Origin of the sequence: Bradyrhizobium huanghuaihaiense (assembly GCF_007830635.1) — a bacterium.
GTDB classification, from domain to species: Bacteria; Pseudomonadota; Alphaproteobacteria; order Rhizobiales; family Xanthobacteraceae; genus Bradyrhizobium; species Bradyrhizobium huanghuaihaiense.
Map to the genome: position 1 here is coordinate 1 of NZ_VLLA01000022.1, position 52,899 is coordinate 52,899.

The 52,899-nt window shown below is 64.1% G+C and carries 66 protein-coding genes, 2 tRNA genes and 1 pseudogene; 33 read left to right on the top strand and 36 right to left on the bottom strand.

Going from position 1 to position 52,899, the window contains the following annotated elements; translation table 11 throughout:
* Positions 1-137, bottom strand: a pseudogene (locus IQ16_RS33130) (IS5/IS1182 family transposase); the annotation flags it as partial.
* Between the two features lie 260 nt (positions 138-397).
* Positions 398-1,075, bottom strand: coding sequence for a GntR family transcriptional regulator (locus tag IQ16_RS33135; RefSeq protein WP_145831981.1), 678 nt, complete (start codon positions 1,073-1,075; stop codon positions 398-400).
* A 198-nt stretch (positions 1,076-1,273) separates the two neighbouring features.
* On the opposite strand from IQ16_RS33135, the gene IQ16_RS33140 reads away from it, so the two are divergent.
* From IQ16_RS33140 to IQ16_RS33155, 4 genes are all read left to right on the top strand, one after another.
* Positions 1,274-1,897 carry a TRAP transporter small permease gene (locus IQ16_RS33140; protein ID WP_018641826.1) on the top strand — a complete coding sequence of 208 codons (624 nt, stop codon included), beginning with the start codon at positions 1,274-1,276 and terminating at the stop codon, positions 1,895-1,897.
* Entirely contained in the window at positions 1,897-3,162 is a 1,266-nt protein-coding gene (locus tag IQ16_RS33145; RefSeq protein ID WP_018641825.1) for a TRAP transporter large permease, read from the top strand. The genes IQ16_RS33140 and IQ16_RS33145 overlap by 1 nt, the downstream gene beginning before the upstream one ends.
* A gap of 24 nt (positions 3,163-3,186) precedes the next feature.
* Positions 3,187-4,170, top strand: a complete 984-nt coding sequence (locus tag IQ16_RS33150; RefSeq protein ID WP_018641824.1) for a TRAP transporter substrate-binding protein — start codon at positions 3,187-3,189, stop codon at positions 4,168-4,170.
* Between the two features lie 72 nt (positions 4,171-4,242).
* Positions 4,243-5,169, top strand: a complete 927-nt coding sequence (locus IQ16_RS33155; protein ID WP_018641823.1) for a dihydrodipicolinate synthase family protein — start codon at positions 4,243-4,245, stop codon at positions 5,167-5,169.
* A 207-nt stretch (positions 5,170-5,376) separates the two neighbouring features.
* Here the strand turns inward: IQ16_RS33155 and IQ16_RS33160 are convergent, their stop codons facing one another.
* The 4 genes from IQ16_RS33160 to IQ16_RS33175 form a co-directional block, all read right to left on the bottom strand.
* Positions 5,377-6,288, bottom strand: coding sequence for a hydroxymethylglutaryl-CoA lyase (locus IQ16_RS33160; RefSeq protein ID WP_018641822.1), 912 nt, complete (start codon positions 6,286-6,288; stop codon positions 5,377-5,379).
* A gap of 1 nt (position 6,289) precedes the next feature.
* On the bottom strand, positions 6,290-8,293 hold the full coding sequence (locus IQ16_RS33165) for an acetyl/propionyl/methylcrotonyl-CoA carboxylase subunit alpha (protein WP_026311816.1): 2,004 nt from the start codon (positions 8,291-8,293) through the stop codon (positions 6,290-6,292).
* Between the two features lie 4 nt (positions 8,294-8,297).
* Complete coding sequence (locus IQ16_RS33170; protein ID WP_018641820.1) at positions 8,298-9,902, bottom strand: carboxyl transferase domain-containing protein; 1,605 nt, start codon at positions 9,900-9,902, stop codon at positions 8,298-8,300.
* An 82-nt stretch (positions 9,903-9,984) separates the two neighbouring features.
* Complete coding sequence (locus IQ16_RS33175; protein WP_145832000.1) at positions 9,985-11,112, bottom strand: isovaleryl-CoA dehydrogenase; 1,128 nt, start codon at positions 11,110-11,112, stop codon at positions 9,985-9,987.
* 154 nt (positions 11,113-11,266) lie between these two features.
* Between IQ16_RS33175 and IQ16_RS33180 the strand changes: the two genes are divergently transcribed.
* Entirely contained in the window at positions 11,267-12,295 is a 1,029-nt protein-coding gene (locus IQ16_RS33180) for an AraC family transcriptional regulator (RefSeq protein WP_018641818.1), read from the top strand.
* A 91-nt stretch (positions 12,296-12,386) separates the two neighbouring features.
* Here the strand turns inward: IQ16_RS33180 and IQ16_RS33185 are convergent, their stop codons facing one another.
* The 3 genes from IQ16_RS33185 to IQ16_RS33195 form a co-directional block, all read right to left on the bottom strand.
* Positions 12,387-12,674, bottom strand: coding sequence for a DUF3551 domain-containing protein (locus tag IQ16_RS33185; protein WP_026311815.1), 288 nt, complete (start codon positions 12,672-12,674; stop codon positions 12,387-12,389).
* 217 nt (positions 12,675-12,891) lie between these two features.
* Entirely contained in the window at positions 12,892-13,380 is a 489-nt protein-coding gene (locus IQ16_RS33190; RefSeq protein WP_018641817.1) for an Lrp/AsnC family transcriptional regulator, read from the bottom strand.
* A gap of 350 nt (positions 13,381-13,730) precedes the next feature.
* Entirely contained in the window at positions 13,731-14,036 is a 306-nt protein-coding gene (locus IQ16_RS33195) for an ETC complex I subunit (protein WP_018641816.1), read from the bottom strand.
* 252 nt (positions 14,037-14,288) lie between these two features.
* On the opposite strand from IQ16_RS33195, the gene IQ16_RS33200 reads away from it, so the two are divergent.
* Positions 14,289-15,461 carry an OpgC domain-containing protein gene (locus IQ16_RS33200; protein ID WP_018641815.1) on the top strand — a complete coding sequence of 391 codons (1,173 nt, stop codon included), beginning with the start codon at positions 14,289-14,291 and terminating at the stop codon, positions 15,459-15,461.
* A 26-nt stretch (positions 15,462-15,487) separates the two neighbouring features.
* Here IQ16_RS33200 and IQ16_RS33205 read toward each other — a convergent pair whose 3' ends face one another.
* On the bottom strand, positions 15,488-15,682 hold the full coding sequence (locus IQ16_RS33205; protein WP_018641814.1) for a hypothetical protein: 195 nt from the start codon (positions 15,680-15,682) through the stop codon (positions 15,488-15,490).
* 932 nt (positions 15,683-16,614) lie between these two features.
* On the opposite strand from IQ16_RS33205, the gene IQ16_RS45290 reads away from it, so the two are divergent.
* Both IQ16_RS45290 and IQ16_RS33215 read left to right on the top strand, forming a co-directional pair.
* A complete protein-coding gene (locus IQ16_RS45290; RefSeq protein WP_158646956.1) occupies positions 16,615-16,872 on the top strand; it encodes a hypothetical protein in 258 nt (85 codons plus the stop codon).
* Positions 16,873-17,127: 255 nt separating this feature from the next.
* The gene (locus tag IQ16_RS33215; protein WP_018641812.1) at positions 17,128-17,349 is read left to right on the top strand and encodes a hypothetical protein; all 222 of its coding nucleotides are present in this window, start codon (positions 17,128-17,130) and stop codon (positions 17,347-17,349) included.
* Between the two features lie 52 nt (positions 17,350-17,401).
* Here IQ16_RS33215 and IQ16_RS33220 read toward each other — a convergent pair.
* From IQ16_RS33220 to IQ16_RS33235, 4 genes are all read right to left on the bottom strand, one after another.
* Positions 17,402-17,478, bottom strand: a tRNA-Pro gene (locus IQ16_RS33220).
* A 96-nt stretch (positions 17,479-17,574) separates the two neighbouring features.
* Positions 17,575-18,057 carry a DUF192 domain-containing protein gene (locus IQ16_RS33225; RefSeq protein WP_018641811.1) on the bottom strand — a complete coding sequence of 161 codons (483 nt, stop codon included), beginning with the start codon at positions 18,055-18,057 and terminating at the stop codon, positions 17,575-17,577.
* Between the two features lie 118 nt (positions 18,058-18,175).
* The gene (locus IQ16_RS33230) at positions 18,176-18,838 is read right to left on the bottom strand and encodes a cold-shock protein (RefSeq protein WP_026311814.1); all 663 of its coding nucleotides are present in this window, start codon (positions 18,836-18,838) and stop codon (positions 18,176-18,178) included.
* Positions 18,839-19,036: 198 nt separating this feature from the next.
* The gene (locus tag IQ16_RS33235; RefSeq protein WP_026311813.1) at positions 19,037-19,798 is read right to left on the bottom strand and encodes an SIR2 family NAD-dependent protein deacylase; all 762 of its coding nucleotides are present in this window, start codon (positions 19,796-19,798) and stop codon (positions 19,037-19,039) included.
* A gap of 377 nt (positions 19,799-20,175) precedes the next feature.
* On the opposite strand from IQ16_RS33235, the gene IQ16_RS45945 reads away from it, so the two are divergent.
* Positions 20,176-20,346, top strand: coding sequence for a hypothetical protein (locus IQ16_RS45945; protein WP_018641808.1), 171 nt, complete (start codon positions 20,176-20,178; stop codon positions 20,344-20,346).
* A gap of 68 nt (positions 20,347-20,414) precedes the next feature.
* Here the strand turns inward: IQ16_RS45945 and IQ16_RS33240 are convergent, their stop codons facing one another.
* On the bottom strand, positions 20,415-20,699 hold the full coding sequence (locus tag IQ16_RS33240) for a hypothetical protein (RefSeq protein ID WP_026311812.1): 285 nt from the start codon (positions 20,697-20,699) through the stop codon (positions 20,415-20,417).
* Between the two features lie 294 nt (positions 20,700-20,993).
* Here IQ16_RS33240 and IQ16_RS33245 point away from each other — a divergent pair, with 294 nt between their 5' ends.
* Positions 20,994-21,209, top strand: coding sequence for a hypothetical protein (locus IQ16_RS33245; RefSeq protein ID WP_244635974.1), 216 nt, complete (start codon positions 20,994-20,996; stop codon positions 21,207-21,209).
* A gap of 78 nt (positions 21,210-21,287) precedes the next feature.
* On the top strand, positions 21,288-21,413 hold the full coding sequence (locus IQ16_RS47365; RefSeq protein ID WP_018641805.1) for a hypothetical protein: 126 nt from the start codon (positions 21,288-21,290) through the stop codon (positions 21,411-21,413).
* Here IQ16_RS47365 and IQ16_RS33250 read toward each other — a convergent pair.
* From IQ16_RS33250 to IQ16_RS33265, 4 genes are all read right to left on the bottom strand, one after another.
* Positions 21,410-21,607: a hypothetical protein gene (locus tag IQ16_RS33250; RefSeq protein WP_018641804.1), complete on the bottom strand. Its 198-nt coding sequence runs from the start codon at positions 21,605-21,607 to the stop codon at positions 21,410-21,412. The genes IQ16_RS47365 and IQ16_RS33250 overlap by 4 nt on opposite strands.
* Positions 21,608-22,308: 701 nt before the next feature.
* Positions 22,309-22,446, bottom strand: coding sequence for a hypothetical protein (locus IQ16_RS45950; RefSeq protein WP_018641802.1), 138 nt, complete (start codon positions 22,444-22,446; stop codon positions 22,309-22,311).
* Between the two features lie 536 nt (positions 22,447-22,982).
* Positions 22,983-23,279 (bottom strand): HU family DNA-binding protein, encoded by a 297-nt coding sequence (locus tag IQ16_RS33260; protein ID WP_018323108.1) that lies wholly within the window; start codon positions 23,277-23,279, stop codon positions 22,983-22,985.
* 152 nt (positions 23,280-23,431) lie between these two features.
* Positions 23,432-24,241: an AraC family transcriptional regulator gene (locus tag IQ16_RS33265; RefSeq protein WP_018641800.1), complete on the bottom strand. Its 810-nt coding sequence runs from the start codon at positions 24,239-24,241 to the stop codon at positions 23,432-23,434.
* 96 nt (positions 24,242-24,337) lie between these two features.
* On the opposite strand from IQ16_RS33265, the gene IQ16_RS33270 reads away from it, so the two are divergent.
* Positions 24,338-25,888, top strand: a complete 1,551-nt coding sequence (locus IQ16_RS33270; RefSeq protein WP_018641799.1) for a carboxylesterase/lipase family protein — start codon at positions 24,338-24,340, stop codon at positions 25,886-25,888.
* A 7-nt stretch (positions 25,889-25,895) separates the two neighbouring features.
* On the opposite strand, the gene IQ16_RS33275 is transcribed toward IQ16_RS33270, so the two are convergent.
* Positions 25,896-26,087, bottom strand: a complete 192-nt coding sequence (locus IQ16_RS33275; RefSeq protein ID WP_018641798.1) for a hypothetical protein — start codon at positions 26,085-26,087, stop codon at positions 25,896-25,898.
* A gap of 190 nt (positions 26,088-26,277) precedes the next feature.
* On the opposite strand from IQ16_RS33275, the gene IQ16_RS33280 reads away from it, so the two are divergent.
* Complete coding sequence (locus IQ16_RS33280) at positions 26,278-26,580, top strand: hypothetical protein (RefSeq protein WP_018641797.1); 303 nt, start codon at positions 26,278-26,280, stop codon at positions 26,578-26,580.
* Between the two features lie 77 nt (positions 26,581-26,657).
* On the opposite strand, the gene IQ16_RS33285 is transcribed toward IQ16_RS33280, so the two are convergent.
* The gene (locus tag IQ16_RS33285; RefSeq protein WP_018641796.1) at positions 26,658-26,993 is read right to left on the bottom strand and encodes a GYD domain-containing protein; all 336 of its coding nucleotides are present in this window, start codon (positions 26,991-26,993) and stop codon (positions 26,658-26,660) included.
* 313 nt (positions 26,994-27,306) lie between these two features.
* Between IQ16_RS33285 and IQ16_RS33290 the strand changes: the two genes are divergently transcribed.
* Together IQ16_RS33290 and IQ16_RS33295 are read left to right on the top strand one after the other, a co-directional pair.
* On the top strand, positions 27,307-27,579 hold the full coding sequence (locus IQ16_RS33290; protein WP_026311810.1) for a hypothetical protein: 273 nt from the start codon (positions 27,307-27,309) through the stop codon (positions 27,577-27,579).
* Between the two features lie 169 nt (positions 27,580-27,748).
* Positions 27,749-28,243 carry a hypothetical protein gene (locus IQ16_RS33295; protein ID WP_018641794.1) on the top strand — a complete coding sequence of 165 codons (495 nt, stop codon included), beginning with the start codon at positions 27,749-27,751 and terminating at the stop codon, positions 28,241-28,243.
* Positions 28,244-28,525: 282 nt separating this feature from the next.
* Here IQ16_RS33295 and IQ16_RS33305 read toward each other — a convergent pair whose 3' ends face one another.
* The 3 genes from IQ16_RS33305 to IQ16_RS33315 are packed head-to-tail and all read right to left on the bottom strand — an operon-like array spanning position 28,526 to position 29,553.
* Positions 28,526-28,789: a hypothetical protein gene (locus IQ16_RS33305; RefSeq protein ID WP_018641792.1), complete on the bottom strand. Its 264-nt coding sequence runs from the start codon at positions 28,787-28,789 to the stop codon at positions 28,526-28,528.
* Positions 28,789-28,989 carry a hypothetical protein gene (locus IQ16_RS33310; protein WP_018641791.1) on the bottom strand — a complete coding sequence of 67 codons (201 nt, stop codon included), beginning with the start codon at positions 28,987-28,989 and terminating at the stop codon, positions 28,789-28,791. The genes IQ16_RS33305 and IQ16_RS33310 overlap by 1 nt, the downstream gene beginning before the upstream one ends.
* Before the next feature lie 54 nt (positions 28,990-29,043).
* Positions 29,044-29,553: a site-2 protease family protein gene (locus tag IQ16_RS33315; protein WP_018641790.1), complete on the bottom strand. Its 510-nt coding sequence runs from the start codon at positions 29,551-29,553 to the stop codon at positions 29,044-29,046.
* A 253-nt stretch (positions 29,554-29,806) separates the two neighbouring features.
* Here IQ16_RS33315 and IQ16_RS33320 point away from each other — a divergent pair, with 253 nt between their 5' ends.
* Entirely contained in the window at positions 29,807-30,361 is a 555-nt protein-coding gene (locus tag IQ16_RS33320; RefSeq protein WP_026311809.1) for a hypothetical protein, read from the top strand.
* 484 nt (positions 30,362-30,845) lie between these two features.
* On the opposite strand, the gene IQ16_RS33325 is transcribed toward IQ16_RS33320, so the two are convergent.
* Entirely contained in the window at positions 30,846-31,460 is a 615-nt protein-coding gene (locus IQ16_RS33325) for a hypothetical protein (RefSeq protein ID WP_018641787.1), read from the bottom strand.
* A gap of 220 nt (positions 31,461-31,680) precedes the next feature.
* Between IQ16_RS33325 and IQ16_RS33330 the strand changes: the two genes are divergently transcribed.
* The 3 genes from IQ16_RS33330 (at position 31,681) to IQ16_RS33340 (ending at position 33,972) form a co-directional block, all read left to right on the top strand.
* The gene (locus IQ16_RS33330) at positions 31,681-32,340 is read left to right on the top strand and encodes an NAD-dependent epimerase/dehydratase family protein (protein WP_018641786.1); all 660 of its coding nucleotides are present in this window, start codon (positions 31,681-31,683) and stop codon (positions 32,338-32,340) included.
* 137 nt (positions 32,341-32,477) lie between these two features.
* Entirely contained in the window at positions 32,478-32,930 is a 453-nt protein-coding gene (locus IQ16_RS33335; RefSeq protein ID WP_018641785.1) for a VOC family protein, read from the top strand.
* Positions 32,931-33,333: 403 nt separating this feature from the next.
* Positions 33,334-33,972: a glutathione S-transferase family protein gene (locus IQ16_RS33340; RefSeq protein ID WP_018641783.1), complete on the top strand. Its 639-nt coding sequence runs from the start codon at positions 33,334-33,336 to the stop codon at positions 33,970-33,972.
* 135 nt (positions 33,973-34,107) lie between these two features.
* Here IQ16_RS33340 and IQ16_RS33345 read toward each other — a convergent pair whose 3' ends face one another.
* From IQ16_RS33345 to IQ16_RS33355, 3 genes are read right to left on the bottom strand one after another with little or no spacing between them, the layout of a single operon-like run.
* Entirely contained in the window at positions 34,108-34,269 is a 162-nt protein-coding gene (locus IQ16_RS33345; RefSeq protein WP_018641782.1) for a hypothetical protein, read from the bottom strand.
* Between the two features lie 5 nt (positions 34,270-34,274).
* Entirely contained in the window at positions 34,275-34,520 is a 246-nt protein-coding gene (locus IQ16_RS33350) for a hypothetical protein (protein ID WP_018641781.1), read from the bottom strand.
* A 55-nt stretch (positions 34,521-34,575) separates the two neighbouring features.
* Positions 34,576-34,830 carry a PilZ domain-containing protein gene (locus tag IQ16_RS33355; protein WP_018641780.1) on the bottom strand — a complete coding sequence of 85 codons (255 nt, stop codon included), beginning with the start codon at positions 34,828-34,830 and terminating at the stop codon, positions 34,576-34,578.
* A gap of 226 nt (positions 34,831-35,056) precedes the next feature.
* Between IQ16_RS33355 and IQ16_RS33360 the strand changes: the two genes are divergently transcribed.
* A tRNA-Glu gene (locus tag IQ16_RS33360) sits at positions 35,057-35,131 on the top strand.
* 539 nt (positions 35,132-35,670) lie between these two features.
* Here IQ16_RS33360 and IQ16_RS46750 read toward each other — a convergent pair.
* A complete protein-coding gene (locus IQ16_RS46750) occupies positions 35,671-35,970 on the bottom strand; it encodes a hypothetical protein (RefSeq protein ID WP_018641779.1) in 300 nt (99 codons plus the stop codon).
* A 939-nt stretch (positions 35,971-36,909) separates the two neighbouring features.
* Here IQ16_RS46750 and IQ16_RS33370 point away from each other — a divergent pair.
* From IQ16_RS33370 to IQ16_RS33400, 8 genes are all read left to right on the top strand, one after another.
* Complete coding sequence (locus IQ16_RS33370) at positions 36,910-37,554, top strand: hypothetical protein (RefSeq protein WP_026311807.1); 645 nt, start codon at positions 36,910-36,912, stop codon at positions 37,552-37,554.
* 180 nt (positions 37,555-37,734) lie between these two features.
* A complete protein-coding gene (locus tag IQ16_RS33375) occupies positions 37,735-38,364 on the top strand; it encodes a PilZ domain-containing protein (protein WP_026311806.1) in 630 nt (209 codons plus the stop codon).
* 122 nt (positions 38,365-38,486) lie between these two features.
* Entirely contained in the window at positions 38,487-39,485 is a 999-nt protein-coding gene (locus tag IQ16_RS33380; protein ID WP_018641775.1) for an acyl-CoA desaturase, read from the top strand.
* Between the two features lie 135 nt (positions 39,486-39,620).
* Complete coding sequence (locus IQ16_RS33385) at positions 39,621-39,863, top strand: hypothetical protein (RefSeq protein WP_026311805.1); 243 nt, start codon at positions 39,621-39,623, stop codon at positions 39,861-39,863.
* Positions 39,864-39,963: 100 nt separating this feature from the next.
* Positions 39,964-40,119, top strand: coding sequence for a hypothetical protein (locus tag IQ16_RS45955; RefSeq protein WP_018641773.1), 156 nt, complete (start codon positions 39,964-39,966; stop codon positions 40,117-40,119).
* A 313-nt stretch (positions 40,120-40,432) separates the two neighbouring features.
* On the top strand, positions 40,433-41,473 hold the full coding sequence (locus IQ16_RS33390) for a PrsW family glutamic-type intramembrane protease (protein WP_018641772.1): 1,041 nt from the start codon (positions 40,433-40,435) through the stop codon (positions 41,471-41,473).
* Between the two features lie 70 nt (positions 41,474-41,543).
* Positions 41,544-42,122 carry an HdeD family acid-resistance protein gene (locus tag IQ16_RS33395; protein WP_018641771.1) on the top strand — a complete coding sequence of 193 codons (579 nt, stop codon included), beginning with the start codon at positions 41,544-41,546 and terminating at the stop codon, positions 42,120-42,122.
* Positions 42,123-42,354: 232 nt separating this feature from the next.
* Positions 42,355-43,422 carry a 3-deoxy-7-phosphoheptulonate synthase gene (locus IQ16_RS33400; protein ID WP_018641770.1) on the top strand — a complete coding sequence of 356 codons (1,068 nt, stop codon included), beginning with the start codon at positions 42,355-42,357 and terminating at the stop codon, positions 43,420-43,422.
* Between the two features lie 54 nt (positions 43,423-43,476).
* Here the strand turns inward: IQ16_RS33400 and IQ16_RS33405 are convergent, their stop codons facing one another.
* Genes IQ16_RS33405 through epmA form a run of 3 tightly spaced genes read right to left on the bottom strand, consistent with a single transcriptional unit; the run spans position 43,477 to position 45,930 of the window.
* Positions 43,477-43,731, bottom strand: a complete 255-nt coding sequence (locus IQ16_RS33405; RefSeq protein WP_018641769.1) for a hypothetical protein — start codon at positions 43,729-43,731, stop codon at positions 43,477-43,479.
* A gap of 43 nt (positions 43,732-43,774) precedes the next feature.
* Positions 43,775-44,869 carry a lysine-2,3-aminomutase-like protein gene (locus IQ16_RS33410; protein WP_018641768.1) on the bottom strand — a complete coding sequence of 365 codons (1,095 nt, stop codon included), beginning with the start codon at positions 44,867-44,869 and terminating at the stop codon, positions 43,775-43,777.
* Positions 44,866-45,930 (bottom strand): EF-P lysine aminoacylase EpmA, encoded by a 1,065-nt coding sequence (epmA, locus tag IQ16_RS33415; protein WP_018641767.1) that lies wholly within the window; start codon positions 45,928-45,930, stop codon positions 44,866-44,868. The genes IQ16_RS33410 and epmA overlap by 4 nt, the downstream gene beginning before the upstream one ends.
* A 162-nt stretch (positions 45,931-46,092) precedes the next feature.
* Here epmA and efp point away from each other — a divergent pair, with 162 nt between their 5' ends.
* The 3 genes from efp to IQ16_RS33430 all read left to right on the top strand — a co-directional run bounded on the left by efp (position 46,093) and on the right by IQ16_RS33430 (position 49,371).
* Positions 46,093-46,659, top strand: coding sequence for an elongation factor P (gene efp / locus IQ16_RS33420; protein WP_018641766.1), 567 nt, complete (start codon positions 46,093-46,095; stop codon positions 46,657-46,659).
* Positions 46,660-46,683: 24 nt separating this feature from the next.
* On the top strand, positions 46,684-48,306 hold the full coding sequence (locus IQ16_RS33425) for a peptidoglycan DD-metalloendopeptidase family protein (protein ID WP_018641765.1): 1,623 nt from the start codon (positions 46,684-46,686) through the stop codon (positions 48,304-48,306).
* A 78-nt stretch (positions 48,307-48,384) separates the two neighbouring features.
* The gene (locus IQ16_RS33430) at positions 48,385-49,371 is read left to right on the top strand and encodes a DUF808 domain-containing protein (RefSeq protein ID WP_018641764.1); all 987 of its coding nucleotides are present in this window, start codon (positions 48,385-48,387) and stop codon (positions 49,369-49,371) included.
* 42 nt (positions 49,372-49,413) lie between these two features.
* Here the strand turns inward: IQ16_RS33430 and IQ16_RS33435 are convergent, their stop codons facing one another.
* Entirely contained in the window at positions 49,414-49,917 is a 504-nt protein-coding gene (locus IQ16_RS33435; protein ID WP_018641763.1) for a cupin domain-containing protein, read from the bottom strand.
* Between the two features lie 21 nt (positions 49,918-49,938).
* Positions 49,939-50,406 (bottom strand): carboxymuconolactone decarboxylase family protein, encoded by a 468-nt coding sequence (locus tag IQ16_RS33440; RefSeq protein WP_018641762.1) that lies wholly within the window; start codon positions 50,404-50,406, stop codon positions 49,939-49,941.
* A 54-nt stretch (positions 50,407-50,460) separates the two neighbouring features.
* Here IQ16_RS33440 and IQ16_RS33445 point away from each other — a divergent pair, with 54 nt between their 5' ends.
* Positions 50,461-50,991, top strand: a complete 531-nt coding sequence (locus IQ16_RS33445; protein ID WP_018641761.1) for a MarR family winged helix-turn-helix transcriptional regulator — start codon at positions 50,461-50,463, stop codon at positions 50,989-50,991.
* A 6-nt stretch (positions 50,992-50,997) separates the two neighbouring features.
* On the opposite strand, the gene IQ16_RS33450 is transcribed toward IQ16_RS33445, so the two are convergent.
* Both IQ16_RS33450 and IQ16_RS33455 read right to left on the bottom strand, forming a co-directional pair.
* Positions 50,998-51,180 carry a hypothetical protein gene (locus tag IQ16_RS33450; protein ID WP_026311804.1) on the bottom strand — a complete coding sequence of 61 codons (183 nt, stop codon included), beginning with the start codon at positions 51,178-51,180 and terminating at the stop codon, positions 50,998-51,000.
* 84 nt (positions 51,181-51,264) lie between these two features.
* Positions 51,265-51,516: a hypothetical protein gene (locus tag IQ16_RS33455; RefSeq protein WP_018641759.1), complete on the bottom strand. Its 252-nt coding sequence runs from the start codon at positions 51,514-51,516 to the stop codon at positions 51,265-51,267.
* 141 nt (positions 51,517-51,657) lie between these two features.
* On the opposite strand from IQ16_RS33455, the gene IQ16_RS33460 reads away from it, so the two are divergent.
* A complete protein-coding gene (locus tag IQ16_RS33460; RefSeq protein ID WP_018641758.1) occupies positions 51,658-52,887 on the top strand; it encodes a lytic murein transglycosylase in 1,230 nt (409 codons plus the stop codon).
* The last annotated feature ends 12 nt before the right edge of the window (positions 52,888-52,899 follow it).

Sequence of the window (52,899 nt, forward strand, 5' to 3'; positions counted from 1 at the left end):
GCGATCTCGCCGTCGATCCAGTCCCAATCGACCTTGCCGGCGAGCAGAACCAGCTCGTGCTTCATATTGATGATCTGGTCGAGCCGAGCCCGGAACAGATCGTTCGATCCCGTCGTCTTGTGCTTCTTCGGCCGCATCGTTCCCTCCGATGCAGACAAGGAATCATGCTTCCCGCTTCGAGGGAATCCACGAAAACCAAATCGCAAGGTTCTGACGCCCAAAGCATCAAAACCTTGCAATCTGGAAATGCCCCTTAGCCCAAATCGAGATTCCCGATCAGTGGCTTAGTCCTTCTTCACGGACGACTAACCCACCTCTTCTGCTTCCGCAGTGACGAACAGTGGTGGGTTACGCCCTGCAGATCCGCTTCGCGCATCTGCAGGGCTAACCACCCTACTCACTCTTTCCGCCGCGCCTTCGGCGCGTTCGCCACCACCTGCAGCAGATCCTTGCGCACGGCCTCGATGTGCCGCTCCAGGAACCGGCAGGCCTCCTCGACCTTTTCTGCACGGCAGAGCGCGATCAGCTGGGCGTGCTCCTTCTCGGCAGTGCCCATCGCTTTCGTATTGGAGAGCTGCAGGCGCGTGTAGCGGTCGCTGGTCTGTAGCAGCGACAGCACGATCGCGCGGGTGCGCGGCTGCGGCGCGTGGACGTAGAGCGCCATGTGGAAATCGGCGTTGAGCTGGCCCCATTCGCTGACATTGCGCGCCTTGATCGCCTTCTCGAAACTCTTGTGGATGTCGTCGAGCCCGTCGAAATCCTCCCCGGTGAAGCGCGGCGCCGACTGCGCCAGCAATCGCGGCTCCAGGATGCGGCGCAGGTCGAAGACGTCGTTGATCTCATCCAGTGACAGCTCCGAGACGATGGCGCCCTTCTGCGGCACGATCCGCACCAGCCCTTCAGCCTCGAGCTGGAACAGCGCCTCGCGCACCGGGATGCGGCTGACGCCATAGGCATCCCCAAGCGCGTCCTGGCGCAGTTGCGATCCCGCCGGATAGGTGCCGTCGAGGATCGCCTGCCTGAGCTGATCGACGATCGCAGCCGACAGGGTGCGATGCTTCAGAGGCTGTTTCATCTGACGTTCCGTCCCTGCTTCCGACTCGTCCGTCCCAGGCGGTCCCTGTCTTGCATGTTGAGCTGCCCGGCAAAAGCCGGTGCCCAGCAAAAGCGCGTCCTGCCGCCGAAATGACCGCAATTCCCGTTTGACACCCCAAATGTATAAATTATACATTTAGCAATCGCACGACAAATCTTCGGGGGTTGGGGCCTCTTCATGATCGAGCAGACCATGCCGGCCACGCGCGCGCTCAGCCTCCGACGTACGATCGTCCGGATGTCGAACGCCCTGCTCGCCTTCGAGCGTCTGGCGCTGATGGGCCTGATGTATCTGCTCACCGGATTGATCCTGGTGAACGTCGTCACCCGCTACGCGCGTTTCCCGATCTACTGGATCGATGAATCCGCGGTCTATTGCGTGGTTTGGCTGACCTTCGTCGGTGCCTCCGCGATGACGCGGCTGCGGCTCGACTTCGCAGTGACGATGCTGACGGAGCGGCTTTCGCCGCAGCACCAGAAGGTTGCTAAGGTGATCTCGACCAGTCTGGTCGTCGTGTTCGGCGTCGCCCTGACCATCACCTGCGTGCTCTGGATGGACCCGGTCGGGCTCGCGCGCGCCGGGTTCGACGGGCGCAAGCTCGCGGCCGAAACCTTCAACTTCCTCTACACCGAGCACACCCAGACGCTGAACTGGCCGACCTGGGTGCTTTATCTGACGCTGCCGATCTTCGCGGTGTCGATGACCGTGCACGGCCTCGCCAATCTCCTCGAAGATCTCCAGCTGGTCCCGCGCACGCCGCCGAAGGGTTTTCAGCTCTCCGAGCTCGACGGGGTCAACTGATGGTCACGTCCGCCGCCTTCGTCGCGATCATGCTGGTCGGCGTGCCGATCGGGCTCTGCCTGTGCCTCGCCGGCCTCGTCTACATCGCCGCCTCGGGCAATCCCGTGCTGTTCCAGTCCTATCCGCTCCAGTTGTTCGGCGGTGTCGACAGCTATGGTCTGATCGCGATTCCGCTGTTCATCCTGATCGGCGAGATCATGAACGGCGGCGGCATCACGCGGCGCATCGTCGACATGGCGATGGCCTTCGTCGGCTCGCTCAAGGGCGGGCTCGCCTACGTCAACATCCTCGCCAACATGTTCATCTCCTCCATCCTGGGGTCGGCGACCGCACAGGTCGCGATCATGGCCCAGATCATGGTGCCGGAGATGGAGAAGAAGGGCTACGACAAGACCTTTGCGGCTGGCCTCACCGCCTATGGCGGCATGCTCGGCCCGATCATCCCGCCCTCGGTGATGTTCGTGGTCTACAGCGTGCTGGCGCAGGTCTCGGTCAGCGACATGCTGATCGCCGGCATCGTGCCGGGCGTCATCCTCACCGTGATGTTCTGCCTCGTCATCGCGCTGATGGGATACATGTACAACTATCCTCGCGCCGACTATCAGACGCCGCGCCAGCGCCTGATGACGATCCTGCGGACCTCGCCGACGCTGCTGATCCCGATCGTCATCGTCGGCACGATTCTGAGCGGTCTCGCCAATGCGACGGAATCAGCGGCCGTCGGCGCCGTCGCCGCCGCCCTCGTCGGCAAGTACTGGACAAAGGAATTCGAGTTCTCGCAGCTGCCGCAGATGATGCTGCGCAGCGGCATCTATTCGGCGATCGTGCTGTTCCTGGTCGCAGCCGCCGCCGTGTTCTCCTGGGTTCTGATCTTCGGCAAGGTGCCGCAGGAAACCGCCGGCTGGATCCAGTCGGCCGCCAAGGACCCGGTCAGCTTCATGCTGATCTGCAACGTCATCCTGCTGATCATCGGCACGGTCATCGACGGCATTCCCGGCCTGATCATGACGGTGCCGATCCTGCTGCCGGTCGCAACCGACGTCTATCACATCGACCCCCGGCATTTTGGCGTCGTTGTGGTGATCAACCTCGTGCTCGGCCTTTTGTCGCCGCCGGTCGGGCTCTGCTTCTTCGTCGCGGCCGCCGTCACCGGCGCCAAGCCCGGCAAGATGTTCATGGTGACGCTGCCGTTCTTCGTCATCTCCTGCGTCCTCCTGGTGCTGCTCTCGCTCTACCCCTCGCTCTCGCTGATCCTCATCAAATAGGCCCATCCAAAAGGAAGCCCGACCATGCCGCTTTCACGCCGCCGCTTTCTCGCCGCCAGTGCCGCCGCATCGGTGTTCGCGCCGTCCCTGGCGCTTGCCCAGGCCAAGGAATTTCGCCTCGGACTGATCACGCCCAACGGCCATTCCTGGAACAAGGCCGCGCTCAAATTCGGCGATGAGCTCAAGGCCGCCACCAACGGCCGCCTGACCCTGACCGTGTTCCACTCCGGCCAGCTCGGCAACGAGCCCGCCATGATGCAGCAATTGCAGTCCGGTGCGCTCGACATGGGCTTCATCCAGGCCGCCGAGCTCGGCTCGCGCGTGCCGCACATCGCCGCGATCAACGCGCCCTACATCGTTCGCTCGACGCCGGCGGTGGCAAAATTCGTCCGGCATCCGGCGGCCGTCAAACTGTTCGAGGTGCTGCCGCAGGAGACCGGCACGATCGGCCTCGGCTGGGGCATCACCGGCATGCGCGCGGTGTTCTCATCCAAGGACCTGAACACGCTCGCCGACATCAAGGGCATGAAGCTGCGCATCAACCCGACGCCCGTCTATCGCGATTTCTATTCCTCGCTCGGGGCTGCGCCGACGCCGATCCCGACGCCGCAGGTGTTCGACGCCATGGCCAACGGCCAGGTCGACGGCCTCGAGGCCGATCTCGAATTCTCCTGGAACCAGCGCTTCGACAAGGTCTCGAAAGTGATCCTGCAGATGAACGCCGTCTTCATGCCGATGGCCGCGGTCGTCTCCGGCCGGGTCTGGCAGTCGTTGCCTGCAGCCGACCGCGAGCTGATCACCAAGACGATCAAGACGACGCTGGATGCCCAGATCGACGAACTCGCCGGCAACGAGCCGGCGCTGATCGAGAACTTCAAGAACGCGCCGATCCCGATCCGCCAGGTCCCCGCCGGCGACACCGAAGCCGTCATCGCGGAGTTCGACAGGATCTGGCTGCCCAAGGCACCCGTCCTCGCCGAGCTGCGCAAGGTCGGCTCGACGCTCTGATCCCAACCGCCACCCTTTTCGCCACAACCGGCGGCCCCAGCCCCCCGCCGGCAATACACTTGGAGTGAACTCATGAGCCGCCGCGTTTCCTGGGAAGGCGTCTTCCCGGCCGTCACCACGCAATTCCACGACGACCTCTCGCTCGACATCAATGCCACCGCCAAGGTGATGGACGGATTGATCCGCGACGGCGTCTCCGGTCTCATCGTCTGCGGCTCGGTCGGCGAGAACACCTCGCTGGAGCGCAAGGAGAAGGTCGCGATCATGGAGACGGCGAAGTCGGTCGCGGCCGGCCGCGTGCCCGTGCTGTGCGGCATCGCCGAGTTCACCACGGCGTTTGCGGTCGAGACGGCGAAGGAAGCCGCACGCGTCGGCATCGACGGCGTGATGGTGATGCCGGCCCTGGTCTACTCGTCCAAGCCGCACGAGACCGCCGCGCATTTCCGAGCCGTCGCCAGTGCGACCGACCTTCCGGTGATGCTCTACAACAATCCGCCGATCTACAAGAACGACGTCACCCCCGACATCCTGGCCTCGCTCGCCGATGTCGAGACCGTGGTGTGCTTCAAGGATTCCTCCGGCGACACGCGGCGCTTCATCGACACCAGGAACATGGTCGGCGACCGCTTCGTGCTGTTCGCAGGCCTCGACGACGTCATCGTCGAGAGCGTCGCCATGGGCGCCGTGGGCTGGGTCTCAGGCATGTCGAACGCCTTCCCGCGCGAGGGCGAGACGCTGTTCCGCCTGGCCAAGGCCGGCCGCCTGGCCGAGGCGATGCCGCTCTACGAATGGTTCATGCCGCTCTTGCATCTCGATGCCCGCCCGGACCTCGTCCAGTGCATCAAGCTGTGCGAGCACATCATGGGCCGCGGCACCGCGCTGACCCGCCCGCCGCGCCTGGCCCTGCTGCCGCAGGAGAAGGCCGAGGTCGAGGCCATGATGGTCAAGGCGCTGAAGAACCGGCCGCAGCTGCCCGATGTCGGGCTGAAGGCAGCTTAGGCCGAGGTTTCGTAGGGTGAGCAAAGCGTAGCGTGCCCACCACCTGCCGATGATTGCGAAAGATCGTGGGCACGGCGCTTCGCGCCTTTGCCCACCCTACGGCAGCTCTCTCAGTCGTCATTGCGAGGAGCTCTTGCGACGAAGCAATCCAGACTGCCTCGATGGAAAGACTCTGGATTGCTTCGCTGCGCTCGCAATGACGGAGAATTACGTCGCAGCCCGCTTCTTCTTCGCATTCAGCGCAGACGCCACGCGGCTCACCGGCGGCTTGCCCAGCACGCCGCTCATCTCGTTCGTCGCCGCCAGCAGCTTCTCCATATCCACGCCGGTCCTGACGCCCATGCCTTCGAGCATGTAGACGACATCCTCGGTCGCGACATTGCCGGTCGCGCCCGGCGCGTAGGGACAGCCGCCGAGCCCGCCGGCGGCGGAGTCGATGACGCGGACGCCCTCCTCCATCCCCGCGTACAGGTTGGCGAGCGCCTGGCCGTAGGTGTCGTGAAAATGCATCGCGAGTTTTGCGGGCGGGACGTTGGCGCTGACTGCGCGCAACATGTCTTTCGCCTTGCTTGGCGTGCCGACGCCGATGGTATCGCCGAGCGAGATCTCGTAGCAGCCGAGATCCCACAGCGTGCTCGCGAGATCGGCGACGGCCTTCGGCTTGATCTCACCGTCGAACGGGCAGCCGAGCACGCAGGAGATATAGCCGCGCACGGGTACGCCATCTGCCTTGGCGCGCGCCAGCACCGGCTTGAACCGCTCGATGGACTCCGCGACCGTGCAGTTGATGTTGGCACGCGAAAACCCTTCGGAGGCTGCCGCGAACACCGAGACCACCTTAGCGCCGGCGGCGCGCGCGGCGTCATAGCCCTTCTCGTTCGGCACCAGCACGTGGAATTCGGCGCCCTTGATGTGGCTGACGCCCCGCAGCACGGCATCGGAGCTTGCCATCTGCGGGATCGCCTTGGGCGAGACGAAGGCGCCGACCTCGACCGTATCGAGGCCGGCCCCGACCAGCGCCTCGACGAAGGCGATGCGGGCCTCGACGCTGACGGGCGTCTTCTCGTTCTGGAGGCCGTCGCGCGGCCCCATCTCGATGATGCGGACCTGGTCGCTCATGTCAGTCTCCCGAAGGCTCGACCACGGCGAGCTCGACGCCCTCCTGCACGATATCGCCGACCTTGCACTTGATGGATTTGAGCACGCCGGCATAGGGCGCGCGTAGCGTCTGCTCCATCTTCATCACTTCGAGCGTCAGGATCGGCGCGCCCTTGTCGAGCTTGGCGCCCTCCTCGGCCAGCACGGCGACGACTGTGCCCGGCAAGGGTGCCGCGATCTTGTCCTCGCCGACATGCTCCTCGCTCTCGCCGCCGAACGGATCGACCCAGTGCAGGTCGAAGCGGCCGTTGCGCGTACGCAGGTAGAGCTCATGGCCGTCGATCACGGCCGCGACGGACGATTTCACGCCGTCGAGCGTGAGATCGAAGCCGCCGTCCTTCGCCGCGATCGTAAAGGCCAGCTCGCGCTCGCCGATCATCAGGGTGGACGGCCCGCTGCCGTAGTTCAGCGTAATCTTTTGCTCCGGACCATGTCCGACGCGGAAGGCAAAGCTGCGCTGGCGGCGGCCGACCGGCTGCCAGCCAAAGGTCTGCCACGGAGAGCTCGCCTGCGCACGGGCGGCCTGCTGCTCCTCGTTGACGATTGCGGCCACGGCCGCGCAGAGCTCGAGCTCGCCGGGCGCAGGTGCCGCGGACGTCAGCACCGCCAGCTCGCGCTCGATGAAGCCGGTGTCGATCGCATTGGTCCGCACCTTCGGGTGCGTGATCAGCGCCGACAGGAACGGAATGTTGGTGATAATGCCGCGGACATCGGACTCTTCCAGGCCGCGGTTGAGCCGATCGATCGCCACATCCCGTGTCGGCGCCCACGCAATCGTCTTCGCCAGCATCGCATCGTAGTAAGGCGAGACTGTATCGCCCTCGCGATAGCCGGCATCGATGCGCAAGCCCCCGGTTTCCGCCGGCAGGCGCCAGGTCGAGATCCTGCCGACCGAGGGCATGAAGTTCTTGGTCGGGTTCTCCGCGTAGACGCGCGCTTCGATCGCGTGGCCGTTGAGCTTGATCTCGTCCTGCCTCAAGGGCAGCGCCTCCCCGAAGGCGACGCGCAATTGCCATTCGACGAGATCAATCCCGGTGATCAGCTCGGTCACGGGATGCTCGACCTGGAGGCGCGTGTTCATCTCGATGAAGAACACGTCCTTGCCGTCGGAGACGAACTCGATGGTGCCGGCGCCGACATAGCTCACCGCACCCGCGGCCTTCCGCGCCGCGGCGCAGACCGTCTCGCGCTGCGCAGCGTTCAGCGTCGGCGACGGCGCCTCCTCGATCACCTTCTGATGCCGGCGTTGCAACGTGCATTCGCGCTCGAACAGCGAGAGCAGATTGCCGTGGCTGTCGCCGATGATCTGCACTTCGATGTGGCGGGGATTGTCGACGTACTTTTCGATCAGCATGCGATCGTCGCCGAACGCGGCCAGGGCCTCGCGCTTGGCGCTGACGATCGCGGGCCCGAGCTCGGCCGCCGAGCGAACGATCCGCATGCCGCGTCCGCCGCCGCCGGCGGACGCCTTGACCAGCACGGGGAAACCAACCTTCTCGGCCGCCTTTGCCAGCGTCGCATCATCCTGGGCATCGCCGTGATAGCCGGGCACCAGCGGCACCCCGGCTTTCTCCATCAGCTCCTTTGAGCCGGATTTCGAGCCCATGGCCGTCATCATCCCGGCGGTCGGGCCGACGAACACCAGCCCGGCGTCCAGGCAGGCCCGCGCGAACTCCGCATTCTCCGACAGGAAGCCGTAGCCGGGATGCACGGCCTCGGCGCCGGTCTTTTTCGCGGCCTCGATCAGCCGCTCGACATTGAGATAGCTGTCGCGGGCGCGTGCGGGCCCGAGCAGCACAGCTTCATCGGCGAGCGCGACATGCATGGCGTCGCGGTCGGCCTCGGAATAGACCGCGACCGTGCGCAGGCCCATGGCACGCGCGGTGCGGATGACGCGGCAGGCGATCTCGCCGCGGTTGGCGATCAGGAGGGTGCGAAAACGCCGGTAAAGCATTGAGCGGTCCATCGCATCACATCCTGAACAGGCCGAATTTCGTCGGCTCGATCGGCGCATTCGATGCCGCCGAGAGGCCAAGACCGAGCACGAGGCGCGTGTCGGCGGGATCGATCACGCCGTCGTCCCAGAGCCGCGCGGTCGCGTAATACGGGTGCCCCTGGCTCTCATATTGCGCGCGAATGGGCTCGCGGAATTTATCTTCCTCTTCTTTCGACCAGCTATCGCCCTTGGCCTCGATATTGTCGCGGCGGACCTGGCTCAGCACCATCGAGGCCTGCTCGCCGCCCATCACCGAGATGCGCGCATTCGGCCACATCCAGAGGAAGCGCGGCGAATAGGCGCGCCCGCACATGCCGTAATTGCCGGCGCCGTAGGAGCCGCCGATCACGACGGTGAACTTCGGCACCGAGGCGGTCGCGACCGCCGTCACCAGCTTGGCGCCGTCGCGCGCGATGCCGCCGGCCTCGTATTTCTTGCCGACCATGAAGCCGGTGATGTTCTGCAGGAACACCAGGGGAATGCCACGCTGGCAGCACAGCTCGATGAAATGGGCGCCCTTCAGCGAGCTCTCGCTGAACAGGATGCCGTTGTTGGCGATGATGCCGACCGGATGGCCCCAGATATGGGCGAAGCCGCACACCAGCGTCGTGCCGTAAAGCTTCTTGAACTCGTCGAACTCGGAGCCGTCGACGACGCGGGCGATGATGTCGCGGACGTCGAAGGGCTTGCGACCATCCACCGGCACCACGCCGTAGATCTCCTCTGCCGCAAACAGAGGATCGCGCGGGGGATGCATGTTGAGGTTCGGCCGCGCCGATGGCTTCAGCGTGCCGACGATGCGCCGGGCGATGCCGATCGCATGGGCATCGTTCTGGGCGTAGTGGTCGGTCACGCCCGACTGGCGCGAATGCACATCGGCGCCACCGAGCTCCTCGGCGCTCACGACCTCGCCGGTCGCGGCCTTCACCAGCGGCGGGCCGCCGAGGAAGATGGTGCCCTGGTTGCGCACGATGATGCTCTCGTCCGACATCGCCGGCACATAGGCGCCGCCCGCGGTGCAGGAGCCCATCACGATGGCGATCTGCGGAATGCCCTGTGAGGACATCTGCGCCTGGTTGTAGAAGATGCGACCGAAATGCCGCTCGTCGGGAAAGATCTCGTCCTGCAGCGGCAGGAAGGCGCCGCCGGAATCGACCATGTAGACGCAGGGCAGATTGTTCTGCCGCGCGATGTCCTGCGCGCGCAGATGCTTCTTCACGGTCATCGGATAATAGGTGCCGCCCTTGATGGTGGCGTCATTGGCGACGATCACGCATTCGCGGCCCGCGATGCGGCCGACGCCGGTGACGACGCTCGCCGAATGCACGTCGCCGCCATAGAGGCCGTAGGCCGCGAGCGGCGACAGCTCCAGGAACGAGGTGCCGGGATCGACCAGGAGGTCGACGCGCTCGCGTGCCAGCATCTTGCCGCGCGCGGTGTGGCGGTTGCGCGAGGCCTCGCCGCCGCCGCCGGCGACCTGGCTGAGCTTTTCGCGCAAGTCAGCGACGAGGCCGCGCATGGCCTCGGCGTTGCGCGCAAAATCTGATGAGGACGGATCGATGCTGGAATGAAGCGGCATGCAAGTCCCGCGTGGCTGGTGATGTCTAAGGGGCCGCGGACAGGTTGGCCCAGTTCCGCGGCAATTCCAAATTGCAAGGAGCTTACGCGGTCTCCGCCATCAGCTCGCGGCCGATCAGCATGCGGCGCACCTCGGATGTACCGGCGCCGATCTCGTAGAGTTTTGCGTCGCGCCAGAGGCGGCCGACCGGGAATTCGGATGTATAGCCGACCCCGCCAAGCGCCTGGATCGCCTCGCCCGCCATCCAGGTCGCCTTCTCCGCGGAATAGAGGATCGCAGCCGCCGCATCCTTGCGCAGGCTGCGGGCGTGGTCGGCGCGGTCGCAGGCGCGCCCGACCGCATAGACATAGGCGCGGGTGGCCTGCCAGGTCGCATACATGTCGGCGAGCTTGCCCTGCATCAGCTGGAAATCGCCGATCGGCTGGCCGAACTGCTTGCGTTCGTGCATGTAGGGCACGACGGCGTCCATGCAGGCCGCCATGATCCCGAGCGGGCCGCCCGACAGCACCGCGCGCTCATAGTCGAGGCCGGACATCAGAACCTTGACGCCCTCGCCCAGCTTGCCGAGCACGTTCTCCTCCGGCACCTCGCACTCGTCGAAGAACAGCGGATAGGTGTTGGAGCCGCGCATGCCGAGCTTGTCGAGATGCTGGCCGTGCGTGAAGCCCTTGAAACCCTTTTCGATCAGGAAGGCGGTCATGCCGCGCGGGCCGGCCTCCGGATCGGTCTTGGCGTAGACCACGAGCACGTCGGCATCGCCGCCATTGGTGATCCACATCTTGGAGCCGTTGAGCACGTAGCGGTCGCCGCGCTTGTCGGCGCGCAGCTTCATCGAGACCACGTCGGAGCCGGCGCCGGGCTCGGACATCGCCAGCGCGCCGACATAGTCGCCGGAGATCAGCTTGGGCAGGTAGCGCTGGCGCTGGGCGTCGCTGCCGTTGCGGCGGATCTGGTTGACGCAGAGGTTGGAGTGGGCACCGTAGGACAGCCCCACAGCGGCGGACCCGCGCGAAATCTCCTCCATGGCGACGATATGGGCGAGATAGCCCATGTTCGAGCCGCCATATTGCTCCGGCGCGGTCATGCCGAGCAGGCCGAGGTCGCCGAGGCGTTTCCACAGGTCCGCCGGGAACAGATTGGCCTTCTCGATGTCGGCCGCGCGCGGGGTGATCTCCGCCTCCACGAAGGCGCGGAGCGTGTCGCGCAGCATGCCGATGTCTTCGCCCAGATCGAAATCGATGCTCGGGATGTTCAAGGCGATTCCTCCGTAATTTGAGACCGAACCTAGCGGGGACCGGGCCCTTCTGCAGTCGAAAAGGTTGCATTTTCCGCCAAACTTGGCGAGGATTTCCGAGAGGAATCCGATGCCTTTCCAAGCCGCAACCGCGATCCCGCGCCGCGCCGTGACCCCCGCCGCCTTCGTCCGCGGCGTGGTGGCCGCCTATGCGCGCTACGGACTGGACCCGGCTGAGGCGCTGCAGCGGGGTCAAATAGCGCCAGACCTTGTCAATTCTCCGGATGGGCGGGTCACGGCCGTCCAGTTCGAGGCCCTCGCCGGCCACGCCATGCGCGAGCTCGACGACGAGGCGCTCGGCTGGTTCTCCCGCCGGCTGCCATGGGGCACCTATGGCATGCTGTGCCGCGCCTCGATCACGGCGCCGACGCTGGAGGTCGCGCTCAAGCGCTGGTGCCGGCATCACCGCCTGCTCACCGAGGACGTGCTGCTCGATCTCGAGGTCGGCGAAGAGACCGCAATCGTGTCGATCCGAGAGCAGCGCGACCTCGGAGCCTTTCGCGAATTCTGCCTCGTCACCCTGCTCCGCTACGTGCTCGGCTTCTCCTGCTGGGCGGTGGATTCCAGGATCGCGCTCCGCACCGCCGAGTTTCCATTTCCCGAGCCCGGCCACGTCTCCGTCTATCCGACCATCTTCTCGCGGACCGTCCGCTTCGACGCGGCCCATGCCCGCATCGTCTTCGACAAGCACTATCTTTCACTGCCGCTGACCCGCAGCCCCGCCGATCTCGACAGCATGCTCAAGGGCGCGCTCAGGCTCACGGTGCTGCCCTATCGGCGCGACCGGTTGCTGGTCGAGCGCGTCCGCCGCGTGCTGCGCAATGCGCGCGGACGAGTCCTCGGCGCCGAGGACGTCGCAAGCGAGCTCGCGCTCTCCACCCGCACCATGCACCGCCGCCTGCGCGAGGAAGCGACCTCGCTGCGCGATCTCAAGGAAGAAGCAAAATTCGAGCTGGCCAAACAGGAGCTGATGCGCGGACGGGTGCCGATCAAGCGCATCGCGGAGATCGCCGGCTTCCGCAACGAGAAGAGTTTTTCGCGGGCGTTTCGGACCTGGACCGGCACCTCCCCGAGCGAGTTTCGCGGAAGATATCGCTGAGGCGCCCTGTTACCTGCTTGTCGTAAACCAACGGCCCCCGAGATCACTCTCGGAGGCCGCAATGTCCTGGATCAGGCTTTGAATTCAGGCCTTAGTTCTGCGCGCCAGAGCGAGCCTTGGGCTGCTTCGTCTGCTTCGGCTGGAAGGCGAGCGCGTCGTTGCTGGTCTTCGAACCGCCGGCCTGCGAGCACGAGCCGCCAATGCCGCCCGCCGCCTGACGGCAGGCTTCCATCGTCGGGTAGCCGCAGCCGTGCGCGGCCTGGGCGCCGTTGGTGATGCAGTAATCGTCGGCCTTCGCAGCCGGCGCCGACAGAACAAGAAACGCAGACGCAAACAGCGTCGCAGCAGACGCTGCGATCGTCCTGGAAGTCGAAGTCATGATGTCTTTTCCTGCTTAGGGTCCCACAAAAGCGTCCTCGGCGTGCGACGCAGACCGAGGTTCACACCTTGCATCTAGGCGGCGGGCGGGCACCGGCAATCACGTCTCAGCGCATTGCAGGACTTCGCAAATCACATGTCACAGTTAGGTGAGTTGATCATGTATAATATTTCGGCTTTTGTGAAATCGCTGACCGATGAAATAGAGATCGAATCCGCTACGCTGCCGGCACCGCCGCCTCCTGCAGCGGCAGCGGCACGTCCTTGGCGACGCCCAGCACCGGAAAGCTGCGGACGTTCTTGACGTCGGGCATCGCAGCGAAATGCAGCAGCTGCTGGCGCATGCTCTCGACGCTCGGCGCGACGCATTTGAGGAGATAGTCGGTGTCGCCCGAAATCCGCCAGCACTGCTGGATCCGCGGGATCGCGGCGATCGAGCTCTCGAACGCCTCCAGCACTGGTTGGGCCTGGCTGCCGAGCTGGATCGAGACGAACGACACCACCTCATAGCCGAGCAGCCGCTCGTCGATCACGGCGCGCACCGCCCGGATCACGCCGCGGCTGAACAGCGATTTCAGCCGCCGCAGGCAGTTCGGCGCGGAGACGCCGACGCGCAGCGCCAGCTCGTTGTTGCGGACCCGCCCGTCCTGCTGCAGCTCGGATAAGATCTTCAGGTCGACGCCGTCGAGCTGGTCACGCCCCGCCATCCCCCACCTCGCCATGGTCGTGTCATGCGCGGCAGCGAAGCACGGGGCGGATTTGGTGCCAACCACCTTAAGCGTCGCTGCGGCTAGAAAAGCGTGGCGGGAAGCTTACCTGCGGCCCATCCTTGAGACGCCCGCCTCCGGCGAGCCCTCAGGATGCGGTCACGCTTCGCGGCAAGATATCAGACCCCCCCCTGGTGAGGAGCCCGCCAAAGCGGGCGTCTCGAACCATGCAGGCCAGGCTCATGCGGTCCCAAAAACGCAGATGCCCGGGCCTTCGCCTCGCCGAAGGGGCTTCGGCCCCGCAGGCGGGACAGGCGCGGGCATGACGGAACGACAGAGGGGGCCGCCCCTCAATGCGTCCAGGGCTCGCCGCGGCGGAACGAGAAATTGTCGGCATAGGCGACCGGGCGGCGGATCGAATCCTGGGGCTCGATGACCTGGTAGGCGATGCCCTTGCGCTCGCAATAGGCGACCGCCTCTTCCTTGCTGTCGAAGCGCAGGGTGATCTGCTGCTTCATGTCGCCCGACGAGGTCCAGCCCATCAGCGGCTCGACCGCGCGCGGCTGCTCCGGCTCGTAGTCGAGCTGCCATTCCTTCGTCTTGGACCGGCCGGATTGCATCGCGTTCTTGGCGGGCTTGAAAATGCGTGCGGTCATGGGTGGTCCAGGCCTCGTCTTTTCGTTCGATTTCGATGCGTCAGGGTGGCAGTTGGTGGAAACCTCGGGGATAGTATAGAGACACCGATCGGGAACTGATTGGTGATTCCGGCCCCCGGTAACCCTCTGCGACGGTATAGTCATTATGCTGCACCGTGACAATTGCGTACCCGCCTTCCGCGCCGGGATCCGGCCCGGTGGCACTGCCTCTCCGACCTCAGCCTGTCCGCCCCCTTCGAAAGCTCCCGTCGCATGGCCTTCCTGAACGTCAGCGCAACGCTCCCCGAGAAAGGCCGCGACCTCAGGCTCGACCTGTTTCGCGGCGTCGCCAACTGGGCGATCTTCCTCGACCACATTCCCGACAACGTGGTGAACTGGATCACGACGCGCAATTACGGCTTTTCCGACGCCGCCGACCTGTTCGTCTTCATCTCCGGCTACACCGCCTCCTTCGTCTATGCGCGGATGATGCTGGAGCGCGGCTTCATCGTCGGCGCCACCCGCCTCACCAAGCGGGTCTGGCAGCTCTACGTCGCCCACATCATCCTGTTCGTGATCTACATCGCATCGATCAGCTATCTCGCGCTGCGCTTCGGCGATTCCGAGATGATCAACGAGTTCAACGTCGCCGGCCTCGTCGACAACGCCACCGAGACGCTGCGCCAGGGCCTGTTCCTGCGCTTCAAGCCGCTCAATCTCGACGTGCTGCCGCTCTATATCGTGCTGATGGGCCTGTTTCCGCCGGTGCTGTGGTTCATGCTGCGCAAGCCCGACCTGACGATGGCGCTGTCGATCGTGCTGTGGCTCGCCGCGCGCCAGTTCGGCTGGAATCTGACCGCCTATCCGGCCGGCCAGTGGTACTTCAACCCGTATTGCTGGCAGGTGCTGTTCGTGTTCGGCGCCTGGTGCGCGATGGGCGGCGCTCGGCGCTCGATGACGCTGATCAATTCGCCGATCACGCTGTGGCTTTGTCTCGGTTATATGCTGTTCGCGCTGATCATGACCATGGCCGGCCGCTTCCCCACCTTCGGCGGCATGTTCCCGGAATGGCTGTTCTCGGCCTTCAACCCCAACGACAAGACCAACCTCGCGCCCTACCGTTTCCTGCATTTCGTCGTGATCGTGATCCTGGTGATCCGCTTCGTGCCGAAGGACTGGCCGGGCCTGGAATGGAAGGTGTTCGACCCGCTGATCGTGTGCGGCCAGCAGTCGCTGGCGGTGTTCTGCGTCGGCGTGTTCCTGTCCTTCGTCGGCCATTTCGAACTGTCGATGAGCTCGGGCTCGCTGTTCGCGCAGCTCTTCGTCAGCATCGCCGGCATCGCGATCATGACGACCGTGGCCTATTACATCTCGTGGTCGAAGAAGCAGGACAAGCCGCTGAAGCCGCCGCCGGCCAAGCCGGCAGCAGAGGCCAAGGCGGCCTGAGGGAGGCCGCCTGAGGGAGGCGGCAGCTACGCCGCCTCTTCGCCGTCGAACTCGGTGAATTTCTTGTAGATCCAGTCGCGGCCGTCGTGCCGGCGCCAGACCTTGCCGTAGACGAGCTGCCCGTTGATCGAGCGGCGTGGCACGATCACGGTCCAGAGGTGCCAGATTTCGGTCCAGCTCGACTGCTTGCTGACGGTTTTGAAGTTGCGATCGAAAGACATGACGCAGAACTCACAGGATACGCGCGCCGCGACGAACTGTGATCTTGTGTGAGCACGGATTTCAGGCAGCCCATCGCGAGCCGGGACCGATCTGATAACGCCCCTTGAGGCGGCCGCAACAACCGCTCGCCCTTAACCTAACCGATCAACCTTACCTGCCGCGAACGGTTGGCCGGAGCGGTTGAAAGCTGGCGCCGGTTTTTCTAGAATGCATGCGCGATTTGAGATGAGCGCACCGTTTTGGACGCGTGGCGATTTTGAACTGACATTGTATTTTGAAAAATGACTTACTGGCGGGGACAACCGCGATGAGCTTGCACTGTGTATGTTTGCGTCTGGCGGCGCGATCGGTACCGCCTGCCCCATTACTCAGGACGTCCGTTCAGGAACCGCCAAAGCCCGCCAACGACAACCAGATGGTCTGGCCGCTCGTACCGTTTCCGCCCGGCTGGCACGCGTCGAGCTGATCGCGTTCGGTCTGAAAAGCGCAACGCCGCGCAAGCGGAATATCATCGCTTGGCGGCGTCCGTTTAGGCATTGGGCGCTGAAATCCCCAACACTGATATGTCTGTGGCGACAAGCCAAAGGTTCGATGAATCATTGCTAATTCTGCGCCCCGTGGCCCTCGCCAATACCTTGAAAAATCGCGCGGAAGTCGTGCGATGCGGACAATGACCGCCAAGGCTTTGGCCAGCTTCGGACATGCCGCTCGCGCGCGATTCAGGACACCATCAGAATGCGGCCTGCCCTCCGTCGGCGATCAACCTGGCTAGACCGCAGCACTGGCGCTGGACGCGCTGGCGGATGCATTCTGGGCATTGGCGCCGAGTGCGCCTTGGGCGTTGTAGGTCTGCCCGGCCTGGCTGTTTTGACCGGCTTGCGAGCTCGCGGACGTCTCGACCTCCGTCGTGCCGTCGGAATAGGTGATCGTGGTGGTGGTGACGCCATCGATGGTGATCGAGACCTCGCTGACGATGGTCTTGGCCGAGCTGCCACCGCCTCCCGATCCCGAGCTTCCGCCCGCCGACTGCGACGAGGATGTCGCCGACGTCGATGACGTCGCCGAACTCGACGAAGCCGCCGGTGTCGAAGATGCCGCGGAGGACGACGCCGTAGCGGTCGGCGGCGTCGTCGTCACCGCCGCGCTGGCCGATGCAATCGCACTGATCGACATGAAGACCTCGTCCTAGGGAGCCTCGGGCGCAACGCCGGTTGCGTAGCCACCCTTCTGCTTCAACGCGGCGGGCGGGCGAAGCAGGCGCTGGCGGCGTGAAAAATTCGGCGCAGCGGACATTTTCCCGCCCCGACCGCAGCAACCAAACGCCGCCCTGCGCGTTGCAGCTTCTTCCCACCTGTCCGGGAGATCTGCGCGGCTGCTCTCAACGCGCGCCCTCATGGATGGATAGTCATCTCGTCTCACGTCCGTGTGAGCTGGAGCGCGGCCGGTGAATTTCTTCGACCGAGCAGAGACCAATGAAGAGAAGGCCGCAAGGCAAGGGGGCGCAGTGAGCCAGATCGATACGACCGAGAAACTCTCCGAGGCACCGGAGAGCGGAAGCTCACTGTTCGCGCTCTGCGGACTCGGCGTCGCGGGGATCGTCATGCTGGGCTGGATCTGTGCCCTCGCCTGGATCGCTTGGCGTCTCGTCGATTGGCTGCTGTTCTGAAGGGGCGCTAGCGGGCTGTCAGGCCCTCGCTTTGAGGCATCGACACCGGGACTGGTCGGGGCAGCTGGATTCGAACCAACGACCTGCAGTACCCAAAACTGCCGCGCTACCAGGCTGCGCTATACCCCGAATGTCCGGCGAGCCCCGTCGATACACGCTTCCAAAGGCGTCAGCAAGCTTACAAACCGGCGCCCGCAAGGCTGGCAACGCCCCGCTTGGACGACCCTATTTGCTGCCGAACAGCGGGTGGCCGACACGGTCGCCGGGGCGGATGCCGTATTTCTGCGCCGTTCCCGCCACCACCTCCAGAACCGCCCGGGCGGGGCCCCGCGAGGAGATGATCTTGGTCGACAGCGGCTCGGTGTTTTCCGCAATCCGCAGGATGCGGCCGTCGGCGCGGATGAAGATCATGTCGAGCGGGACATAGGTGTTCTTCATCCACATCGAGATTTCCTGTTCGGGATTGAAGTCGAACAGCATGCCTTTGCCGTCGGCGAGCTCCTTGCGGTACATCAGGCCGGTCTGCTTCTCCTCCTCGGTCGTCGCCATCTCCACCGAGAACACCTGCACGCCGTTCTTCGTGACGATCTCGAGCGGCTGGAAGCTGGCGGCGCCGACCGGTGCGCTTGCGGCGGCAAAGGTGGCGACGAGGATGGCGACCAGCCAGCCCCTCGCAATGGACCAGACGGCCTTTCGATCAAAGTTCATGGGACGGTACTCGAGGCGGGTGAGACTGAACCAGTCCTTACGCGGCGACCATCACAAAAGCCAGAGGCGCGCTGGCTGGCCAGCGCGCCTCTGCTCACGATTGCGGGAACTGGCGCCTTCAGTGCGACTGCAGGCCCGGCGAGCCGGTCTCGGGATGGATCTCGGCCGCCATCATGCCCTTGGAGCCGGGCCCGAAGCGGACCAGCACATACTGGCCGGGGCGCAATTCGGTCATGCCGAAGCGGCGCAGTGTCTCCATGTGCACGAAGATGTCGGGCGTGCCCTCGCCACAGGTCAGGAAGCCGAAGCCGCGCAGCCGATTGAACCATTTGACCTGGGCCCGTTCCAGCCCGCTGGTCGGCGTGACCGTGACATGGGTGCGCGGCGGCAGCATCTGCGCCGGATGGATCGCGGTCGACTCGTCCATCGAGACGACGCGGAATGCCTGGTAGCCCTTGGCGCGCTGGATGCACTCCACGACGATGCGTGCGCCCTCATAGGCGGTCTGGAAGCCGTCGCGCCTAAGCACGGTAACGTGCAGGAGGACGTCGGGCCAGCCATTGTCGGGAACGATGAAGCCGTAGCCTTTGGAGGCGTCGAACCATTTGATGACGCCGGTCACCTCGACGAGATTGGCGCTGGCCTCGCCCAATCCGGTGAAGGGACTGAGCGCAGTGTCGCGGCCAGCGCCGCCGTGCTCGCCCGGCGTCAACCGCCCCGGCGAAGTGCCCTGCCCAGGAATTCCAAGCTTCTTGGACTCAAATCCGTCCGACGACCCCATAACCCCGGACCCCACACTGCCATGCAACCCGCCACATTGGCGGCGCTCGAATCACGCGTCTTAAGAGAATGTTCTCAATTCGACGCGACGCGAATCTTTCGACTCAAAAGATAACACTCCCGGTTGCGACGCATAGACAAAAAAGAGATTCGCCGGGACCTATGAACAGCTTGCACAGCCGCGAATCAAACTAACGCCTCAATTACCGACGAAGGGCCCGAGGGTTTCGCCGATGTCATGGCGGATGACGAGATCGGCGATGTCGTCCTGCTCTGTCGGCTCGCGATTGATGATCACCAAACGTGCACCGGAGTTCTTCGCCATCATCGGAAAGCCGGCCGCCGGCCATACGACGAGCGAGGAACCGATCGCGATGAAGAGGTTGCAATGCTGCGACAGCTCGGTTGCGCGCTGCATTTCATCTTCAGGCATCATCTGGCCGAACGAGATCGTGGCCGTCTTCACCGGCTCGTCACACACGGTACAGTTGGGCGCGGCGCCGTCTTCGTCGAATCGTCGCTTCACCCAGTCGAGCTGATAGGACTGCCCACATCCGATGCAGCGCGCATAGGTGGTATTTCCGTGAAGCTCAATCACGTGCTCGCTGGCGAAACCCGAGGCCTGGTGCAGATTGTCGATGTTCTGGGTGATGATCGCGGGAACCTTGCCGGCGCGGTAGAGCGATGCCAGCGCGCGATGGCCGCGGCCGGGCTTGGCCGCCGCGAAAACCTCCTCCATTGCGAAGCGGCGGCGCCAGGATTCGTCGCGCGCTGACTGGCTGGCGACAAACTCGCCGAACTCGATCGGGCGGTAACGCGTCCAAATTCCACCCGGCGAGCGGAAGTCTGGGATACCGCATTCGGTCGAGATGCCGGCGCCGGTGAACGGCACGATGGTCTTGGCTTCGGCGATCATGTCGCCGAGCCGTTCGACGCCGCTGCGAAGATCTGATGCAATCATGGGCCAGCCATCCTGACTTTCGTGCATGGCTCTATAGCATGGCCCACGCCGGACGTTGCCGTCATCTCGCCAGGCGCGCCCTGCCCTGCTGCAGATTCGGCGCGCGTCAGGCTGCCGTTTGCTAGCTGCGTCGCACCCAAGCGACAAGATTGCTGACGCTCTTATCCACGGCGAACAAAACGCGCGGAGAGAAGTGCGCTCGGCAATTTTTTCCGCCCGTCGCTTATCACAATCCTGCAATGCCTCCTCCCCATTGACGCCCCAATCAGAAGCGCCAATGCATGTGTTGAATGCGACTCAGCGCGATGCGGCGGCAGCGCTTGAGTAAACACGTAGACATTAGTCCCGTAGAAAAAGTCCAAGTGCGAACAGAGGGGATGGACATGACCGAAGACGAACAACGCAAGATCCGCGAACGCGAAGAGATCGCCGCCCGTGTCGCCGCCTTCCGTGCCACCCAGGAGAAATTCAAGCGCGAGCGCGAAGAGTATTTCGTGTCGACGCTCGAGAATGCCCGCAAGGTGGAACGGCCCTCGCTCTGGCCGTAAGACACGTCAGATCAATACGCATGAAGAAGCCCGGAGCATCGCTCCGGGCTTTTCGCGTTATTGAACCCTTACCAGTGGCGATAGTAGTGGCGCCGATAATACGGGCCGCCGTCATAGGCGTACGGGCCCGATCCGTAATAATAGCTCGGCCCGTCATAGTAGCCGTAGCCCGGTCCGTAATAGCCGTACGGATGCGACGCGGCGACCGCGCCCGCGGTGATCGCGCCGGCGGCAAGGCCGAACGCCAGGCCCGGACCGATGCCGCGTCCGCGCGCCTCGGCAGGGGCAGGAGCCGCGACCGCGGTCACGCCGACGGCTGCGACGGTGGCGAGAACTGCCAGTGTCTTTTTCATGATCTCCTCCTTCGCAACAGGAAGCACAACGCCGGCCGCCTGCGATGGTTGCGCGCGCGGCGGAACCGAGGGCTGTCAAAAAAATGGCGGCGAAGGCGGAACGAAGTCGCATCGCTCGCATTAAGACTGCAAGTGCAGAGCCTCCGCTATCCGGTAGAGGCAAAAGCACGGAAGCCCCGTCAGTATCCTCCGCGATGCTGGCGGGGTTTTCAGTTCCACGGGAGCAAATGGCAGCAGACGCTAATTGCTGCCAGCGGGGCGGATGCCGAGGAGGAAGGATTGCCGATATCCGCTTTGCTGGCCCGTATCCGCAGGCTCGTTCCCAAATCCGATGATCAGCATTACGAGCAGATCGTGCGCAATTTCGGTGTCGGCGCGCTGCGCCCGCCGCCGACGCCGATGAGCGACGGCGAGCTCGCGCGGGCCATCGCCGAGTTCCTCAAGGACCACCCCTCATCCGAATCCGTCGCGGCCCTCGGCCGGCGGCTCGACCCCACATCCCGGCTCTAGCCGGGATTTTTCTCGCCCGGGCGGAACAAGCGGCCCTTGCGCACGTTGAGGTTGTCTTCACGAAAAGCGAGGCCCGACATGCCCGCCTGGCTCGAAGTTCTGCTCAACCTGTCCGGCTTCGCCGGCTTCGTGGCGCTTGCGACCCGCGGCGCGTCGTGCGGCGATGCGCAAGCGACCGACCCGAGCCACACCGACGAGCGCTAATTGGCGCGCGGCGCCTGGCCCGCCGTGCGCACCAGCCTGTCGGCCTTGACCGCGAGGCGGATGTCCTCGGCTTGCGGCCGCAGCGAGAAGCTGATCACCACGAAAGCGAGGCAGAACAGCGAGCCGACGATGGCGACCCGCCGGTAGGTGTGCCGATCGCCTTGATAAAAGGACGGTTCTGAAAAAGGCGTCATGACGTCGATCTTGGAAAAGTTGCTTCTTGGCGAAGCCGTTTCTTGCTTGTCTTTCCGAGATACCTACTCCAGTGCGCGGCGATCGCAACGCGATTGGGCTTTTAACCTAACCGAATAGGGTTATCGGCTTGCGCGCAAGCTTTCGTTAGGAATTCGCGCAGGCGCTGTTGCACTGTGGGCTCGTTGGCGATCGACCTGCATTCGCCGTCCGGCTTTGTTCCAGATTCGACTCCACTTCGTTCTCGAAGAACGAATCGGAATCGAAGAAACCGGCGCGGAGCAACTCTTAACAAGAGATGTGGATCGTGCGCGCGAATGGCCGGTCATCGCGTCCCGAGCGCGTTCGCTGCGCCACATGCAGCACCGATGGGAGGTCTCGGCTTTCGCATCGGGATTCGGGCAACCGCGACTTGTTCTGCATCCGACTCCATTTCGTTCTCGAAGAACGAATCGGAGTCGAGAAAATCAGCGCGCAGCGTTTCCTAACGATCGATGAAGTTGCGCGGCGCGGCTGCATCGGCGCCAGATGACTTCGGCGGCACGAATGTCGAGACGACCGCGAACACGATCACGATCTCGCGGCAGGGTTCGCATCGAAAGCTGTTGGACGCACGCCCGCGCCTCGGCGATATCAGATCAAGCGCGCGCCACCAGAACGCGAGCGCGCCTGCCGGATGTCGTCGATGTCGGGCAAACGTCCTTCAGGCCGCTCGCCTGGCCTTGCCCTTCTCGGAAAAGCATTCGAGGATCTGGATGCGGAGCTCTTCCGCGGCGGGGCCTTCGACCTTCCTGAGCTCGTTCCAGAGCCGGATCACTTCGCGCTGTTTTTCGACGGTCATGAGTCACCTCCAGGATGACCTCACTAGAACAAAAAGAGAACATATAGTCCAGCCCTTCCGCGAGATTTCCCGTGCAATTCTTTTGAACCTTCTGGGCGCTGCGGAGACTCACGAAAGCTGGGGATTTCAGCGCCCAGTCAACATCGCAGCGCCGCCTGACGAAGATACTCCGTCACCGCGGCGCTGTTGATTTTTGGATTTTCAACCTTAAGTTTGGGGTATGACTGACGGCCAGGCGCTGAAATCCCATCGCCGTCAGTTTGGAAAGCCCCGCGCGCATCGCGCGGGGTTTTTCTTTTGAGCCGAGCACGATCTCTTCGTCAGACCGTGAACCTTTTGGCAGGCTGGCGCGTCTAACTATTAGAAGCTTCCCCCAAGGCTTCCCCCATCAGAAAGCCCCGCTTCCCCCAGGCGGGGTTTTCGCTTTCTATGGACGGCGCGAGGCCGGCCGCGCTTCAAATCAAAAAGCGAAAGCCCCGTTCCGAATCCATCGGAACGGGGCTTTGGGCACGCAAAGGCAGCGCGCGAGCGCCGGATCAGACGGCGTCCTTGGCCACCTTCAGCGGCGAGGCCTTGACCGACTTGCTCGCCGGCTTGGCCGCAAACTGCATCGGCTCCTTGGTGAAGGGATTGACGCCCATCCGCGCTTCGGTCGCCGGCTTGTTCACGACCGACATCTTCACGAAACCGGGAATAACGAACTCGCCGGACTCGTTGAGCTCCTTGTAGCCCACGGTGGCCATGTACTCGATGACCGACTTCACGTCGTTCTTCGAGAGCTGCGTGCCCTCGGCAATCGCATCGATCAACTGAGTCTTGGTCATCTTCGCCATGTCTGGAATCCTTCTGAATTGGGTGGGCGTGAGCGTTGAGGTCACTCTGCCGGGCACATGACAAAACCGCGCAGCGCGCTTCGTGGTCATGCCGGCGGTCAGGAAGTCACCGGGCTTAGAACCTATCGAGCCCGAAAACGCAAGCCGCAGTTTCACGTGATTCCCGTCACTTTTTGCTCGCGGGCGACGCTGTTGATATACGCCGCCGGCGGCTTGCCCAGCGCCTTCCTGAACATCGTGATGAAGGCCGTGACCGATTCATAGCCGAGCGCGGCCGAGACCTGCTGCACGCTCGCGCCCGCCGCGAGCTCGCGGATCGCGACGATCAGATGCAGCTGCTGGCGCCAGCGTCCGAAGGTCAGCCCGGTCTCCTTCGCCACGAGACGCGCAAGGCTGCTCTCGCTGAGCGCGAGCTGGCCCGCCCATTGCGCCAGCGTGCGACGGTCTGCGGGATTGTCCGCGAGCGCAGCGGCGATCCGCTTCAACCGCGGCTCGTCGGAGAACGGCAGATGCAGCTGCTGCACCGGCATGCGCGGCAGCTCGCCGAGCAGCACGCCGATCAGGCGCTCCCGCCTCGCCTCGTCATGCTGCGCGCCGTCAGACAACTCAATGATCAACTCGCGCAGCAAGGGCGAGATCGAAATGGTGCAGCAGCAGTCCGGCAGATCGACCAGCTCCGGCTCGACATACACGAAGAACAGCCGCGCATTCGCCGTGGCGCGATTGCTGTGCGCCATGGCACCAGGAATCCAGACCGCGCAATGCGGCGGCACCATCCACAGGCCATCAGGAACGCGGCAGGTGACGCCGCCGCCGAACGAGACCACGAGCTGCCCCTTGCGATGGCTGTGATCGGGCACCTCGCCTTTCGTGCCGTCCGCATCGACGCGCACGGCAATCACCGGCGCGGACCGGTCGTCCACATCGAGGTCGAGCCAGGGATAACGAAGCGGCTGTCGCATCTTTGACTGTTTTTGACGATCGATTGCGATAATACGCAAATTCATCCAATGGGAAAATCGATAAATCCAAGGTCGCCCCGAACAGGAGATGCGACCGTGCCCGCCCTCACCGTCCCCAAAGCCGCCGACCTGGGCGCGCTCGTTCGCACTCAGGCCGGTCATGTGCGTGGCCGGGAGCGCGACGAAAACGGCGTGCTGGCGTTCAAGGGCATCCGCTACGCCGCCCCGCCGGTTGGGCCGCTGCGCTGGCGCGCACCGCAGCCGCCGTCTCCCTGGCAGGGTGTGCGCGATGCGCTCACCTTCGGCGCGGGATGTCTCTCCTCGCTCGAGAATGATCCTCGCCCGGGCCCGCGCAACGAGGACTGCCTCACGCTGAATGTCTGGACCGCTGCGACAGAGGTGGACGAGAAGCGGCCGGTGATGGTGTGGATCCACGGCGGCGGCTTTCAATTCGGCGCCTCGGCCAATCCCGCCACCGATGGCCGCCTATTGGCGGCCAAGGGCGTCGTCGTCGTCAGCTTCAACTATCGCCTCGGCGTCCTCGGCTTCCTTGCCCATCCCGATCTCGATGCCGAAGCGCCATCAGGCAATTACGGCCTGCAGGATCAGCTCGCGGCGCTGCGCTGGGTGAAGGCCAACATCGCGGCGTTCGGCGGCGATCCGGACAACGTCACCTTGTTCGGCGAATCCGCGGGCGCCATGGCCGTCGGCATCCTGATGGGCTCGCCGCTCGCCCATGGCCTGTTTCACAAAGCCATCGGCCAGAGCGGCGCGTTCTGGGATGGCCGCCATGGGCCGTTGCTAGGTTTCGACGAAGCCCGCGCACGCGGCCTCGCCTTCGCGCGCCGGCAAGCCGACGCATCGATCGCAGCCTTGCGCACCCTGCCCGCCGACCAGTTGATCGCCGCCGCGCCCTGGAGTTTTGCGCGCGACCACGTCACGGCCGCGTTCTCACCGAGCATCGATCGTCATGTGATTCCGGATGTGCCCGCGCGGCGCTTCCTGCACGGCGAGCACATGCACATCCCGCTGCTGGCCGGCTGGAACGGCGCAGAGGAATTCCCGTTCATGGCGCGATCTCTCCCTGCGCAATCCGCGCAAGCCTTTCGCAGCTCGGCCGAAGCGATGTTCGGCAAGGCCCGCCTTGCGGATTTTCTAAAGCTTTATCCTGCCGACACCGGCGCCGAGGCCAAGGCGTCCGCCGCCGCACTCACGGGCGACATGGTGATCGGTGAGCAATGCTGGCAATGGCTGCGGCTGCATCGCGCAAGCCGCGGCGCGCCGACCTACGGCTACCATTTCAATTACACCTCGCCCTACACGCCGATCGCCTCGCACGTCACCGAGATCCCCTTCGTGTTCGGCACGCTGACACCGCAGCAGATCGTCGGTAGCACCACGCCGCCGGCCGAGGCCGACCGGGCGCTGTCGCAGACGATGATGAGCTATTGGGTGAATTTCGCCACCCGCGGCAATCCCAACGGGCCCGGACTGCCGGCCTGGCCCGCCTATGATGCGACCGACATCGTGCAGATACTGGGCATGACGATCGAGCCCGGCTCCAATCCGCAAGCCGATCGCTTCGCTTTCCTCGGCAGTTTCAGGGAGAACGGCGCGCTTCCGATGCGCTGGCGGGAGATCGCATAGACGTTCGTTAGACGCCCTCGCGCACCATCTCGCCGACAGCGCAGCCCAGGATGAGCGACACCGTCACCGGCCATGCCGCCGCCATGGCAACAACGGCGCCAAAGCGGACATCTCTGTTGGGGCGATCGTAGGAATCCATCGCCGCGAAAGCGAACAGGGCGATCAGGGCACCAATCGCGTATTTCTTCTTCCAGCTCATGGGATCAAGACCTTCTGATGCGCGATTGGTCGCGCCGGCCTTCGGGCTGGTTCATCTGCGCCGCCGCCGGCGGAGGGCTCCAGGGAGTCACCTCACCGTGAAACTTGTGATGAGAGGCGCCTTGTTGAGACTTCAGTAACCTAACGCATCCAAGCTTCCATCAGGTATCGTTGCGTTGGAGTATCCCACAGTGCTGGATTTTGACGAGCTGCGTGAACTCGCAGCCGATGTTCGCGTTTTTGTCGATGTCGCCGAGGACAAGGCCGAGGCGCTGAGAGCCGTGATTGCGGCCTATGACGTGGTGCTGGCGATCTTCCCGTCCGCGGAAGGCATGGGCCTGCACGTGATCAAGGGCAAGGAGATCCTGGACCGGATCGCGACATCGCGGACCCATGCGATCTACAGCCACACGGCCATCGCGGTGCCCGATCTCGAGCATGCGAAAGCGCTCAAGTACCTGACGACACCCGTCGCGCAGCGGATGGCCGCGTAGCCTGAGAATGAGTTCGCGAGACCGCCGCTCGATGCGGCGGTCGGCGGCCTCGCATGGTGTGGAGGCAGTTCGAACGATCAGCTGCCGGGCGCGCTGTAGGACGAGCGCAACTTGGCTGCATTCTGCCGCACCTGCTTGATCTCGTCCTGTGTGAACAGGCGCGTCAGCTTCACGTTCTGCAAGGTGCCCGCGGTGACGGTGAGGCCGGAGATGGCCGGCGCCGCGCTGGGATCAGGGACGTCGAAGATCACGAGAACGCCGGGGCCGTCGGCCGCGACGCTGTACATCGAGACCAGCTTTCCGCCGGCCGCCTCGACCAGCTTCCGCGCCGCTTCCTGACGATCGGTCGTGGGATTTTCCAAAATGGCATTGAGAGCGCGCGGCGTGTATTGCCCTGTAAGACAGAAATGCATGTGGGTTACTCCGTTCTGAAATGAAGACGCGCATCGCGACGATGCTGATCGTCGCGACGGTGGATCTGAAATAAATGGAGTACAGCGCCCGCCGTGGGCATAAACGCCGCCAGGTACTGACGAGGTTTCGGCACACCTCGTTGGCGGCTCGCAGGGAACATACCTCAGCGAGCGCGCGCGTGAAAGGCGGTTTCGAGAGCCGCCCCAAAATGGTGTCCACAAACCTCCCGAAGAATTTCTTCCGCCTGAAGGTCCCGTTAGGAACGCGGCCTCCGTATTCCCGTTGGCCAACACAACCAACCAGGAGTTCGAGATGAAGAAGATCCTCGTTGCCGCCGCCGCGCTCGGCCTGATGTGCGGCTCCGCCCTCGCCCAGACCCAGACCGGCCCCGCCCCGCAGTCCGACAACATGCAGAAGCCCGGCATGACCAAGCCGCACAAGGGCTCGACCAGCACGGGCACGACCGGCATGAGCCGCGACCGCATGGACAAGAGCGGAATGGTGCGGCCCGACGCATCGGGTCAGGGCGGCTCCGGCCCCGGCAGCGACCAGGGCGGCACCAAGACACGCAGCAACATGAAGTAAGCCGGTTTCCTGTACGGCTTGCTTCGCGGCCGCGTCGCTCCCCACAGGGCGGCGCGGCCATTGTCAATTGCGCGCACAGTCACCGCGTCGATCCCATCATGATCACGCCAGGCCCGACTGGCAGAAGGCTCCGGCTGTTGTATGGTCGGATGTTTCTCGCGAGGGGCTGATGAAGATTGCCATTGTTGTTGCCGGCTTGATCGTTGTTGCCATTGCCGCCCTCGTGGCGATTCAGCCAGGCTTTCTGAAGCCCGCCTCGCTCGCCAATGTGAAAAAGTCCGACATCCTCGGCTTCTCGCCCGGGATGACGTTCGAGGAGACCAACAAGGTCGTCACGCAACGCCGCTACCGCTGCCGCCAGCTTCGCGACACCTACACCCTCGAATGCGCGGTCGATGGTGCCAAGGTCACAATCGACAGCGACGCAGTTGACGCCAGGCATCCGATCTGGCGCGTCCATGCGGAGCTGAACAATCCGGGGGCGCAAGACGCCGCCGTCAAGTCGATCTCCGACCAGTTCAACGCCCAGCCGACCAAAGACGCCCGCGAGGGATGGACATGGATCGTCGGCCGTGGCTTGAGGCTGAGCTACGACGGCGCCGCCTTGACGCTCGTGGACGAGGCCGAGGAGGCCCGGCGCGGCAAGGACGGATCAAGGCGCTAGAGCATGATCCGAAATCCGCCGGGCTATTTCACTCCCGCATGTCCCTGGTCGCGAAGTGACATCCAAACGCCACCAGGGCCAGAGTGAACGATGAGCCGAGCAGGATTCGCAGAGCCAGTTCTGTCCCCTCGCTCACATACCTGACGTCGTGCCGGTGCGCGTAACGCTCGGGATGCGCGGCATCAGGTGCTTGCGGAGAGTTCGTCAGAAGCACGAGCCACGCGACGGTGCCGCAGATCGCTGCAACCCTCGCAACCCAGCCTAACCTCTGAAGCCAGCGCTTCATGCCTCCCTCAGCACCTTTACAGTGCTGAGAATGACGAAAGCACCCAGACCGTAGATGAGCGCATTCACGAGCCACGAAATGGCGATGCCCAGGAAGGTGGGTCCCCCGATCGCCCCCCAGAAGAAATACGCGACGGTGATGCCAGGCCACTCCAGCGAAAGATAAGCAAAGTCGGTCAGCGGCTCGATGGCGAGGAGCAGTGCCGAGACGAGCGCCCCGATGGCCAGCGCGATGATGAGGTTCGTCTTCACGGAGGGCATCAGAGACCCAGCAGCCCGGTGATAACAGGAATGAGGAAATAGGCGGCGATCCCGAGCAGGCCGCCTACGACAAAGCGTGCAGCGCGGCCGTGAATCTTCGTGTCCAGCCACGCGCAAACGGCCACCAAGGCCTGTCGCAGCCAGCTAACGACGATGCTTCCGACGAGATCAAACAGGAGTTCTGCAAGGAAAGCGGCCATGGCGGTTAGTCGCCCCCACCTTTGGCGGGGTTCAACTGCCGGGAGGTTGACGGCCTATTGTCCGGCAGCTGCTTTGTCTCGCCTCGCCGAGCGCCACGCGTCCCACATGAGCAGTCCATCGGATTTGTTGCCGTCCTCGAACTGTCGCGGAACGAGATTCCATGCCGCGAGCCCGAGATGGGCGAGTGCGATGGCCCAAAGCATCCTGTCGAGCCAATGCGGCTCGCCTGACAGGTAGAACGCGAGACTGGACATGCCGACGAGAAGATTGACGGCTATTCCCCCGGCGGCGAGCACCGCGGTCGTCAACGGGCCGCCGTCATATTCGTCATGCTCGACATAGCCGCTGAATGGGATGGCGTGGACCGCGAACGTGATCGCGCCAATTCGCCAGCCGAACAGTCGTCGCCCCTCCCCGATGACAACGCCCAGAATTGGGACGCCGGCAATTCGACCAAACAGAAGGTGACCAAGCTCATGCAGCACGACGGCAGAAACTGCAGCCAGTACCATCCGCCCCGTCAAGGTTGATACGAGGCCCTGGGCGATCAATTCCCAATTCATGCATGTTTCTCAAAAATTGGCCCCATTTGGCGCGATGCCAAGCCCCTCGATTCAGGCCTTCGTCGCCGCGAACTCCACCCGGGTTCATGATGCCGGCGATCCCGGCCTCGCATCGGCAAGGCATCTGAGACGATCATCGCAGACGATCTCGCATGCGCGCCACGCGTCTTGCGCTGGCGACTGGACGGGCTAGCATCCCCTGCAACCACAGGGCGCACGCAACGGACACACGACACCAACCAAGGGGGTTCGCTTGAGCGGCAGTGATCTCGACGCCATACGCAGTCAACTCGATGTCCTACACCTTGCAATGGGAGAATTTCTCACCGCATGCGCTCATCTCGAGAACAACCTTGCGGGTTTACTGCTCGTCTGTGACCGCGACAAAAAAACCATCGAGCAAACTTGGGAGGAGTTCCTGCCGCTCACGTTCGGGCAGCGCTTGAAACTTCTGATCGAGAAATGTGCAGCTGAACCATTCAGCGAAGAGCATCGCACAATCTTGGAGAAGGAGTTCGCACGCCTTAAGGAGTTAGTCCCGCAACGAAACCTGATCGTGCACGGCACGACGTTTCACTTTGGATTCGGAGAAGCACCCGTACAGACCTTTAGAGTTGGATCCCCAAAGAATAATACCAACTTCATGCGGGACTTTATTGACTCGAAGGGTGGCGCTGCACATTCCTTCACTGCGGAAAAGGTCCGGCAGCTCAGCGCGCTTTGCGATGATATCCGGGGTCATATAGCCAAGGTGATGATCGAAGCCCAGATGGAGCGCGCTAAGCTGGAGTCCGATAAGAGCCCTTAGCAGGCTCCAGAAACTTCTTTCATATATGAGGGGTAGAGCATGACGAATGGCGAGCCCGAAGCAGCCAAGTGCCGTGCGACCGCACCAATTCCAAGCGTTTCATAGAGGACCCTTCCGCGGACCTGCCTACAGAACCATTGCGACCCGAGAAATTTGTACTCTTCTCCGACAACGATTTTTCAGTTCGTCTTGAAGGCCCCATACTTGACGCCCCCGACATCGCAGGCTTGGACTCCGGCAATCGACCGTTGGCCATTTTTGGTCAGCTCGTATTTGTCGACGCGTTTTAGAAGCAGCATCAAACCAACTTCCGCGTGCTCTATGGCGACAAGCAGGGAGTGAGACGAACTTTTTGGGGGCCTACAGGCAACAGCTTCGACTAATTTGGAATTGAGGTGACAGTGCACTCAAATCACTCCAGCTGGAATTGGATGTACTGCCACCGTCCCCCCGTTGAGTGCGCAGCGTCGCCGGAACTCCTTCTTTATCCGCCGATCGATGTCGTTCGAATGCGGAACCAGAGATGCTGATCATCCGGGTTAGGGCCGGCCAATTTCCTATCTGCTACAAGCAATCGCTGGCCTACTGACAGCGATTTACATGTGTACGTCACCTTGCCGTTCAGCATGAAAGGACTATCGAGGGCGCGCTTCGTGCCCAAGGTGTCGTAGTCCAGGATCATAGTCCTGCGCGACTGAATAAGCGTGATCCACGTCCCCGCCTTCACGTCGATAATGGCTGCGCCGTTTTCAGCCTTGATAGATGGTGGATCGAATTTCCCTGTTCGGTCGGTACGTCCGACATATATCCAGGCTGTTTCGCCCGGCAGGCCCAGGCAACGAGTACAAGCATCGCCAGTTTGCGCATAGGCCAGCCCGGAGGCTGCGATTGCGGCTAGCACAGCAATGACCGGCATGTATGGACGCCCGGCGAACACGATCGGCTTTGACAAATCAACGTCGAACAGCCCTGGAATTTTGATCTTGCTTATCGTGCCACCACGCCACGCAACCAATGTAACGAGCGCAATGAATCCGAGTGCAGACGCTCCAATGGCAGGCGAAATCACGCACACCCAATTAAGGACCGAATCCCACAAGACAATTTCTCCTCCCCGGCAATGGCTCTACTTTAGAGCATTATCTATGATATTTGCAATCAGCATACGAAGATGACCGTCGCGGTAGTTGTTGCTGATCATGGTCGGAGTATTGCGGTGACAGCACTGTCACCATATTTGTCACCTCAATTCCGCCTTCGGCATCCACTCCCCCGGCCCTCAACAAGCGATCAGGCAATCAACACTAACGGTGGCTTGAATGAAAGCTGCACTCCTCTTCGGCGCAACCGGCTTCATCGGCTCGCACTTGCTGCGCGACCTCCTAGACAGCCCCGACTATTCGCGGGTCATCGCGGTGGCCCGCAAGCCGCTCGCAGTCAACCATCCGAAGCTCACGGTGCTGATCGGCGATCTCGCTTCGCTCCCCGTGCTGAAGCCGCAGTTGGTCGCGGACGAGGTCTTCATCGCGCTGGGAACGACGCGCAAGCACACGCCTGACGAGGCCGAGTACTACAAGATCGATCATGATTATCCGCTGCTCGCGGCCGAGATTGCCAAGGCGAACGGCGCGCGGTCGGTGTTTCTGGTCACGGCTGTCGGCGCCAATGCGGCTTCCTCCGTGTTCTATGTCCGGACCAAGGGTGAGGTGGAGCGGGACATTCTCGCGCTCGATTTCGAGCACACGCATATTTTCCGCCCGTCGCAGATCCTCGGCGAGCGCGACGAGGACCGCCCGCGTGAACGTCTCATCATCGCGATATGGAACGTGATCAACCCGCTGCTCGTTGGCCCGGCCGACCGGTATCGCGGGCTCACCGGCAACGAGATCGCGCACGCCATCGCCAGGGCCGCTCGGCATCAAGCGGAGAAGGTCCGGATCTATCATTGGAAGGAGATGACCCCGCTGCTTCGGACGTGACGCAGTCTGATCGAACGAGCAGCCTTCACGCACATTTGCCTCCTCCCCCTGCCCCTCCTCCCCGTTTCCTGCTATCTCCTACCCCCGCCGTCCCGGCCCAAAGCAAAACCCTCCGACTGTCAAAGGGAGCAACAACCATGCGTTATCTCCACACCATGCTGCGCGTGCGCAATCTCGATGTCGCGCTGAAGTTTTACCAGGATGCGCTGGGCTTGAAGGAGGTGCGGCGGATCGAGAACGACAAGGGGCGGTTCACGCTTCTCTTCCTGTGCTCGGCCGACGATCTCGAGGCGCTTAAGAAGCAGCCGCAGACGCGCGGCGCGCCGCTGGTCGAGCTCACCTACAATTGGGACGAGGAGAAGTACGGCGAGGACCGCTTCTTCGGCCATCTCGCCTATGAGGTCGACGACATCTACGCGACCTGCGAGAAGCTGCAGAAGGCCGGCGTCACCATCAACCGTCCGCCGCGCGACGGCAACATGGCCTTCGTCCGCTCGCCGGACCTGCACTCGATCGAGCTGTTGCAGAAGGGCGAGCCGAAGCCGCCGCAGGAGCCGTGGGTTTCGATGCCGAACACCGGCCATTGGTAGGGCCTGATTGGGAAGGCCTGGCGCCAGGAACAAGCCCGCACCGGGGGCGTTCACTCCTCAACGATGCGATTGGAGGAGAACGCGATGGGACGCGGAATCTTGTTGTGGATGCTGGGCGTGCCGATCCCGGTGATCATCCTGCTGTGGCTGTTCTTCGGCCACTGATTTCAGGCTCAGTTTGCGATGAAAGGCTCCGCCTCGGGCGGAGCTTTTTGCATGAGGGGCTCGGCGCAATCGCCGATGCTGGCACGGCGAAATTCCGCTATCACGCGGCGGACGCGTAGCCCGGATGGAGCGCAGCGTAATCCGGGGTCTGTTCGTGCGGCGAGACTGTCCCGGATTACGCTGCGCTCCATCCGGGCTACGACACGACGACACCGGGATGCGCCGCGGGAGGAGCTTCATGCCTGAGACCAAGCTGACGATCTGGGGCCGCGCCAATTCGGTCAACGTGCAGAAGGTGCTGTGGTGCCTCACCGAGCTTGGCCTCGCCTACGAGCGCATCGACGCCGGCATGCAGTACGGCAAGACCCGCGAGGCCGACTATCTCGCGATGAACCCCAATGCGCGGATCCCGACGCTCGTCGAGGGCGACTTCGTGCTGTGGGAGTCGAACTCCATCATGCGCTATCTCTGCCTCGCCCATGGACGCGGCACGCCGCTCTATCCGGAGGCGCCGAAGAGCCGTACCAGCGTCGACCGCTGGCTCGACTGGACGCTGTCGGCGGTGCAGCCGGTCGACCGTCCGGTGTTCTGGGGCATCGTGCGCACGGCGCCCACTGAGCGCGACATGATCCAGGTGCAGCGCGATGCCGATGCCGCCGCCGAGGTCTGGGCGATCGCCGACCGCCTGCTGTCAACGCGCCGCTTCATGGAGGGCGAGCAGTTCACGCTCGCCGATATCGCGATCGGCTCCTACGCGAGGCGCTGGCTCGGCGTCGAGGGCATCAGCCGGCCGGCCCAGCCGAACCTGACGCGCTGGCTCGCCGAGCTCGGCAAACGAGATGGATTTGCACAGTTCGTCGCACCGCCGATGTCGTGAACCGGCGGCGCCGCTTAAAGCTCGGCGTGCGCACGCGAAATCGCCGTTCTCGCGCGAAGTTTCACAGTCACTGCGCGGCTTGACGGCTACTGTGCATGGGGTTGTTTTCGCAGTTTTTTATTTTGACGTCCGCGCCTAGCGCCGCTCGACCAGCACCACGCAGATGATCAGCAGCAGCGTCACCGCCGCGGTGGCGAGCTTGGCCGTCCAGTTGAGGCCGCGGCCGACCCACCACAGCAGCGCGCAGTACATCAGCACGGGGACGACGATATCGAGCCGCAACAGGTCCGGCGGCATGTGCGTCAGCGCCTGACCGCGGCGTCGACGCTGATCGCGCCGCCGATCTTCACGCAGGTGCCGGTCGCCTCGACCAGATGGAAGCCGGCGCCATACGATGCGCAGGCATTCGCCTTCGCCGTGGTGGATGCCCCCTTCAGCGGCAACGCCTTGCCCGCCCGCAGCGGCTCGGATGCCGGAAGCCGCAGCGCCTCGGCCCCGGCCGCGGAGGTGATGAGCAACGTGATGAAGATGAGAAGCATCGCACGCATGCCGACCTTCTAGCCCGGACGGCTGCTGCGCGCCATCCGGCAGGCGCGGGCGAGGTCAGATGAACCTGACGCCGGCCGACTTGCCGCGGCGCCAGATCACCTGGCAGCTCCGCCCGGTGCGGGCATCGCGCGCGAAGGCCATCCGGATCACGCCGGGCAGCTGGCTCGCGTCCTCGTCCATCGTGATCTTCGCGCCGGTGTCGGAGATGTCCTGGACCAGGCAATGCCGTGCCGCGAACCCGCCGTCGAGCGTGATCCAGGCATGCCGCGACAGCAGCTTGCGGGCTGCCCGCTTCTTGGGTTGTGGCATCGGCGAAAACTCTCCTCCTCCAGCGCTAGCTCAGGGAACCCTAAGAAACCGTTGAAATCGCCTCCGAATGATCCCGGGGCGAGGCTATCCACCGGTTCCAAAAGACGTTTCCGAACGGCTTGCCCGCAGCCGCAAAGGCCACTATACGTTCGCCCGCTGCAAGCCGCCGGGCCCGACTCGGACCGGTCGGCGGCCGTGCCGCCCAAAGCGGCGGGGCCCTGCGTTTGCTCCCTTCGTCTATCGGTTAGGACGCCACCCTTTCACGGTGGAGAGAGCGGTTCGATTCCGCTAGGGAGCGCCACGCGCCAACACCCCTCCATCGCTCCGCCTTGCGAGCGTCTCCTGCGGCCAGGCGCCATTGCGGTCCGTGCGCCGTCCGCCCCCGATCACGTCTCCTTACCCCACGTTTCACGGCGGACTTGATTCGCGGTCTGGTTGATGATCGACTATGCGTCATTGAGGGTCGCCAAGCTTGCCTTTAGCTCCTTGTCGTCACCGGCAATGTCGCATCACGCCGCCAGATACTTGTTCTATTTCATTGGGTATGTGTCGATCGCGATCACAGCCGGCGGCGGCGCACATGCTTCCCAGTTCGAAAAGCACCTTGAGCCTGCCTTTCAGGGAACGCTGGACTTCCTGAAGCCCCGACCTTGCGAGTTGAGGCGCTGCGACACCGGCACCACGATCGCAGCTCCGAAGACTGACGCACGGCAACGTCGACGCTATGCCCGGACCGTCACCGCCCATGGCTCGTGCCGACCACTCAAACGGATCCACGCCAAGCCTCCGCCCAGTGGACCGTGCGCCCAGCTGCCGCCGAAATCCGATCCGCGCCCCTCGCTATTGATCGTCGTGATCGCCCCGCAGTCCGAGCGCGGGTCGGGCAAGGCTTCCGAGCCCGGCCGAGATGGGCAGGACGGCAAACCTGGTCGCGACGGCAAAGACGGCGCGCCCGGCCGCGACGGCCGCGACGGTCAACCCGGTCGAGACGGCAAGGACGGTCAACCCGGCCGCGACGGGAAAGACGGCGAGCCTGGTCGCGATGGCAAAGACGGTGCCCCCGGTAGAGCCGGTCGGGACGCTCAACACACCCCGCCCGGTGACAACGGCCAAGACCATCAAAGCGGTCGAGATGGTCACGACGGCAGAGACGGGAAGGACGGTCGGGACGGCAAAGATGGTCTGGACGGCAAGGACGGCCGAGACGGCAAAGACGGGCGAGATGGTAAAGACGGCGAAACCAGATGCGTCCCCGCAGCAACCGGAGAGGATTGTCCCAAGCCGCCCCCGACCGCCACGCGGTCCCCGACACCTGCGCCGTCCCCAATGCCCACGGCCTGCCCCACGCCCGCGCCGTCCCCCACACCATGCGCGACGCCCACGTCGACCGAGACGCCCAAACCAGAAGCCGCGCCCCGAACACCTGGAAAGGACCCTCGCATGCCTTCCCCGTCAGACACGCCGACGATCTCCACACCACCCGGCGCTCCGTATACCCCGACATCATTCGATCTCGCCGCAGTGTGCGGCTTAGCGTTGGTCATCCTGGCAGGCGGCCTGTTCGTTCTCATGCAGATATTGAGAACCGATCTGGCGAGACGGGAAAATCTCTGGAGTGTGAGATTGGGTCAATACACTCTCCAGATCCTCGGACTGACCTTCATACTGCCCACAATACTGGTCATAGCCGTCGCCACGCGCTTGAACGCCGAGGCAACAACGGCCCTTCTCGGATCCATCATCGGATACATCTTCGGATCGTCGCGAGCAGCCGACCCCGCGCTGCCAACCGCATTGTTGCCGCAACAACACATGGCGCCCGCGGCGCCAACTGCGCCATCGGCTCATCAGCCTGCGAATCCTCCCGCATCGTCCGCGCGCGAACCAGGGCCAAGCGCAGACCCATAAGCGTCATCTGTATCGCAGCCGCCGGCATCCGAGGCTGCATCCACGCCCCCGCACCGTCCCGGTACGACGGGCCTCTGAGATCGCGGACATCGCGCGGCGAGATCCGCCGCCGCGCATGAACTCCCCGCCCCTGGCCCTCGACCAATGCTCGATTGGAACCGGTGCAGGCCCATGGAGCAGCCCAAATCCCCTTCGGATAGCCAGCGCGGCTTTGGCGCGCAGCCGCCGTCCTGGATGCACCGCGCCGTCCCCTACGCACCGGGCCGGCGCGCCAAGATGCTGGAGCACATGGCGCGCGCCAGATCGCTGCCGCAGCCGCAGGCCGCACCAAAGCCATCGCGAGCGATCGGCGTCGAGATCCTCAGCGACATCATCGGCCATTTCGTCCTGTTCGGCATCATCGCCATCCTTTTCATGTCGCGCATTCCTCTCTATGTCGGCGCCTTCCTGTGCTTCACCGACGGCGAGCGGATCGAACGCATGCTCGCGGCGACGGGCATCCGGTTCGAACCCGATGCGATCGGGCCCGATATCGTCAAGGGCTTTGCGTCCTGGTTCGGATGGTTCGCACTGCTCGGCGCTCTCAAAGGCTCGGTCCCTGCCTTGATCGCGCGATGGATGCCCCCGGCCGAGTCATGGTCGTTCATTGCCGGCATCGCCCTTCTGTTCGCCTGCCTCGAAGTGTTCGGCTCGCTCGCGATCCGGCGCGCATTTGCGTGGTGCGGATTGCAGCACCGGCCGGATGGTCTGATCTGGACGACGATCAAATTCCTGATCGCGCTCGGCCTGCTGGCTCTGGTGGTGCTGTTCGGATAGGTGCCGCAGCCGCTGCTTCTGCCGCACTCGGCAATGACGATGTTGTGAGAGCATCATGGCGCACAACGCCCCGCGCATTTACCGGAAATTTACCCCCACTCCTGAGCGACGGTATCATTTGCTTAGAATTTGATGACTACCGTGGATTTACGGAAACACTCCGAAACCACGATTGCCCTCATGTCCGTCGCAGAGTTCCTCAGGCAGCGCGCAGTGGAAGTCACCGTGAGCGGCAGCTACTCGCTGCCGCGCTGGTACGACTGCGAAGGCAAGCTGCGGACCTTCGCCTGCCGGACCAAGCGTGTCTCGCCGTTCCGCATGATCGTGGACGTGCCCGTCGTCGGCAAGGTCGGCGAACGCGTGACCTCCTACTTTCAGGACTTCGGCGAATTCCAGTGCACCATCAGCGCGACGCTGAAGGCGGGCTTCCTGATGGAGCTCGAGATGACGCGGGCGCGGCGGGCCTGGATGTCGGAAAAGCTGACCTGGCTCGAGAAGAAGCAGAAGGACGCCAGCGTCCTGGAGCTGCGGCGTGACGCCCGCTTCGTTCCGCAGGTCTCGCATACACTGCTGACGCTCGCCGACGGCAGCATCCATCCCTGCTTCATCATCGACGTCTCCACGGCCGGCGTCGCCATCTCCTGCGAATACGATCCGCCGGTCGGAACCGCGCTTGCGGTCGGCGCCTGTGTCGGGCGCGTCATCCGCAAATTCGACAACGGCTTTGCGGTCAAGTTCGCCGAGAAGCAGTCGCGCGACGACCTCGTCCGCCTGATTGTGCGCGCGCCGCCCCTGGCGCAGTCAGCCTGATACCGGCCGGCCCGATCTTAACTCTTTCTTAACTAACCGCTGGAGCCGGAGGCCGCTGCACGATAGGGTGTGACCCAATACGTCCGCAATCAGTGCGGGCCTTGAGTATTGGAACTCCCGGAATGTCCATCGCCGAGGCCGCCCCGGCTGAAATCGCAAAGACCGCCGTCACCGCGGCCACGCCGCAACTTCCGCCCGGCGTCGTCACCGAGGGCCCACTGGTCCAGGCCAAACTGCGCGAGAGCTATCTCCTGCTCGGCATCCTCTATGTCGGCGCGGTCGCGGGCATCATCTGGGCCGTCACGCAAGGCGTCGGCAAGGTCGAGCTGTTTACGTTCGTCTGGATGTTCGCGCTGACGACCTTCGGCATCGGCGCCGGCATGCACCGCCTGTTCGTGCATCGCAGCTTCCGCACCGGCCCGATCATGCGCGTCTTCTTCTGCGCGATTGCGCAGATGGCGGTGCAGGGCTCGATCGCCAAATGGGTCGCCAACCACCGTCGCCACCATCTCTACGCCGATGACGTCGGCGATCCCCACAGCCCGCAATTCGACGGCTTCGGCAATCGCTATGTCAGCGCGCTGAAGGGCTTCTTGCATGCCCAGGGCAGCTGGGTGTTCGACCAGGCAACCACCGACAACGAGTACTACGCCAAGGACATCCTCGCCGACCCCATCGCGATGTTCTTCGTGCGCACCCGCTGGGTCTGGTACGGGATGTCGGCCGTCTTCATCCCCGGCGTGATCGGCTACACCTTCGGCGGCGTGCACAGCATGATCGGCTGCGTGCTGTTCTCCGGCCTGCTCCGCGCCTATCTGCTGATCCTCACCAGCCAGCTCACCGGCTCGGTCTGCCACGCCTACGGCTATCGCCGCTTCGAGGTCGACGACGCCTCGACCAACGAGTTCGTGACCACGATCCTCACCTTCGGCGAGGGTCTGCACAACAACCATCACCGCTTCCCGCGGGACGCCTATATCTCGCACGCCTGGTGGGAGATCGATCTCAACGGCCTGATCATCCTGGGCCTGGAAAAGATCGGCCTCGTCCACGACGTCTTCCACGCCTCGCACCGCCAGCTGGAGCGGGCCGAAGCGCAGGCGGCCTCGACGGCGCGCTGACCGGCAGGCGGCGGCCGCGTTGCGGCCGTCTTGCCTCCGCATCGCCGCCCTATCGCGGCCCCATTGCGGGATCAGCTTTTGACGGTCCGTGCCGCATGCCGGACGTCTTTTGCGGACTTGCGATCGGGGGACCGGATGCCAGTCAACAAGATCACCTGGGACAGGGTCGGCCGGGTTACCGAGCCCGGCCGCTACATGTACACGTTCGGCTGGCTCACCATTACCGCCGACGATCTCGAGATCTGGAAGCAATACCCGGACGCCGCATTCACGCTGCTCGGCCACCATGCCGAGGCGGACTCGTTTGTCGGCGAGGAATTCCATCTCGGCGCCTTCGACATCGCCCCGCAAGGGCCGCCGCCGTTCACCACGCACTGAAGCCGGGAACGCGGGCTCCAGGCAGTATGCGAAAGGCCCGGCTTCACCCAGCGCAGGTCAATGCGGGAACGCATGGCATGCGCGTTGCTTAATCTGCGTCATGATACACATCCCAGCCGTCGACCAGGCCTTCCTGCTGCTGCTCATCATCTTCTGCCTCGGCACGTGCCTCGTGCGCGCCTTTTGGGAGCTGGAGCAGGTGCGGGCCCGCCGGATCACTTCACCACGGCGCGGCCGCACGACGGAGCGCGACTAGGCCGACCCGAGCCGCGGTGCGCTCCCCCAAGCGGGCAATCCGGCTCGGGACAAGGACATCCATCGTGAATCGAAGAAACCTGCGCACTTCCTTGATCTGATTTGCCAATTCGCACCCCGCCGCAAGGCGCCGCTATTGCCATTGATGACGAAGTGGCTTTGTCATGCAATTGATTGCGCTCGTATTCTACACATGGCGCCCCTGATGAACGTTTGCTGTCGCGCTGGTTAAGCGAAGCGACAGCCTACGCATGACACATGGTCGCATCGGTGGAAGTAGCTAAGCGGACCAAGGGAACCTATTTTCGGCGCCGATGTACCTGATTGAAGCGTTACCCACCGTCATCGGAACTGCCGCCATCGCCCCGGCGCTGCTGATGCTCTGGCTCGTCATTGCCGCCGAGGAACGCCCTGGCCCACCGGCCCAGGTCTGGACCGCGTTCCTGCTCGGCGCAGCCAGCATTTCCCTGCTGGGCCTCGCCCGAGCCCCCTTCGCCAAGATGGTCGCGGCCCCCGACAACCCCTGGGCGGCCCTGGCCATGCATTCGGTATTCGGGGTCGCACTGCCGGAAGAAGCCGTGAAGGTGATCGCCATCGTGCTGGTCTCCTCGACCAAACGGCGGACGTTCGCCAATCCGATGGACACGGTGGTGTATGGCGCCGCAGTCGGCCTCGGCTTCGCCGCCTACGAGAACCTCGCCTACCTCGTCCAGCACGCCGAGATGTGGCGCTCGCTGGCCGCCTTGCGCAGCGTGCTGACGGTGCCGTTCCACGGCGCGCTCGGCATCATCGCCGGCGCTTACCTGACGATCGCCCGGGCCGGCACGGCGCTGGGCGCGAACCGCCACCATCGCGACTGGGCCCGCCTGTCCAGCCGGCTCCTGATCTTTGCGGGACCGCTCGCCCTGCATTCGGCCTTCGATTTTCCGCTGCTGACCTTGCAGCGAATGCCGGATCTCGATCCCAGCCTGCGGATGTGGCTGGGCGGCGCGAGCCTTTTGATCGGGTTCAGCTCGATCGCGTTCGCCATCCGCCTGGTCCGGCGCGTCGCGCGCCATCACGCGCCGCGCACCGACATCGCACGGGAGCGGCTCAGCCAATTGCGCCGGATGTGGGCGCTGCTGCTGGCCGGTGGCGGCGTCGGCTTCCTCGGCCTCGCCTTTGTGCTGACCTCGATCCACCACTGGCTGATCAACCCCGAGCGCAATCTGACGCTGGCCCTGATCCCGATTGGCTTCGTCTCGATCCTGCTCGGCCTCGCGCTTCTGATCGTCACGATCGCGATCTACATTCTTGGCCGCAACCGCGTTCGTACCAGTGGCGAAGGTTTTTCATCTGCGCACGGCGGCGGTTGACGCACGGGTTGGCGAGCGCGCTGCGCACAGGGTAGATTGGACGCATCGGCAGCCAATTTGGGGGTCACCCATGCCATCGCCCGAGGATTTTTCACGGCTGCAATCCGCGATGAGCCAGGCGGTGAAAGCGCATTGGAGGGCCTTCCTGTTCGAAGGCATCCTGCTCGCCGTGCTCGGCATTGCCGCGCTGATCGTGCCGCCGCTCGCGAGCCTTGCGACCGCGATCTTTCTCGGCTGGGTATTCTTGATCAGCGGCATCGGCGGCCTGATCGTGACTTATTGGGCGCGCAGCACGCCGGGCTTCTGGTGGTCGCTGATCTCGGCTGCGCTGGCCTGCCTCGCCGGCATGCTGCTGCTGGCCCGGCCGATGCAGGCCGTGCTGACGCTGACCATCGTGCTCGGCGCCTATTTCCTCGCCGAGGGCGTCGCCACCATCATGTACGCACTGGAGCACCGCCGTGAGCTCAACAGCCGCTGGTCGTGGCTCCTGATCTCGGGCCTCGTCGACATCGCGATCTCCTTCATGGTGATCACGGGGCTGCCGAGCTCGGCGGAATGGGCGATCGGCGTCCTCGTCGGTATCAACCTGCTGTTCGGCGGCGCCACCCTGATCGGCATGGCGCTGGCGGCACGCAACAGCAACACCTGAGGGCTCTCGTCGCCCGACAGGCCGATTGGGGGGTGACAAGGCGCCAACGGCACGCTATATCGCCTCCATGATCACCGTCGCCACCAGCTATTTTTGGTACTTTAGCTACGACAGCTTGCTGGCGGCAGGAGGATCGCGCTCAATCTGAATATTGAAGCAAACGTCCGAACAGCCGCCAGACCTGGCGGCTTTTTTATTGGCCGGCAGGTTCTAAAACAGACAGGAGCCCGCCGTGCTGAGCACGACAGACGATCTTCGTATCCGCGAATTGAAAGAGCTGAGCACGCCCGATGAGGTGATGCGGGAGGTCCCGCGCACGCTCACGGCGACCCGTGTGGTCATGGCCGCGCGCAACGCCATCCATGCCATCCTCACCGGCCAGGACGACCGTCTGCTGGTCGTGGTCGGGCCCTGCTCGGTGCACGATCCCAAGGCCGCGCTTGAATACGCCGAACGTCTCGCCGCCTTGCGCGAGGACCTCGCCGACCAGCTCGAGATCGTGATGCGGGTCTATTTCGAGAAGCCGCGCACCACCGTCGGCTGGAAGGGCCTGATCAACGACCCCGATCTCGACGGCAGCTTCGACATCAACAAGGGCCTGCGGCTGGCGCGCAACGTGCTGTCGGCGGTGAACAATCTCGGCCTGCCCGCCGGCACCGAATTCCTGGATATGACGACGCCGCAATACATCGCCGACCTCGTGTCCTGGGCCGCGATCGGCGCGCGCACGACCGAGAGCCAGATCCACCGCGAGCTGGCCTCCGGCCTGTCCTGCCCGGTCGGCTTCAAGAACGGCACCGATGGCAATGTTCGCATTGCCGCCGATGCGGTGAAGTCGGCTTCGCACCCGCATCATTTCATGGCGGTCACGATCGCCTCGACCGCGGGCAACGAGGACTGCCACATCATCCTGCGCGGCGGCAGCGAGCCGAACTATGATGCGGCGAGCGTCGCGGCGGCCTGCAACGAGTTGGCGAAATCCGGTGTCGCGCCGCTGGTGATGGTGGATGCGAGCCACGCCAATTCGAGCAAGAAGCCGGAGAACCAGCCGCTGGTGATGGCGGACATCGCCGGCCAGATCTCGGGCGGCGAGAATCGCATCATGGGTGTGATGATCGAGAGCAATCTCGTCGCCGGTCGCCAGGACGTGGTGCCGGGCAAGCCGCTCACCTACGGCCAGAGCATCACGGATGGCTGTATCGATTGGGCGACCACCGCAACCGTGCTCGAGCAGCTCGCTGACGCGGTCGAAATCCGCCGCAACACCCAGCGCGCGGGACTGCACGAGCGGTCGGCCTGAGGTAAGGCCAACGCGGGCGGGGCGATGCTGTTCGCGCCCTGCCCGCTGTTGTGATCAGCAGCCGCGGCAGATGCTCTTGATCTTCTTGTCGAGCAGAGCGTCTTCCTTGTTCACGGGATTGTTCGGATCGCTCAGGTTCTTCTCGCTCGGCACATCGCTGGCGCGCGGCTGGCGATGACCGACAGGGGCCGGCAACACCGATCCGGAGGACGCGCCGCTTGATGTCGATCCCTTGGAGCCGCCGGTCTGTGCAACCGCCGTGCCGCCAAGCAAGACCACGAGCGATGCTGCCAGCATGATCTTCTTCATGTCCTTATCCTCCGTTCTCAACGGGCGTTCCCACCATCACCGCTCAGGTCTCGGGCGGATACAGATGAACCTCGCCGCAATAATCGACGATACGATAACGTGTTTCGGCCTCCGCATCACGTGCGTCGGGTGCGGTATTTTGTGCCGCCAACACGTAATTCGGCCCGACCGGCGACTTGCCGGCGCCGCCGGGAATATCGATGACATAGTCAGGCTGACACAGTCCTGACACCCGCCCGCGTAGCTGCCGCATCAATTCCTGCCCCTCCGCGAGCGTCGTTCGCAGATGCGCTGTGCCCGGCGCCAGATCGCCGTGATGCAGATAATAGGGCTTGACCCGGCATTCGACGAAAGCTCGCATCAAATCCGACAAAGCGGCCACATTGTCGTTGACGCCGCGCAAGAGCACGGACTGGCTGACCATGGGAATTCCGGCGTCGACGAGCCGACCGCAGGCGGCGCGGGCACCTTCCGTGAGCTCGCGCGCATGATTGGCATGCAGGGCAACCCAGGTCGTCGCGCCCGGAACCTTCAGCGCGGCGACCATCTCGTCGCTGATGCGCGTTGGATCGGCGACCGGCACGCGCGTGTGAAGGCGGATGATCTTGACGTGATCGATTGCAGCGAGATCGGCCATGATCTCGCTCATGCGACGCGGCGACAGCATCAAGGGATCGCCGCCGGTCAGGATCACTTCCCAGATCTCGCTGTGCGCGCGGATATAGCCGATCGCCGCACGATACGCGTCTTCCGACAGCGCATTCTCCTTGCCGGGCCCAACCATCTCGCGGCGGAAGCAGAACCGGCAATAGACCGCGCAGACGTGAACCAGCTTGAACAGCACGCGATCGGGATAGCGATGCACGATGCCGGGAACCGGCGAATGCGGGTGATCGCCGATCGGATCGGCGTTCTCCCCGGACCGCATCTCCAGTTCCGCGGCGGTCGGAACGAATTGCCGCGCGATGGGATCGTCGGGATCGGAGGTGTCGATCAGATCCACCAACGCCGGCGTGATCGCAACCGCATAGCGCGCGGCGACGCGCTCGAGCGCGGGCAGCGCCGCGGCGGGAGCAAGCTGCGCGGCCACGAGCTCGGCGGGCTCGCGCAGGGTGCGTGCAAGGTTGGTCTTCGTCATGTCTCACTTAACGTTTCATTTGCAGGCGGCGTCCACACCACCTGATCAATCCGTGTTGCGCCGCTCGCCAGCATCACCAGCCGGTCGAATCCAAGTGCGACACCGCTCGCTTCCGGCATCTCGGCGACTGCGGCGAGAAAATCCTCGTCGAGCGGATAGGCCTCACCGTAGCGGCGCTGCTTTTCCGCCATCGAGTCCGTGAAGCGGCGGCGCTGCTCCTCGGCGTCGGTCAGCTCGCCAAAACCGTTGGCAAGCTCGACGCCGCAGGCATAGACCTCGAACCGCTCGGCGACCCGGGGATCGTCAGCCTTCACCCGCGCCAGCGCCGCCTCTGGAGATGGGTATTCGAACAGGATGGTCAAACGTCCCTGCCCGAGATGCGGCTCGACATGCTCGACCAGGACCTTGCTGAAGATGTCCGACCAGGTGTCGTCCCCGGCGACGCGGACCTTGCCAGCGGCCATTTGGGCGAGCGCGGCACGGTTACCCTCGCCGGCAGAGATTGTCGACAGCAGATCGATTCCCGCGAACCGCTCGAAGGCACCGGCGACCGTCAGAAGCTCCGGCTCAGCAAAGGGGTCGGCGGTGCGGCCCCGAAAGGAGAACGTCCCGATTCCGGTCGCCTGCGCCGCACGGGCGATGACGGCGACGGTGTCGGCTATGATGGCGTCATAGGGGGCGCTGGCCCGGTACCATTCCAGCATGGTGAATTCGGGCAGATGCAGGTCGCCGCGCTCGCGGTCGCGGAACACCCGGGCGAACTCGAAGATTCGGGGCTCCCCGGCCGCCAGCAGCTTCTTGCAGGCGAATTCGGGCGAGGTCCGCAAGTATCGGCTGGCCCGGCTGCCGTCGGGCCGCATGATCTCGGTCCGGGGGGCGTGCAGATGGGTCTCATTGCCCGGGGAAACCTGGAGGACCGAGGTTTCGACCTCGATAAACCCCTGTTCGGCGAAAAAGCCCCGTAGAGCCCCGGTTACGGCGCCCCTGGCCTGGAGGAACGGCCGCCGGTCGAGGTGCCGGGAGGGCGACCAGAACGGCGAGATCGGCTTGTCCCCAGCCATTAACCGACGGCTCCGCAGTCCAGCAAAAAGCTGGCATCCAGCGGCAAAATCAGTATGTTGCGGCCCGAAACGGGCGCCGAGGTCCGATTTGAGGCCCCAAGTCCCCCATCAATTTGACCACGTCCTGGCCGCAGCCGGGCCAAGCAAGCAGGAAATACAGCTTTGAGAGTCATCGCCAGTTCTATTCGCAAGGGCAACGTGATCGAGCAAGACGGCAAGCTTTATGTCGTCGTGAGCGCCGAGAACATCCATCCCGGCAAAGGCACCCCGGTCAGCCAGATCGAAATGCGCCGAATCTCGGACGGGGTAAAGATCTCCGAACGCTACAAGACCACCGACCAGGTCGAAAAGGCCACGATCGAAGAGCGCAACTACACGTTCCTCTACGAAGACGGCGACGGCTTCCACTTCATGAACCCCGAGAGCTACGACCAGGTCCAGGTCTCCAAGGACGTGGTCGGCGACGCGGCCGCCTATCTTCAGCCAGACATGACCGTCAAGCTGTCGACCCACGACGTCAACGTGGTGTCGATGGCGCTGCCGCAGCGCGTGACGCTGGAAGTGGTCGAGACCGAGCCGGTGACCAAGGGCCAGACCGCCTCGTCCTCCTACAAGCCCGCGGTGCTGTCCAACGGCATCCGCACCGCCGTGCCGCCGCACATCTCGGTCGGCACCCGCATCGTGGTGATGACCGAAGACGGCTCCTATTCCGAGCGCGCCAAGGACTAAGCCAGCAATCGAGGATCGGAACAGGTGCCGCCGGGGGGCGAGACAGTGGTTGGGAAGAGTTTCCGCTTCGTCTCGCTTCTCGTGGCGTCGCTGTCGCTTCTCATTGCCACACCGCTCGCCGCGGACGAGTTCCGCAGCCCCTCACTCACGGCCTTGCGCGTCGATTGGCGCGCAGCGCTGGACCAGCTTCGCGCCGAGATCAACAGCCACCCCCAGGTTGCCGGCGATTTCATCTTCGTGCCCCGCCGCTCGGTGCCGCGCTACGATCCGCGCGCGACGCCGGCCCTGGTGCAGCTCAACGGTGTTTCCTCGCAATTCTTCACCGGCATTGCCCGCAGTGCCGTCCCCGTGCTGCTGCCGTTCGACGCTGGCGCCTATCTCGAGGCCCGGCGCAGTGGCGCGCCATCGAGCCTGTCGCTGTCGCGTTACCAGGCCGACTTCAGTCCCGTCGACATGTTCGATGCCGGTCCCGCCGGTTACAGCGCGACCTTCTCGCTCGAGCCTGGCGCCGGCGACGGCATGCCCTCACGTGTGTTCGCAAGACCGGTCGAGGTGCAGATCACCGGCTCGGCGCTGCTCTACGACATCGCCGATCCCACCGGCGGCAAGGGCGAGCCGGTCAAGCCGCTCGCGGCAACCTATCCGGACCTGCGCCGGTTCATCCGCGAAGGTTACGTCCGCTACGCCTTCACGCGCTTCGGCGTCGCCTATGTGGTGTCGATCCAGTGCCTCGACAGCGTCGCAAAGCCGAGGCGCCTTGCCTGCAAGGAAGCCTATCCGGTTGCCGAGCGCTTCCTGAAGGCGCTGCGCGTCGCCGGCGGCCAGCGCATGCGGCCGCTGACGGACATTGCGTCCAACGTTCTCGATCGCGCCGCGGTACGCTCACCTGATTTCAGCTATCGTCCGAGCGGCGACATCATTCCCAACACCGGCTATCGCAACAAGAGCGGCCATCCCGACGTGATGGCCTATGCGCAAATCCGCTTTCCGCTGGAGAAGGCGCCCGCCTTCGTGCGCTCGCAGTCTTACGCCAGGCGAGACAAGAGCGAAGGCCTGACCGCCTATCCCTGGCGCGACAATTTCTGCGAATCCCGCAGCTTCGAAGTCTGGCAATGCGCCGGCGGTTACGGCCATCAGGGCGAGGACATCCGTGCCGCCGAATGCCCACCGCCCGGCGAAGGCCGCGAACCCTGCGATCGCAAGCAGCGCGCCGTCGTCGCGGTGCGCGACGCCGTCGTCATCCGTTCCTCCAAGGACCAGGCCGCGACGCTTCAGGTCAACAGCCGGACCGAGCACATCCGCTTCCGCTACATGCACATGAATCCGGAGGCGATGAATGCCGATGGCGTCCTCAACGGCCGCCTCGTCGCTGAGGGCGAGAAGATCGGCGTGGTCTCGAACTATCTCGACCATCCCGCCGGCACGTCGATGCATCTGCATTTCGACGTCCAGGTGTTCACCCGCGACGGCTGGATCTGGGTCAGCCCCTACGTCACGCTGGTGTCCGCCTATGAGCGCCTGATCCGTGCCCGCGGCCGCGAGATCGGCCCGGAGATCGCCGTCACGGCCCAGCCGGTGGCCCATGCGCTGCCGGAGGACGTGATCAAGCCGGACCTGCGCGAGGGATCGAGCAGCGAGGAGAATTGACGGCTCGCTCGTTCTAATGCCGTGCATGAGCGCGTTGTCGCGCACACTCCCGGCTCGAACGAATAAGGAATTGCATTGATGAGTGTCGGACTGCTCGGTCTTCTCGACGACATCGCGGCGATTGCCAAGGTCGCCGCAGCCTCGCTCGACGATGTGGCGAGCCAGGCTGCCAAAGCTGGCATAAAGGCGGCAGGCGTGGTCATCGACGACGCGGCCGTTACGCCGAACTACGTCATCGGTTTTGCCTCCAAGCGCGAACTGCCGATCGTCGGCAAGATTGCAGTGGGATCGCTGCGCAATAAATTGCTCATTCTCCTGCCCGTTGCGCTGCTGCTCGGTTATTTCCTTCCCGCCGCGGTCACGCCGCTGCTCATGCTGGGCGGAGCCTTTCTCTGCTACGAGGGTGCCGAGAAAGTGCTCGAAGCGGTGATGCCGCATCATGCGCACGAGCACGAAGCTCAGCTCCAGCCGATTGCGCTGAATGCCCAGTCGGTCGAGGACGAGAAGGTCGCGAGCGCCATCAAGACGGATTTCATTCTGTCGGCAGAGATCATGGCGATCACGCTGGCCGCCCTCCCCGCGGGTAGCATCTGGACGCAGGCGCTGGTGCTGGCGCTGGTCGGCTTCTGCATCACTGCCGGGGTCTATGGCGTGGTAGCCTTGATCGTGAAGGCGGACGATGTCGGCTTGGCCCTTGCGCGCTATGACGGCGCCTCAGTCGTTGGCGGCGCGATCCGCTTGCTTGGACGCAGCCTCGTCCGCGGCATGCCAACCTTCCTGACAGTGCTGAGCACCATCGGCACCGCCGCCATGATCTGGGTCGGCGGCGGCATCATCCTGCATGGCATCGAGAAATACGGCCCGCCCGCGATCGGCCGCACGGTCCATGCCGCAACCGAGACTGCCGCACACGTCCTTCCATCCGTCGCCGGCATCATCGAATGGTCGGTCGAGGCAGCCATCTCAGGCGCACTTGGTCTGCTCGTCGGCGCACTTGCGATTCCGGCCGTCGAATACGGTCTCTCGCCGGCATGGAAACTGTTGAGGCGATCGCAGACGGCCTGAAGGGGCCGAAGCCGACAAGCCGCGCTCCATCCCGGCTACATATCACTCCAAAAACGTCGTGAGTTGCGCACCTTCGTCCGCCACGAAGACCGCGATCAATTCCGCCGGCTCCGTGGCGCTCGCGTTCGCCGATACGAGATGCGTCGATCCCGGCGGCTCGAAGAAGGACTGACCGACACCAAACGTCTCGACCGGGCCGCCGCCGAGCTGGGAGCGGATCTCGCCCTTGGTGATGTAGGCGGTCACCGAGCCGGCGTGGCGATGCGGCCGCGAAAATCCACCGGGACCGTAGAAGACGCGCACGATGGTGACGCGCTTGCCCGGCACGTTCGGCAGTGCGTAGGAGCCGATCGGCTCGACCTTGTCGAGCGGCGAGCTCTCGGGCGCAGTGGCGCAAAGCGGCGCCAGTGCGCCGGAGACCGTGTCGATCGTCAGCGGCAGCACCTTGCCGATCGCGAACGCGCAGGCGAGCCCTGCGACGACCGCGAGCGTCGCCGAACGTGACGGCGTCGGACGTTGCACGGCAGAAAAGCTCATGGCTGTCATCGTGATCTCTCCTCGCTGCAATCAGGATGCTGCGGCCGGCCGCTTTGCGGGCGTCCAGCGAAACGCCGCGCCAAAACGGTTCCAGACATTGATCGATGCGACCGCCGAGGTCAGGTACGTCAGCTCCGCCTCGGAGAATTCGCCAGACGCTTCCGCGTAGACCTCCTCGCTGACGCCATCGGGCAGACGGGTCAGCGCCTCGGCCCAGGCCAGGGCCGCCCGCTCGCGTGCGGAAAAGATCGGTGCCTCGCGCCAGACCGCGACCAGATGGAGCTTGTCGACGGGCACACCGATGCGCTCCGACAGCAGGACATGATGCTGCACGCAGAAGGCGCAGCCGTTGATCTGCGAGGCGCGCAGCTTGACCAGCTCGAGCAGCTGCTTGTCGAGGCCCGCCTTGGCCGCCAGCTGGCCCAGCGCCAGCACCAGATCATACGCATCCGGCGCGATCCGCTTGAAATCCTCGTATTCGCTGCGGGCGTGTGACATTGCCGTGCACCTCGTGATATTGTAAGAGCACTGATACTGTATAAGAGCACTTATATGTTACGCAAGACGCCCGGCATCACAAGATCGAAAACCTCGCGGAAGACGCCGGCGCCCGCCGATGACGGCGCGGTGCGCGTGCCCGCTCCCGGCGAAGGCAAGCGCGGCGAAGAAGGCTATCTCGGCTATCTCTTGCGTCAGGCACATGCCGCGGTTCGCCTGACGATGGAGCGGACGCTCGCCGATCTCGGCGTGACGTCGCCGCAATTCGCGGTGCTGACGATGCTGAACGCCTATCCAGGCCTGTCGGGCGCGGATGTCGCCCGCCTCACCTTCCTGACGCCGCAGACCGTCGGCGTCATCATCCGCAATCTCGAGCGTGACGGCGCGATTGTGATGACGCCCCATCCGGTCCATGGCCGCATCCAGCAATGGACGCTGACGCCGCGCGGGGCGACGCTGTTGAAGGCCTGCAGGGAGCGGGTGATCGCGCTGGAGAAGCGTCTTGCCCGGACTCTGGATGCCAAGGCGGAAACCGCGGTCCGGCGCTGGCTTGCCGGCATAGCAGCCGATTTGCAGGAGGACTAGGCGAGCCTAGTCGCCGCCGCCCCCGTCGCCGCATCCCCCGCCGCCATCAAAATCCGGGAGATCGCCGGCGGCGCCATCGCCTTGAATGCCGCGGCCAAAGTTCTCGGCGATGATCATCAGGATCACGACGAACAAGCCGGCGCCGAAGGGCCAGGGATTGGCACGGATGATATCGAACAGCTCCCGCATGCGCGCATCTTGCTGCACAAGAGCGAACCGACCGTAAAGCGCCAGACTCAAATTTGGGGATATGCAGGCTTGCGGAAGGGCGGCCTATCCCCCCTTCAACGATTCCTTAACCTCGCCGTCCGGCCAGCTCTCGCCTGCGGCGATCACGCGGACCCGGGTTTGGTCCGCAGCATTCACCAGCACATGCGAACTCAACCGGTCGCCGCTCGGCTCCAGGTGCAGATCGGTCTCAGGCTTCCAGCTCAGCGTGGTCGCGAGGTCGCCGGGGAAGATCTGCCATTGCGATCCGTCGTCGAGTTCGACGACGTGACTCTCCGCATGCGCGCGTATCTTCATCCCACCTCTAATACTTCGATGAACAGACCATGTTCGGAGGGAATGCAGCAGTGCGACAGTTTGTTCCGCCCGGCCCGGCGCCCGGTCTTCGTGTTCCAGGAACCGCCCCACAGACATCCTGTTTCCCGCTAGAATGGGTCCATGAAACAAGCTGATTCCTCGCCCCCTCACACCCGCCGCGCCCTGCTCCAGTCGACGCTCGGTGCAGCCGCTTTGCTGGCGCTGCCGACGCGTGTCCTCGCCGCGCCTGCCGGCTTCGACGAATGGCGCGAGTCATTCCGCGCACGAGCGATGGCGAAGGGCATTTCGGCTGCGACGTGGCGGCGCGCGATGGCGCGGGTCGAGCCCGACATGAGCGTGTTCAGGCAGATGCGCAACCAGCCCGAATTCCACGAGCAGGTCTGGCAGTACATCAACCGCCGCGTCTCGGACTGGCGCATCATCAATGGCAAGATCGCGCTGAAGAACAACGAGGCGCTGCTCGCGCGCATCGAGCGCGATTTCGGCGTCGAGCGCGGCACGCTGCTGGCGCTGTGGGGCGTCGAGTCCGCCTATGGCGATCCGTTGGTGCAGCAGAACCACATGACGCCGGTATTTCCCTCGCTCGCCGCGCTCGCCTGGAACGAGCCGCGCCGCAAGGCCTATTGGGAGACCGAGTTGATCAATGCGCTCCGCATCGTCGACAAGGGCTGGAGCACGCCTGAGGAGATGAAGGGCTCCTGGGCCGGCGCGATGGGGCATTCGCAATGGATGCCCGAGGTCTGGCTCAATGTCGGCATCGACTATGACGGCGACGGCAAGGTCTCGCCGTTCGGCAAGCCCGACGATGCGCTGGGCTCGACCGCAAAATATCTCGTCAATCGCGGCAAGTGGCATCGCGGCGAGCATTGGGGCTACGAGGTGCGCGCCTCCGGCGAGGCAAGTGGCAGCCGCACCTATGCGGCATGGCAGGCGGCCGGAGTCACCCGTGCCGATGGCCAGCCGTTCCCGCAGCCCAATGCATCAGCGCAGATGTGGACGCCGGTTGCGGGCGGACCGACCTTCCTGCTGGGGCCGAACTTCTACTCGGTGAAGAGCTACAACCCCTCGATGAACTATGCGCTGGCGATCTGCCATCTCGGCGACCGCTGCCTCGGCGCGCCGCCCTTCATCCAGCCCTTCCCCGGCTCCGAGCGCGCGCTGACGCTCGCGGAGGTGCAGGAGATGCAGACACGCCTGACCAAAGCCGGTTTCGACACCGGCGGCACCGACGGCCGCGTCGGCAACGATACGATGAAGGCGATCAAGGATTTTCAGCAGCGCGCAGGGATCACGCCGGCCGACGGCTATGGCGGGCTGAAGGTGCTGGCGAAGCTGCGGCAGGGGTCGTAGCGCGAGCCCGTA

Bases quoted from the DNA above. Each gene is read 5' to 3' on its own strand.
- IQ16_RS33450 (WP_026311804.1), bottom strand. From the start codon at position 51,180: ATGCGGGAGCTGTTCGATATCATCCGTGCCAATCCCTGGCCCTTCGGC.
- IQ16_RS33275 (WP_018641798.1), bottom strand. From the start codon at position 26,087: ATGAGCTGGAAGAAGAAATACGCGATTGGTGCCCTGATCGCCCTGTTC.
- IQ16_RS33265 (WP_018641800.1), bottom strand. From the start codon at position 24,241: ATGCGACAGCCGCTTCGTTATCCCTGGCTCGACCTCGATGTGGACGAC.
- IQ16_RS33310 (WP_018641791.1), bottom strand. From the start codon at position 28,989: ATGGCCGCTTTCCTTGCAGAACTCCTGTTTGATCTCGTCGGAAGCATC.
- IQ16_RS33305 (WP_018641792.1), bottom strand. From the start codon at position 28,789: ATGCCCTCCGTGAAGACGAACCTCATCATCGCGCTGGCCATCGGGGCG.
- IQ16_RS33390 (WP_018641772.1), top strand. From the start codon at position 40,433: ATGTACCTGATTGAAGCGTTACCCACCGTCATCGGAACTGCCGCCATC.
- IQ16_RS47365 (WP_018641805.1), top strand. From the start codon at position 21,288: ATGCCCGCCTGGCTCGAAGTTCTGCTCAACCTGTCCGGCTTCGCCGGC.
- IQ16_RS33395 (WP_018641771.1), top strand. From the start codon at position 41,544: ATGCCATCGCCCGAGGATTTTTCACGGCTGCAATCCGCGATGAGCCAG.
- IQ16_RS33405 (WP_018641769.1), bottom strand. From the start codon at position 43,731: ATGAAGAAGATCATGCTGGCAGCATCGCTCGTGGTCTTGCTTGGCGGC.
- IQ16_RS33290 (WP_026311810.1), top strand. From the start codon at position 27,307: ATGAAGAAGATCCTCGTTGCCGCCGCCGCGCTCGGCCTGATGTGCGGC.
- IQ16_RS33335 (WP_018641785.1), top strand. From the start codon at position 32,478: ATGCGTTATCTCCACACCATGCTGCGCGTGCGCAATCTCGATGTCGCG.
- IQ16_RS33385 (WP_026311805.1), top strand. From the start codon at position 39,621: ATGCCAGTCAACAAGATCACCTGGGACAGGGTCGGCCGGGTTACCGAG.
- IQ16_RS33350 (WP_018641781.1), bottom strand. From the start codon at position 34,520: ATGCGTGCGATGCTTCTCATCTTCATCACGTTGCTCATCACCTCCGCG.
- IQ16_RS45955 (WP_018641773.1), top strand. From the start codon at position 39,964: ATGATACACATCCCAGCCGTCGACCAGGCCTTCCTGCTGCTGCTCATC.
- IQ16_RS33260 (WP_018323108.1), bottom strand. From the start codon at position 23,279: ATGGCGAAGATGACCAAGACTCAGTTGATCGATGCGATTGCCGAGGGC.
- IQ16_RS33180 (WP_018641818.1), top strand. From the start codon at position 11,267: ATGCCTTTCCAAGCCGCAACCGCGATCCCGCGCCGCGCCGTGACCCCC.
- epmA (WP_018641767.1), bottom strand. From the start codon at position 45,930: ATGGCTGGGGACAAGCCGATCTCGCCGTTCTGGTCGCCCTCCCGGCAC.
- IQ16_RS33195 (WP_018641816.1), bottom strand. From the start codon at position 14,036: ATGACCGCACGCATTTTCAAGCCCGCCAAGAACGCGATGCAATCCGGC.
- IQ16_RS33175 (WP_145832000.1), bottom strand. From the start codon at position 11,112: ATGCTGCGCGACACGCTCCGCGCCTTCGTGGAGGCGGAGATCACCCCG.
- IQ16_RS33135 (WP_145831981.1), bottom strand. From the start codon at position 1,075: ATGAAACAGCCTCTGAAGCATCGCACCCTGTCGGCTGCGATCGTCGAT.
- IQ16_RS33165 (WP_026311816.1), bottom strand. From the start codon at position 8,293: ATGGACCGCTCAATGCTTTACCGGCGTTTTCGCACCCTCCTGATCGCC.
- IQ16_RS33250 (WP_018641804.1), bottom strand. From the start codon at position 21,607: ATGACGCCTTTTTCAGAACCGTCCTTTTATCAAGGCGATCGGCACACC.
- IQ16_RS33430 (WP_018641764.1), top strand. From the start codon at position 48,385: ATGAGTGTCGGACTGCTCGGTCTTCTCGACGACATCGCGGCGATTGCC.
- IQ16_RS33380 (WP_018641775.1), top strand. From the start codon at position 38,487: ATGTCCATCGCCGAGGCCGCCCCGGCTGAAATCGCAAAGACCGCCGTC.
- IQ16_RS33435 (WP_018641763.1), bottom strand. From the start codon at position 49,917: ATGACAGCCATGAGCTTTTCTGCCGTGCAACGTCCGACGCCGTCACGT.
- IQ16_RS33150 (WP_018641824.1), top strand. From the start codon at position 3,187: ATGCCGCTTTCACGCCGCCGCTTTCTCGCCGCCAGTGCCGCCGCATCG.
- IQ16_RS33235 (WP_026311813.1), bottom strand. From the start codon at position 19,798: ATGATTGCATCAGATCTTCGCAGCGGCGTCGAACGGCTCGGCGACATG.
- IQ16_RS45950 (WP_018641802.1), bottom strand. From the start codon at position 22,446: ATGACCGTCGAAAAACAGCGCGAAGTGATCCGGCTCTGGAACGAGCTC.
- IQ16_RS33225 (WP_018641811.1), bottom strand. From the start codon at position 18,057: ATGAACTTTGATCGAAAGGCCGTCTGGTCCATTGCGAGGGGCTGGCTG.
- IQ16_RS45945 (WP_018641808.1), top strand. From the start codon at position 20,176: ATGGACATGACCGAAGACGAACAACGCAAGATCCGCGAACGCGAAGAG.
- IQ16_RS33240 (WP_026311812.1), bottom strand. From the start codon at position 20,699: ATGAAAAAGACACTGGCAGTTCTCGCCACCGTCGCAGCCGTCGGCGTG.
- IQ16_RS33355 (WP_018641780.1), bottom strand. From the start codon at position 34,830: ATGCCACAACCCAAGAAGCGGGCAGCCCGCAAGCTGCTGTCGCGGCAT.
- IQ16_RS33330 (WP_018641786.1), top strand. From the start codon at position 31,681: ATGAAAGCTGCACTCCTCTTCGGCGCAACCGGCTTCATCGGCTCGCAC.
- IQ16_RS33155 (WP_018641823.1), top strand. From the start codon at position 4,243: ATGAGCCGCCGCGTTTCCTGGGAAGGCGTCTTCCCGGCCGTCACCACG.
- IQ16_RS33295 (WP_018641794.1), top strand. From the start codon at position 27,749: ATGAAGATTGCCATTGTTGTTGCCGGCTTGATCGTTGTTGCCATTGCC.
- IQ16_RS33160 (WP_018641822.1), bottom strand. From the start codon at position 6,288: ATGAGCGACCAGGTCCGCATCATCGAGATGGGGCCGCGCGACGGCCTC.
- IQ16_RS33205 (WP_018641814.1), bottom strand. From the start codon at position 15,682: ATGTCTTTCGATCGCAACTTCAAAACCGTCAGCAAGCAGTCGAGCTGG.
- IQ16_RS33440 (WP_018641762.1), bottom strand. From the start codon at position 50,406: ATGTCACACGCCCGCAGCGAATACGAGGATTTCAAGCGGATCGCGCCG.
- IQ16_RS33345 (WP_018641782.1), bottom strand. From the start codon at position 34,269: ATGCCGCCGGACCTGTTGCGGCTCGATATCGTCGTCCCCGTGCTGATG.
- IQ16_RS33140 (WP_018641826.1), top strand. From the start codon at position 1,274: ATGATCGAGCAGACCATGCCGGCCACGCGCGCGCTCAGCCTCCGACGT.
- IQ16_RS33410 (WP_018641768.1), bottom strand. From the start codon at position 44,869: ATGACGAAGACCAACCTTGCACGCACCCTGCGCGAGCCCGCCGAGCTC.
- IQ16_RS33170 (WP_018641820.1), bottom strand. From the start codon at position 9,902: ATGCCGCTTCATTCCAGCATCGATCCGTCCTCATCAGATTTTGCGCGC.
- IQ16_RS33460 (WP_018641758.1), top strand. From the start codon at position 51,658: ATGAAACAAGCTGATTCCTCGCCCCCTCACACCCGCCGCGCCCTGCTC.
- IQ16_RS33445 (WP_018641761.1), top strand. From the start codon at position 50,461: ATGTTACGCAAGACGCCCGGCATCACAAGATCGAAAACCTCGCGGAAG.
- IQ16_RS33230 (WP_026311814.1), bottom strand. From the start codon at position 18,838: ATGGGGTCGTCGGACGGATTTGAGTCCAAGAAGCTTGGAATTCCTGGG.
- IQ16_RS33340 (WP_018641783.1), top strand. From the start codon at position 33,334: ATGCCTGAGACCAAGCTGACGATCTGGGGCCGCGCCAATTCGGTCAAC.
- IQ16_RS33285 (WP_018641796.1), bottom strand. From the start codon at position 26,993: ATGCATTTCTGTCTTACAGGGCAATACACGCCGCGCGCTCTCAATGCC.
- IQ16_RS33315 (WP_018641790.1), bottom strand. From the start codon at position 29,553: ATGAATTGGGAATTGATCGCCCAGGGCCTCGTATCAACCTTGACGGGG.
- IQ16_RS33375 (WP_026311806.1), top strand. From the start codon at position 37,735: ATGTCCGTCGCAGAGTTCCTCAGGCAGCGCGCAGTGGAAGTCACCGTG.
- IQ16_RS33370 (WP_026311807.1), top strand. From the start codon at position 36,910: ATGGAGCAGCCCAAATCCCCTTCGGATAGCCAGCGCGGCTTTGGCGCG.
- IQ16_RS33145 (WP_018641825.1), top strand. From the start codon at position 1,897: ATGGTCACGTCCGCCGCCTTCGTCGCGATCATGCTGGTCGGCGTGCCG.
- IQ16_RS33190 (WP_018641817.1), bottom strand. From the start codon at position 13,380: ATGGCGGGGCGTGACCAGCTCGACGGCGTCGACCTGAAGATCTTATCC.
- IQ16_RS33185 (WP_026311815.1), bottom strand. From the start codon at position 12,674: ATGACTTCGACTTCCAGGACGATCGCAGCGTCTGCTGCGACGCTGTTT.
- IQ16_RS33455 (WP_018641759.1), bottom strand. From the start codon at position 51,516: ATGAAGATACGCGCGCATGCGGAGAGTCACGTCGTCGAACTCGACGAC.
- IQ16_RS33200 (WP_018641815.1), top strand. From the start codon at position 14,289: ATGGCCTTCCTGAACGTCAGCGCAACGCTCCCCGAGAAAGGCCGCGAC.